Genomic DNA, 57,671 nt, shown 5'->3' on the forward strand with positions numbered 1-57,671 from the left:
ACTGCGGCTAGTTTGGTTCAAATCGCGGGTCGAGTTGGTCGGGCGCAAGACGATACTACTGGGTTAGTTTTGTTTTGCTACCGCAAATATACCAAAAATATTCGGGAAGCTAAGAACCAAATTGAGGCGATGAATAAATGAGAAGATGTCTGCTTTGTGGGCAAAAGTTTGCTGCCCAGCTTTCTTTGCGTGAGCTTTTCCTATTATCTAAAAAGCCTGAGCAAGTTATTTGCTTTCATTGCCTGAGCAAGTTTGTGCAGCTAAAAAGTTTGCGTTGTCAAATTTGCTCCAAAGAATTAGATTCAGGTCAAATCTGCTCAGATTGCGAAGCCTGGAAGAGAAAATACACAGGAAACTTGCTTAGAAATTATGCCGTTTTTAAGTATAATGATGCCTTTCACGAGTTGATGGTGAATTATAAACGTTATGGCGATTATATTTTAAGAAAGGTCTTACAAGAATTATGTTGGCAGGAATTGGGAAAGCACCGAGCAGATTTTTACGTACCAATTCCGACGGCACCAGAACATATACAACAGCGGCAATTTGATACAATCAGTGCAATTTTTGCCGATTTAGTTCCATTGACGACAGTTTTAGGTAAAAAAAGTGGAGTAAAGGCTCAGGGGGAAAAGACGCGTAAGGAGCGCTTATTGAGTAAACAGAGTTTTTTTGTACTAGAAAATACTAATATTAATTTTAATTTTAAAAAAGTTTTACTTTTAGATGATATTTACACAACTGGCAGGACGCTTTATCATGCTCGAAATGCTCTGTTAACGGCTTTCCCTCAAGCTAAAATAGCAAGCTTTTCGATTTGTAGGTAGAATAATGTTGTTCAGCGCTTTCAAGTTTTGTTATAATGTAAATAAGAAAAGACTGCAGGGTGCAGTTGAAAGGAGAATCTCATATGTTAAAGTATAATGTTCGTGGTGAAAATATTGAGGTAACTGATGCTTTAAGAAGTTACGTTGAAAAACGCCTGAAGAAATTAGAAAAGTATTTCGACTTGAATCAAGATATAATCGCCCATGTAAACCTGAAGGTTTATCGTGATCGGACTGCTAAAGTTGAAGTTACTATTCCACTTCCATACTTAGTATTGAGAGCAGAAGAAACAACTGATGATATGTACCGCAGTATCGACTTTGTTTCTGAAAAATTAGAAAGACAAATAAGAAAATATAAGACCCGGGTTAACCGTAAGAGTCGTGAAAAAGGAATTAGTGATTTCTTTGTTGAAAGTTCTGAAGAAGAGACTAAAGATAAAGAAACAAGTGAATTCACGATTGTTCGTAACAAGCAAATTGGTTTGAAACCAATGAGTCCTGAAGAAGCTATTTTACAAATGAACATGCTAGAGCATGATTTCTTCGTATTTCAGGATGCTGAAACAAATGGTACTAGTGTTGTCTATCGCAGAAATGATGGTCGTTACGGCTTAATTGAAACAAAATAAATAACTGCTATTTAAGTGAGGACCTCACATTTAGTGTGAGGTCTTTGTTTTGTTTATTTTTAATTTAGGGTCAATCATGGTAAAATTATCATGTGTTTTTATACTTAAGTACATATAAGGATCGATTAAATGGTAAACATTTTAAAGAAACTATACAATAACGATAAAAGAGAACTAAAAAAATTCGAAAAGATTGCTAATAAGGTAGAAAGTCATGCTGACGAATATGCCGAACTTTCTGACGAAGACTTGCAGGCAAAGACACCTGAATTTCGTGAACGCCTTGAAAAGGGTGAATCATTAGATTCATTAATACCTGAAGCTTTTGCCGTTGCACGTGAAGGTGCAAAACGGGTATTAGGTCTGTATCCATTCCACGTTCAAATTCTGGGTGGGATTGCCTTGCATTATGGTAATATCGCTGAAATGATGACCGGTGAAGGTAAGACTTTAACCGCGACAATGCCCGTTTATTTAAACGCGTTAACTGGTAAGGGTGTTCACGTTGTAACTGTCAACGAATACTTGTCTAGCCGTGATGAAGAAGAAATGGGTCAGTTATATCGCTGGCTTGGTTTAACTACTGGCTTAAACCTTAATGCTATGTCACCTGATGAAAAACGTGAAGCTTATGAATGTGATATTACTTACTCAACTAACTCAGAATTAGGCTTTGACTATTTGCGTGACAACATGGTCGTTTATAAAGAGCAAATGGTTCAGCGTGAACTTAATTACGCTATTATCGATGAGGTCGATTCGATTTTAATTGATGAGGCCAGAACGCCTTTGATTATTTCTGGTGAAGCTGAACAAGCAAATGGCGATTACATTAGAGCAGACAGATTTGTAAAGACACTCCAAGAAGATAAGAGTGATGATGATGTCGAAGACGAAGAAGATCATGGCGATTACAAGATTGATTGGCCGACGAAAACTATTTCTTTGACCAGAACGGGAATTCAAAAAGCTTGTGATCACTTTGGCTTAAGAAACCTTTATGATGTGGAAAACCAAAAATTGGTTCACCATATTGACCAGGCTTTGCGGGCTAACTACATCATGCTTAAGGATATTGATTACGTTGTCCAAGATGGTGAAGTATTGATCGTTGATTCATTTACTGGACGGGTAATGAAGGGACGTCGCTATTCTGATGGACTTCACCAAGCAATTGAAGCTAAAGAAAATGTGAAAATTCAGGAAGAATCAAAGACACAAGCGACGATTACTTACCAGAACCTCTTTAGAATGTATAAAAAGCTTGCAGGAATGACCGGTACCGCTAAGACTGAAGAAGAAGAATTTCGTGAAATCTACAATATGCAGGTAATTACGATTCCAACTAACCGTCCTGTAATCAGAAAAGACCGTTCGGATATTTTATATCCAACTTTATCTTCAAAATTTGCAGCAGTTGTAGATGAAATTAGAGAACGTCATGCAAAAGGCCAACCTGTTTTAGTTGGTACTGTTGCCGTCGAAAGTTCAGAACGCCTAAGTAATCTTTTGGATAAAGAAGGCATTCCACATGCAGTTCTTAATGCCAAAAACCATGCTAAGGAAGCTCAAATTATTATGAATGCCGGACAACGTGGTGCGGTCACAATCGCAACTAACATGGCTGGTCGTGGTACTGATATTAAATTGGGGCCTGGAGTAAAAGAACTGGGTGGACTTGCAGTAATTGGTACTGAAAGACATGAATCGCGAAGAATTGATAATCAGCTGCGTGGCCGGTCCGGTCGACAAGGTGATCCGGGTGAAACCAGATTTTACCTGTCACTTGAAGATGATTTGATGAAACGCTTTGGTGGCGAGCGCGTAAAAGATTTCTTGGACCGCTTATCGGATAATGATGATGATAAAGTGATCGAGAGTCGTTTAATTACTCGTCAGGTTGAGTCTGCTCAAAAACGTGTTGAAGGTAACAACTATGATACGCGTAAGCAAACTTTACAATATGATGATGTTATGCGTATTCAGCGTGAAATTATTTACGGTGAACGGATGCAAGTTATCGAAGAGGAAAACTCGCTTAAAGATGTTCTGATTCCAATGATTCGTCGTACAATTAATAGTCAAGTGGACATGTTTACTCAAGGTGACCGTAGTAAGTGGCGCTTAGATTCATTGCGTGACTTTATTAGCTCAAGTATTCTTTCTGAAGAGCAAACAGAAGAAATTGACTTCAAGACAATCACTGTCCCTGAATTAAAAGAAAAATTATACAATGAAGTTGAAGCTAACTATCAGGAAAAGGCCGACGTTTTAGCAGACCAAGCGCAAATGTTGGAATTTGAAAAGGTAGTTATCCTTCGGGTGGTTGATGAACACTGGACTGATCATATTGATGCGATGGATCAATTACGGCAATCGATTAGTTTACGTGGATATGGTCAACTTAATCCTTTGGTTGAATATCAAGATTCTGGCTACAATATGTTTGAAGAAATGGTCTCGAATATTGAGTTTGATGTGACTCGGTTATTCATGAAAGCTGAAATCAGACAAAATCTTAGTCGTTAACAGGTAAGGTTGAAGAGAAAGCAGCTGCTTTCTCTTTTTTTACTTTTGCTTAATTGAGAGATTTAGGAGAGATTTAAAATAAATGGAAATTAGTGAAATTCAAAATCAATTAGATGAATTAAAAAAGCGGTTAGACCACTTTAGGGGGTCTCTTTGACTTAGATTCGATTGACGAAACAATTGCTGTCAATGAAAGCAAGATGCAGGAACCTTCATTTTGGGATAATCAGGACAAGGCGCAGCAGTTAATCAGCGCAACTAACTTATTAAAAGAAAAGCGTGATTCATTTTTAAGCTTGCAGGAAAACTACCAAAATGAAATTACTGCCTTGGAATTATTGCGTGAAGAACCTGATTCTGAATTGCAAAAAGAAGTTGAAACTGACTTGGAATCCCTACAAGAAGATTTTCATAATTATGAAATGGATCTTCTTTTGGCAGGAAAATATGATGGTCATAATGCACTGCTTGAAATTCACCCAGGAGCTGGTGGGACAGAAGCAATGGACTGGGGCCAAATGCTATTACGAATGTATCAACGATATGCGGATAGCAGAGGATTTAAATTTGAAATTAATAACTATGAGCCTGGTGAAGAAGCCGGTCTTAAAAGTGTTAGTGTCAGAGTCAGTGGTAAGAATGCCTATGGCTTGCTTAAATCTGAAAACGGGGTTCATCGGCTAGTTCGTATTTCGCCGTTTGATTCTGCTAAGAGAAGACATACGTCTTTTGCATCTGTCGAAGTTATTCCGGAAATTGACGATAGCATTAAAATTGATATTAATCCTAAAGATTTACGGATAGATGTTTATCGGTCTAGCGGTGCAGGTGGTCAGCACATCAATAAAACGTCAAGTGCGGTTCGAATAACACACCTGCCGACCGGATTTGTAACGACTTCGCAGGCACAGCGTTCACAAATTCAAAACCGTGAGACGGCAATGAATGAACTTCGCGCAAAGTTATTTCATTTAGAAGAGGAGAAAAAGCGGCAACATAAGCAAGAACTTAAGGGTGACCAAAAGGAGATAGGCTGGGGTTCACAAATTAGATCCTATGTTTTTCATCCTTATAATTTGGTTAAAGATTTACGAACAGGCTATGAAACTTCGGATACAAGTGGTGTAATGGATGGGAAATTGCAACCATTTGTTTATGCATACTTGCAATGGTTGCTTAGTCAAGATAACCCAGAGTAGGTGAAAAAATGAGTTTTTGGGGAATTGTTGGTATTGTCTTAGTGGCAGTGATAATTCTATGCGTGATTTTTGCTTTCTTTCATCTTTTATTTATCCTTTTGCCTGCAATTATAGTTATTGCGGGGATACTTTGGCTGATTAATCATTTTACGAAAAAAGATGATGACCAGCCTCACGGTCCCGACTTTGATAACTGGAATGATTGGTCTGGCAATTCTCAGCAACCAAATGGCCGGCCTAAAAGAAAAAAGGTCCGCAATGCGCATACTAAAGATGTTGATAAATAAGCTAAGAGGAGTGCAAAATGGCTAATGCAGTTAAGTTAAAGAATTTAATTCGCGATAATAAAATTGCGTATGTTGTTAAAGGAAATCAATATATTGATGACCGTGCAATTATGGTTTCTGATATTTATCGGCCAGGACTGGAACTGACAGGATATTTTGATTTTTATCCTAAAGAAAGAATCCAACTTTTGGGCCGAACTGAAATTTCATATGCTGCAAGGCTTGATCATGAAAGTTTAGTTAATGTCTTTAAGCGGCTATGTACTCCCGAGACGCCGTGTTTCTTTATTTCACGTTCTCTTCCAATTCCGAAAGAATTAATTGAAGCAGCCGATAATGCGGGAATTCCCATTTTATCTTCAACAGAATCAACCACTTATGTTTCAAGTGTGTTAACTGAATATTTGCGTGAGCGGTTGGCAGTTAGAGACACAATTCATGGTGTCTTGGTTGAAGTAAAGGGGTTAGGCGTTTTGCTCACTGGCGATTCAGGCGTTGGAAAGTCTGAAACGGCTTTAGGTTTAATTCACCGCGGGCATCGCCTAATTGCAGATGACCGAGTAGATGTTTATCAAAAAGATGTGGAAACTGTCGTTGGTGAAGCACCCCAAATTTTAAAGCATTTAATGGAAATTCGGGGAATCGGAATTATTGATGTCATGGATTTATTCGGTGTTGGCGCAGTTAAAAATCGTGAAACTATCCAGTTAGTCATCAAGCTCGTTAATTGGGACAATAAGGTCAATTATGATCGTCTTGGCTTTGAGGAAAGCAAACGCGAGATCTGTAATGTTGAGGTACCGCAAATTACGATTCCAGTTAAAGTTGGTCGGAATATGGAAGACATAATTGAAATTGCTACTATGAACTTTCGTGCTAAACGGATTGGCTACAATGCAACAACAACTTTTGACAATAATTTAACTGCTTTAATTGCTCAGAATTCAAAAGATAATTCAACCAAAAAAGCAAAGGATGCGGATAAATGATCGGAACAATCAGCCCGATAGCCTTTAACTTGGGCGGTTTAAGTGTAAAATGGTACGGCGTAATCATGGCAGCAGCGATAATTTTAGCTGTTTCGATGGCCATGATAGAAGGAAAAAAACGGCAGATTGAAAGTGACGATTTCTTAGACCTGCTTTTATGGGCCGTTCCACTTGGCTATGTTGGGGCCCGTTTGTATTACGTAATTTTTGAATGGGGTTATTATGCTAAACACCCTGATCAAATTATTGCGATTTGGAATGGTGGTATTGCAATCTATGGCGGCTTGCTGGCGGGCTTGTTAGTTTTACTGGTTTTTTGCTATAAAAGAATGTTGCCGCCTTTCTTAATGCTTGATGTTATTACCCCTGGCGTGATGGCAGCCCAAATTTTAGGTCGCTGGGGCAACTTTTTTAATCAGGAGGCCCATGGTGGTCCAACAACCTTGCATTTCTTGCAAAGTTTGCACTTACCTAGCTTTATTATTGAGCAAATGAAAATTGGTGGAGTTTATTATCAGCCTACCTTTTTATACGAATCGTTTTTCAATTTAATTGGGTTAATCTTGATTTTAGCTTTACGACACAGAAAGCATTTGTTCAAACAGGGTGAAGTTTTTATGCTTTACCTAGGTTGGTACTCAGTTGTGCGCTTTTTTGTTGAGGGGTTAAGGACAGACAGCCTTTACCTGACGGCAGGAATTAGAGTTTCACAATTGCTTAGTTTGATTTTGCTAATCGTGATTGTTGCACTTTTTATTTATCGGCGCAAAGTTGTCAAGCCAAAGTGGTATCTTGATGGTAGTGGATTGAAATTTCCGTATTCAAGAGATTAATAAAAATATATTTAAAAGAAAGTCTGGAAGAAAAATGACAAAAATTGCAGTTTTAGGTGCTGGTTCATGGGGCACGGTTTTAGGTTCAATGTTAGCTGACAAGGGTAATGATGTAATTCTTTATGGCAACAACGAAGCTGTTAATCAAGAAATTAATGAGCATCATACTAACGAGCACTACATGAAAGACTGGCAGGTCAATGAAACCGTTACTGCTACAGAAGATTTGAATAAAGCCTTAGAAAATGCGGAAGTGGTTCTTTTCGTTTTGCCAACGCAAGCGGTTCGAATCGTAGCTAAACAGGCAGGTCAGATTTTAGCTAAAAGTGGACGTAAGCCACTTATTGTTACTGCTACTAAAGGAATTGAACCAGGCTCTAAAAAATTGATTTCGGAAATTCTAACTGAAGAAATATATCCTGAAGATGAAGACCTTATCGTTGCTATTTCAGGTCCAAGCCATGCTGAAAGCGTAGCTCAAAAAGACTTAACGGCAATTTCATGTGCTTCAACAAGTAAGAAAAATGCTGAAAAAGTCCAAGAAATGTTGTCAAATGATTATTTCCGTTTGTACACTAATAGCGATTTGATTGGTGTTGAAGTTGCTGGGGCCGTTAAGAACATTATCGCAATCGCTGCTGGAATTTTGGTTGGTAAAAAATACGGTGACGATGCTAAAGCAGCTTTAATGACTAGAGGCTTGGCAGAAATTACCCGTTTGGGAGTTAATTATTTTGGTGCTGATCCGATGACTTTTAGTGGGTTATCCGGAATCGGCGACTTAATTGTTACTTGTACATCTGTTAATTCACGTAATTGGCGCTGCGGTAAACAACTGGGTGAGGGCAAGTCACTTGATTATGTCTTGCAAAATATGGGACAAGTAGTTGAAGGTGCAACGACCGTTAAGGCAGTTCATGAACTTTGTGAAGAAAAACAGATTGATATGCCAATTAGTGAAGCTATTTACCGTGTTTTATATGAAAATTCCAACGTTGATGACGAAATTAAGCAAATGATGGGCAGAAGTCCAAAACAGGAAATTAGACTTTAGTCCATTTCCATTGTAAGATTTACTTACGAAAAATAAGTTTTTTAAGGTGGAAATATGACAAAGAAATATGATGTAATTGTTATTGGAGCAGGTCCTGGCGGATTAACGGCAGCGTTATACGCTTCACGGGCTAATTTATCGGTTTTAATTTTAGATCGCGGCCTTTATGGTGGTCAGATGAATAATACTGATGCGATTGATAATTATCCTGGTTTTAGCGAGGTTAAGGGGCCTGAATTAGGCGAAAAAATGTATAATTCGACGATGAAATTTGGCGCCGAATTTGAATATGGTGATGTTCAATCTGTTACTCTTGAAGGCAATGAAAAGATTGTTAAGACAGATACGGCTGAATATTCAACGCAAGCTTTAATTATTGCCACTGGTGCTGATCATCGTCACCTAAACGTTCCCGGGGAAGAGGAATATTCTGGTAAAGGCGTTTCCTATTGTGCCGTTTGTGATGCCGCCTTTTTCAAAAATGAGGACATTGCAGTTATTGGTGGTGGTGATTCCGCGATTGAAGAGGGAATTTACCTTGCCCAGAGCGCAAAATCTGTTACAGTTATTCATCGTAGAGATCAATTGCGCGCACAACCGACTTTGCAAAAACGCGCTTTTGCCAATGATAAAATTCATTTCATTTGGAATGGCATTACGGAATCGATCGATGGTGATGGCAACCGCGTAACTGGTGTAACTTATCGTGATAAGGTTTCAGGCGAAGAAAAGAAACTAGCAACTCACGGCGTTTTCATTTACGTTGGCGTTATTCCGCAAACAGCACCATTTAAAAATTTGGGTGTAACTGATGAAAATGGTTGGATTCCAACAGATGAACATATGAGAACCAAGGTTGCCGGCATTTTTGCATTAGGTGACGTTAGAGCAAAAGACTTACGCCAAATCGCTAATGCTGTTGGTGATGGTAGTATTGCTGGTCAAGAAGCATACAACTATTTACAGAGTTTAAATGATTAATGTTAAAAAGAAGAATTCAGTTAGTTGGATTCTTTTTTATTTTATGCAGAAAGCATAATTGATAAATGCTAGAATATAGATTATGAAACCGAATTATTAAATCAGATAACTTAAAAAAGAGGTCTATATTTTAAATGAATGCTGAGAAAATTTTTCAAAGCTGGCAAGAGGCTACTAATATGCCTGACTACTTAAAAGAACAATTGGCAGAATTAGGCCAAGATTCAAAGTGGATTGATGATGCTTTTGGTCAAGATATTAATTTTGGAACGGCAGGGATGCGTGGCCGCCTTGAACCGGGAACTAACCGGATTAACATTTTTACCGTTGCGCGGGTAACGGAAGGTCTTGCTCGCTTAATCGATGAAAATGGCGTACAAGCCCAAAAAAGAGGCGTGGTAATTTCATTTGATTCCCGCTATCACTCGCGAGAATTTGCAGAGCACGCTGCCCGTATTTTAGGAACTCATGGGATTCATGTTTATCTTTTTGATGATTTACGCCCCACGCCCGAGCTGTCTTACGCTGTCCGGCACCTCAACACGTTTGCCGGGATCAATATAACCGCTTCGCACAACGCTAAGCAATATAACGGTTATAAGGTTTACGGTGAAGATGGTGCTCAAATGGGTCCAGAAGACGCTGATCGGGTTTTCCATTATGCTCAAAGTGTAAAAGATCTTTTTCAAATTAAAGCACAGCAAGTGGAAGTATTGCGCGCAAAGGGCTTGATAGAACTAATTGGGGAAAATATTGATGAAGATTATTTGGCTGAATTAAAGACAGTCAACGTTAACCGCAAGTTAATTAAAGATAATGCGCAAAAATTAACTATTATCTATACCCCTTTACATGGGACCGGTAAGATGCTTTATGAACGAGCATTTCGGCAAAATGGTTTTACGAATGTTTTTCCAGTTGAAAGCCAATCAATTATTGACCCGGAATTTCCAACTACCAAAAAGCCTAATCCCGAATACCGAGATGTTTTTGATCCCGGAATTAAGTTAGCAAATGAAAAAAATGCCGATTTGATTATTGCAACTGATCCTGATGCTGATCGAATGGGAGCATGTGTTAGAACCAAAAACGGTGATTTCCAAGTTTTGACGGGGAATCAAATTGCAACATTAATGATCTATTACCTTTTAGTAAATATGAAAGATAATAATCAATTAGCGTCAGACTACGAACTAGTTACTTCAATTGTTTCAAGTAGTATGCCGGGCAAAATTGCGCAAGATTTTGGCATCCGAACTAAGGAAGTTTTAACCGGATTTAAATTTATTGGCGAAGAAATAGACCGCATGAAACGTGAACATGATGGTAGATTCTTAATGGGCTTTGAAGAAAGCTACGGCTATTTATTTAAGCCATTTGCTCGTGATAAGGATGCCATGCAGGGTGCAATAATGTTTGCTGAAGTTGCATCTTATTATGTTTCACGTAAGATGACAGTTTTGGATGGCTTAACTGAAATCTGGCAAAAATACGGAACTTCTTTTGAAATCACTCGTGCAATTGAAATGCCAGGAATTGGTGGTCAAAAGAAAATGGCGCAATTAATGACCAAATTAAGGCAAGAGCGTCTGACAGAAATAGCTGGAGTTAAGGTAGAAAAAATTCAGGACTTTTTAGAACAAAAGGAATTTAGTGCTGGACAGGTAAAAGAGTTAGCGGATCTGCCAAAATCAAATGTTCTTAAATATTATTTGTCAGATCAAACTTGGCTGGCTTTACGTCCTTCAGGAACAGAGCCGGTTATTAAAGCATATGTGGGTGTAAACAAGCCAACTATTGCTTTAGCAGAAGAAGCGGCAGAAAATTATCAAGCAGCATTAGCACAGCTATTGAAATAAGACAAAAGACGTGCGAAAGTACGTTCGATGTAGTAAAATAGAATACGCAAAATAAAAGTTGGGCTATTTTGTCCAACTTTTTTACGAGGAGCTTTTCTATGATTAAACGACAAGATAACCGTAAATTTGAACTTGTCTCCAAATTTAAGCCGGCTGGTGATCAAGAGCAGGCGATTGATAAACTGACAAGTGGTTTTAAAAAGGGATATAAAGAACAAATTCTTGAAGGTGCTACTGGTACCGGTAAGACGTTTACAATGGCGAATATAATTGCCAATTTAAATAAACCTACTTTGGTTATTTCACATAATAAGACTTTAGTGGGACAGTTGTATGGCGAATTTAAGGAATTCTTTCCTCATAATGCCGTCGACTATTTTGTTTCATACTATGATTATTACCAACCAGAGGCTTACGTTCCGCAATCTGATACTTATATTGAAAAGGATTCATCCATTAATGATGAAATTGACCAACTGCGCCACCAAGCAACTAGTGATTTGATGGAACGAAACGATGTTATTGTAGTTGCCTCAGTTTCATGTATTTACGGGTTGGGTGATCCTAAAGAGTATTCGGCCAGTGTGATTACGGTGCATGAGGGTGATGACTATGGCAGAAATACTTTGCTGCGTAATTTAGTTAACATTCAATACGATCGTAATGATATTGACTTTCAGCGTGGTCGCTTTCGTGTGCGTGGGGATGTAGTTGAAGTCTTTCCGGCCGGTAATTCTAATCATGCTTACCGAATTGAATTTTTTGGTGATGAAATTGATCGAATTGTCGAAATTGATTCTTTAACTGGTGAAATAATTGGTGAACGCGAAAGTATCTCCTTATTTCCGGCCACGCACTTTATGACTAACGAAGAACAGATGCGTCGAGCTCTCAAAGCAATCTCTAAAGAAATGAAACTCCAAGTAAAAGATTTTGAAGGTAAAGGCAAGCTTTTAGAGGCTGAACGAATTAAGCAGCGGACTACCTTTGATATGGAAATGATGGGAGAAGTTGGTTACACAAGCGGTATTGAAAACTATTCTCGTCATATGGAAGGGCGTAAAGAAGGCGAACCGCCCTATACTCTGCTTGACTTCTTCCCTGATGATTTTCTAATTTTAATTGACGAGTCTCATGCCACTATGCCTGAAATTCGGGCAATGTATAACGGTGACCGTAACCGGAAAAAGACTTTGATTGATTATGGTTTTCGTTTACCATCAGCTTTAGATAACCGGCCCTTAAAAATTGATGAATTTGAAAAGCACGTTAATCAAATCCTCTATGTTTCCGCTACTCCCGGTGATTATGAGCTAGAACGTACTGATCACAAGGTCGAACAAATTATCCGGCCAACGGGCTTGCTTGATCCTAAAATTGAAGTTAAACCGGTTGAAGGTCAAATTGATGATCTTGTAGGTGAAATTAACAAACGAATTGACCGTAATGAACGGGTTTTTGTAACCACTCTAACTAAAAAAATGGCAGAAGATTTGACAGACTACTTAAAGGATCTAGGTATTAAAGTTCAATACCTGCACTCGGATGTTAAAACGCTGGAGCGGATGCAAATATTGCGTGATTTACGGTTAGGTAAATATGATGTATTAATCGGAATAAACTTGCTTCGTGAAGGAATTGATGTGCCAGAGGTATCTTTGGTAGCAATTCTTGATGCGGATAAGGAAGGCTTTCTTCGGGCATACCGGCCATTGGTTCAGACTATGGGACGTGCATCACGAAATTCAGATGGTGAAGTAATAATGTATGCTGATACTATCACTGATTCTATGCGCGAAGCCATTGATGCTACGCAAAGAAGACGTAAGCTGCAAATTAAGTTCAACCAAGATCACGGCATAACACCTAAGACCATCGTTAAGCCAATTCGTGATGTTATTTCTGCAACTAAGGTGGCTGACGAAGTTAGCGATAGTGACAGCTTTGCTGACTTGAATTTTGATGAACTAACAGCTAAGCAAAAGAAGACTATGATTAAGGATCTGCGCAAGCAGATGCAAGAAGCTGCGAAGAAACTCGACTTCGAGGGAGCAGCAACTTTAAGGGATGCAATTATGGAACTTGAAAGTTCCACTAGGAAACCAGTTACTAAAAAGGGAAATAAAATAAATGGCAAATGATAAGATTGTAATTCGCGGAGCGCGCGAGCACAATTTAAAAGATATAAATCTATCAATTCCAAAGGATAAAATGGTTGTAATTACTGGCTTGTCGGGTTCAGGTAAGAGTTCACTTGCTTTTGACACCCTCTACGCTGAAGGTCGGCGCCGTTATGTTCAATCATTATCCAGTTATGCTCGCCAATTTTTAGGGCAAATGGATAAACCAGATGTTGATTCAATTGATGGCTTGAATCCAGCTATTTCAATTGATCAAAAAACGACATCGCATAATCCGCGTTCCACGGTTGGAACCGTAACTGAAATTAACGATTACTTGCGTCTGTTATGGGCACGTGTTGGTCAACCAATTTGTCCAAATGACGGGACAGTAATTGAACGGCAATCAGTTGAGCAGATGGTAAATCGCATCATGGCTTTGCCAGAACGGACACGAATTCAGCTTTTGGCACCGGTAATCAGATCTAAGCGTGGAGCACATAAAGAAGTGTTTAAACGTGTACAACGAGCTGGTTATGTCCGTGTAATTATTGACGGTGAAATGCATGAAATTGGTGAAGACTTTGACTTGAATAAGAACAAGCGTCACTCAATTGATATTGTGGTTGACCGGTTAATTGTAAAAGAGGGCATTCGCTCACGCCTTTTTGATTCAGTTGAGGCTACTTTGCGCCTGTCTGAAGGCTATATGAACGTTGACATAATCGGAGGAGATACGCTTAACTTTTCTGAATATTATGCTTGTCCGAAATGTGGCTTTACGGTCGGCGAAATGGAACCGCGGTTATTCTCATTTAACGCACCATTTGGTGCCTGCCCAGACTGTGATGGGTTAGGTGTTAAGCGTTCAGTTGATGAAGACCTAGTTGTTCCTGATAAAAGTAAAACGCTAGCTGAGGGAGCAATTATACCGTGGAAAAACTCCAAATATTATGGGGGCATGCTTGAACAGGCATGCCAAGGCTTAAAGATTCCAATGGATAAGCCATATAATAAACTCACTAAAAAGCAAAAAGAAATGCTGATGCATGGTTCTAAAAAAGAAGTTGCTTTTCATTTATCTGGTGAATTTGGCGTTAAAGATACAAAAGCACCTTTTGAAGGCGTAATGGAAAACGTTGAACGTCGTTATGTCAACCCGATGTCTAAGTTTATGCGTGACATTATGGGAAAATACATGACGGAAATGACTTGTGGAACTTGTCACGGAAAAAGGTTGAACCAGAAGGCCTTAGCCGTAAAGGTAATGGGTAAAGATATCGCTGAGGCGTCGGAACTTTCGATCAATAAAGCACTAGACTTTTTTAACAATATTGAGCTTAATGAGCAAAAAAGCATTATTGCTAAACCAATCCTAAAAGAGGTTCGCGATCGGTTATCCTTTTTGAACAGTGTTGGCCTTGATTACCTGACTTTATCAAGATCAGCTAATACTTTATCTGGTGGTGAAGCACAAAGAATTCGTTTGGCAACGCAGATTGGATCGAACTTATCAGGTGTTATGTACGTGCTTGATGAACCGTCAATTGGTCTGCATCAGCGCGATAATGATCGTCTCATTGCTGCTCTAAAGAGAATGCGTGACCTTGGTAATTCGTTAATTGTTGTCGAACATGATGATGAGACAATGAGGCAAGCCGATTATTTAATTGATATGGGACCAGGAGCAGGGTCATATGGCGGTGAAGTAATGGCTGCCGGTACACCAGAAGAAGTTGAAAAGAATCCTAAATCGCTCACTGGCCAATACCTAGCAGGTAAAAAGTTTGTGCCAGTTCCCCTTAAAAGACGTAAGGGCAATGGTAAAAAGATTACCATTACGGGTGCAGCAGAAAATAATCTAAAAAATCTTAAGGTAGACTTTCCTTTAGGTAAGTTGATTGTTGTTACTGGTGTTTCAGGTTCTGGAAAATCAACTTTAGTCAATATGATTCTTAAACGTGCTCTAGCACAAAAATTAAATCGTAATCAAACTAAGCCAGGAAAATATCGCAGCATTGCTGGTTACAAAAATATTGAAAAAATAATTGATATTGATCAAAGTCCAATTGGACGAACACCTCGTAGTAATCCAGCTACTTATACTAGTGTGTTTGATGATATTAGAGCTTTATTTGCGCAAACAAATGAATCTAAGCTTCGTGGTTATACAAAAGCGAGATTTTCTTTCAATGTTAAGGGCGGTCGCTGTGAAGCATGTCGTGGTGACGGTATTATTAAGATCGAAATGAACTTTTTACCAGATGTTTATGTACCTTGTGAAGTTTGCCACGGCAACCGCTATAACTCCGAAACTTTGGAGGTAACTTACCGGAAAAAGAATATTGCACAAGTTCTCGATATGACAATTAGTGAAGCATGTGACTTTTTCAAAAATATTCCTAAAATTGCGCGGAAATTGCAGACAATAGTTGATGTTGGTTTAGGCTACGTCAAATTAGGGCAATCAGCTACGACTTTATCTGGTGGTGAAGCCCAAAGAATGAAATTAGCTGCTGAACTACAAAAGATTTCAACAGGTAAGAATTTCTATATTTTGGATGAACCAACAACAGGATTACATACAGATGATATTAAGCGTCTTCTTGATGTCATGCAGCGCTTAGTTGATCAAGGTAACACCGTTTTAATTATTGAACATAATCTTGATGTAATTAAGAATGCTGATTGGTTAATAGATCTGGGCCCAGAAGGTGGCGAAGGCGGTGGCAATATAGTTGCTACAGGTACGCCAGAGCAACTGGCAAAAGTTAAGGAAAGCTTTACTGGGCAATATCTTGCTCCCGTGCTTAAACGCGATACGGCATTAACTAAGCAGACCGTTAAAAAAGATAATAAATAGTATTTATTCTTATTCAAAAAGTGTAAAATAATTGTCAGGGAGGAAGAAAAATGGATAATTTTTCAAATTATAAGGAAAATCGTAGCTTTAACTGGGCCGCACTAATCTCTGGTATTTTAATGATCATAGCAGGACTATTTTTAATCCGTCATCCAGGCAAGGCATTACATGCATTTGTATTATTGTTTGCAATTGTATCGATTGTACAAGGATTTGTTTGGTTGGTATTTTATAGTCGTTTTCGCTATTTTGTTTCATTTAGCTGGCTCTCAATTGTTTCTGGGGTATTGGATATCATTATCGGTGTTCTATTCCTCTATTCATACGATGCTGCTGGACTGACAATTGCATATTTATTTGCATTTTGGTTCCTATTCGATTCAATTTCTGGAATTATTTTTTCGTGGCATTTACGAGATATTTCGGGTTTTTACTTTTGGATTAATATTATTTTGAATATTTTCGGATTATTAATCGCAATTAGTTTAATGTTTAACCCAGCATTGTCAGCTTTAACGTTAATCTGGCTGGTTTCATTATGGCTATTGATTTTCGGAATAGGTGAAGTAATTGCGGCATTTGCTCGTAGATAAAAAAGACAAAGAAAAAGTTCCTAACGGACTTTTTTTTTGCCCAGAAAAGTTATGAAACACCCGGTATGTTATAATTATATCAATAGGGGGATAGCGTATGTCTGTCAATAAAAAACAATTATTAATCGTTACAGGTATGAGTGGTGCGGGTAAAACGGTGGCCTCGCATGCACTTGAAGATATGGGCTATTTCGTTGTAGATAATTTGCCACCAACGCTTCTTTCCAGTTTTTGGGATTTAATCGTTAATTCAGATGACTTTAAAAAGGTGGCAGTTGTCGTTGATCTTAGAATTAAAAATTTTTACAAGGATTTGTTAAACGAAGTAAACTCACTTGAAGATAATAGTAGCGTTCAAACAAGGATTGTTTTTTTAGATGCCTCAGATGATACCCTTGTTGCCCGCTATAAAGAAACAAGAAGAGTTCCACCACTTGCTCGAAGTGGTAGACTTCTTGATGCAATTATCGAGGAGCGTCGAATATTAACGGGAATAAAAAATCGGGCCAATGATATTATTGACACTTCTAATTTGAAGCCCAAAGAGCTTAAGCAGAAACTTTTTGATGAGTTTAGTGGTAAGGCAAAACAACCATTTTCGATTGAAGTCCTGTCCTTTGGTTTTAAGTATGGTATGCCAATCGATGCGGATATCGTTATGGATGTTCGTTTTTTGCCCAATCCGTTTTATATTCCTGAATTGCGACCGTTTACTGGTTTAGATAAGCGTGTTGCCAAATATGTAATGGAAAAAAACGAAACAAAAGTCTTTTACAAGAAGTTATTAGATTTACTGGAAACAGCTGTGCCCGGATATATTAAAGAAGGCAAGGGTAAATTAACAATTGCGATTGGTTGTACTGGTGGTCAGCATCGGAGCGTCGCAATTGCCCAGCAGCTTGCTCATGATTTATCCCAAAATTATTCAGTTGATATTACACACCGCGAAATTAGTCGTTACACTAGAAAAAGGTGAAAAAATGACCTATGAAGGTTCTAAAATAATTAGAGTTACTAAAAGCAGAAGACCACAAATCGTTGTTATTGGTGGCGGTACTGGCTTACCAGTAGTTTTAAACGCCTTAAAGGATCAAAATGCGCAGATTACTGCCATCGTTACTGTATCGGATGATGGTGGCTCGTCTGGTTCAATTAGAAACTTTATTAACGTTGTTCCACCTGGTGATATAAGAAATGTTTTAGTTTCATTAAGTGATATTCCTCAGGAAGAAAAAGATATTTTTCAATATCGGTTTGATTCATCAGATTCATTTTTCTCCGGGCACGCGATTGGTAATTTAATTATCGCAGCGTTAAATGAAATGCATGGCAATATTTTTGATGCCGTACAATCTTTATCACGTATGATGCGAGTTGATGGTCATGTTTTCCCAGCTTCAAATGAACCCTTAACACTAAATGCTGAATTTATTGATGGCACAGTTCAAGCAGGGGAAAAGGAGATAACTAATAAAGATAAACGGATTAAGCGTGTTTGGGTAACCGATACAAATTCTACTTCTGAGCCAGAAGCCGTTTCGCCTGTTTTAGAGGCCATAATGCAGGCTGATGCCGTAGTTCTGGGACCGGGAAGTTTGTTTACTTCAATTTTGCCGAACCTAATGATTCCGAATTTAGGTGAGGCTGTAAAGAAAACGCAAGCTGAAGTTATTTATATTTGTAATATTATGACTCAGCTTGGTGAAACAGATCATTTCTCTGATTGTGACCATGTATCTGTAATTAATAATCATCTTGGCGGTCATTATATTAATACAACATTGGTTAATGGGGCCAAGATTGATATGTCAAAATTTGACCCGGATGATTATGATGCTTATATTGAGCCGGTTAAAAATGATTATGCTGGCTTAAGGCAGCAAGGGTGCCGCGTTATTACCGATGATTTTATTGATCAACGAAGTGGCCTTGTTTTTCACGATGGGCAAAAAGTGGCTAAAGAAATTATTAATCGGGCGTTTGCGGCAATGTCCCGCAGAAAGAGAATGGATTAGTTAATGGCAAGCTATGCGAGCAAGGTAAAAAAGGAGTTAACGTCGCTACCAATTCATCCTGAGCATGCAAAAGCTGAGTTAGCGGCATTTTTACGAATGAACGGCGTGTTAAACTTTCATGATCACATGTTTAGCCTTGATATTACAACCGAAAATCCCGCAATTGCGCGTCGCATTTTTTCTTTAATTAAAACTGCATATAAGGTCGAACCATTATTAATAGTTTCACGAAAAATGAAGCTTAAGAAAAATAATCAGTACTTGGTTAGACTGCAAAATCACGTTAAGGAAATTCTGACAAATTTGGAAATTTTAACTCCCGAGGCAGGATTAATTACCCGTATTCCCAAAAGAATTATTAATTCGCGTGAAGGTGCTATGTCTTATTTGCGAGGTGCTTTTTTGGCCAGTGGCAGCGTTAATAACCCTGAAACAAGTCGTTACCACCTTGAAATCTATTCTGCTTATGAGGATCATAATAATGATCTGCTTAAGCTGATGAATCATTATTTTAAGCTTAATGCGAAAACAACTAAGCGGCGGCGGGGTTATATCGTCTACTTAAAAGAAGCTGAAAAAATTGGTGATTTTTTACATATAACTGGTGCAATTAATGCCATGCTTTCTTTTGAGGATCTCAGAATAATGCGTGATATGCGGAATTCAGTTAACCGATTGGTTAATTGTGATACGGCTAATTTGAAAAAAACGGCAACGGCTGCCGCTAAACAAGTTGAAGACATTGAGCTGATTGATAATAAAATTGGCTTAGAAAACATTCCCGAAAAATTACAGGGAATAGCCCGTCTGCGATTACAGAACCCGGAACTTTCTTTAAAAGAAGTAGCCGAAAAAGTACCAGATGGACCGATTTCGAAGTCGGGCGCTAATCATCGGTTTGCCAAACTGCATGAGATGGCTGAAACATTAAATGAATAACAAAAAGAGCTTTGAAAATTATTCAAAGCTCTTTTAATTTGGCTGTATTCAACTATTTCTTCTGGTTAACCATAATTTCGTCAATCAAACCATAATCTTTTGCTTCTTCAGCAGTCAAGTAGTTGTCACGTTCAGTATCCTTTTGGATCTTTTCTAGTGGTTGACCAGTTGTCTCGTGTAAAATCTTATTGATCTTTTCACGACTCTTTAAGATCTCATTGGCTGCAATTTGAATATCAGTTTGTTGACCTTGTGCGCCACCCAAAGGTTGGTGAATCAAGACAGTTGAGTTTGGCAAAGCAAAACGCTTACCCTTAGCTCCACTGGTTAAAAGAATTGATGCCATTGATGCAGCCATTCCAATTGCAATGGTTGAAACATCTGATTTGATAAAGTTCATGGTGTCCATGATTGCCAAACCAGAAGTAATTACTCCACCTGGTGAATTAATGTATAGTGAAATGTCCTTTGTGTTGTCTTGGGCATCAAGGAATAATAATTGGGCAATAATTGAATTGGCCATATCATCATTAATCTCACCACTAAGCATAATAATTCGATCTTTTAACAAGCGTGAATATATGTCATAAGCACGCTCACCACGGGCAGTTTGTTCAATAACTGTAGGTACAAGCATATTTCTACCTCCTGAATTAAAATTCATATCTATTAGCACTCTAATAAGTACAGTGCTAATTAAATCACTTACATCAAAACCTGTCAATGAAAGTGTATTAATTTTGTATTCTAAGTTACAACATTCTTATTATATAATACGAAGAGTAAACTAAATTTTTGGAGGAATAATTTTGAAGCTTATTAAAAAAATAGCAACAATGACGACAGCATTGATAGTCAGCTTACCAGCAACGACTGGATTGTGTGCAACTCCAGTTGTAGCTGATTCCAGTACTACGCAGCAAACACCGGCACAAAACAATTCTAATAAGAATTCTGTCTCTGATACAGTTGACAATAATGAAAATAATGGTGAAAGTGCTGACGATGACGATGGCAACGGTAATAGTAATACGGATGCAAAAACACCGACTAATCCGAAGAACCCTAATGATGGGGATAATGGCGATCAAGACAAAGAAAATAAAAAGAAGCCAAAGCAGATTATTACTGGTTATGCCATGATGACTAAAGTTGCCGGTAATAAGAATTATAAAGTTTGGCAAGACGTTAAAAACGGTAAGGTTGTCAAAAAAGTTGCTGACGGCATCAATTTTCAATACAATCACATTCAATCTGACCAATTGATTGAAACAAAGAAATACCGCTACTGGCGAATTTATGTTGACGGTCGTAAGGTCGGCTATGTCAATGAAAATTATTTTGCAAGAAATGAAATTGCTGTCCCTAAAACAGTCACTTTAGTTCGTAATGATGGCTATGAATTTCCTACAAGAGATGCTATTTCCTATGCAACTAACTATATGGGAACAGTAATTGACAATGATAATGTCAAGGTGTCGCGTGATGCTATACCATGTGCTACTCCAAAAACTTATAAAGTAAAATATACATATGGTAAAGCTACTGCTACTGTTAAAGTTACTGTTAGAAAGAGTACTAAAGAGGGAATTGCCGACCCAGACGTAACTAACAGTTTACCAGCTCAACCAGGTACTAATGATCACCAAGCATGGAAAACACACTATGGTTCTTCAGTAAATTATGTTAGTCCAACTGAATATTCACCGGAAACTGAAAAACACACTTTGACAAGTGGTAATTTAACGCTGAAGACTAAGTTCTATCAACCAGTTTTACTCAGTGTCAAAGATCCTAGTGATGATAATATTAACCGTGTAGGTCATATCCCAGAAGGCGTTACTGTGTCAAAGGGATGGGCATACACTAGTTTATTAAGCCATACATATTTAAGATCAGGACACATTGTGGGTTATGATTTAAATAAACTAACTAGTCCTTATAACGCCCAATACTTACTCGATATGTCTCAAAAGGATTTTAACAATTATGTAAAACACGTTAAAGTTAGTCCTTATATTCCAATTGGACATGGTCAAGCCATGGGTTCAAGTGACAAATATATCTATGTTTTGAACAATGATAATACTTTGAAAGAGAGCAGCGATTCTGAAGAATTATTACAAATTCGGAAGAGTGATATGCAAATTAATAAGATTTGGACCGTTAAGACTTGGGTTGGTGACCAAGACAATCCACGTTACTTCCATAACGGTGTTGTGATGAATGATTATGAAATGTATACTGTTTATCACGATGTTAAGAATAATCGCTATGAATATTGGCAATTAACTCGTACTGGTGACAACTGGTATCCAAAATTAGTTGGAAAAACAGATGGTAATTTTGTTAATAACAACTCTCCTGTTCAAGGATTTACCTACGATCCTGAACATAAGAACTTCTATCTTGCCTTTAATGATTTAATCTTTAAGATCGGTCGTGACGGCACATTAAAAGATCATTATTCATTTGATACAGGCCGCGAGATTGAAGGAATTTCGGTCAATAACGGGCAATTATATGTTAATTTAGCTCAAAGAGCTGAATTGTTAGTAAGTATGAAAATCGATTAATTTGAATAAAGTAAAAAGCAAGAACAGTTAGTTCTTGCTTTTATTATTCTTTTTTTGACAATCCGGGCAAATACCAAAAATCTCCAAGTGACTTGCAGATGTAATAAAACCTGTTTGCTTTTCTGCCTCAGCGCGCATTCGATTTTCAACCGTTTCAAAATCTGGATAATAAACATCTGCAATCTTGCCACATTGTTTACAAATGATATGAAAATGGGGCTCGACAAAGTAGTCATAATGAAGAGAATCATCACTATTCTTAATTTCAATTACTATTCCTGCATCGACTAGTTTATTCAAAGTATTATAAACAGTAGCACGGTAAGTAGGTTCGTTACCACTGATTGCCTGAAAAATAGTACTAGCGGTGGGATGATTATGGTGCGACATTAAGTATTGTAAAATTTTTAAACGAGGCTTGGTAACCTTTAAATTATGTTGGCGCAATAAATTTTCTACTTCTGTTAAATGTTCCGACATGAAGATCATCTCCTCAGACTTTTTACACCTAGTTTAGCATTAAATTATAGAAAAAAGCTGATTCTACATAATCAGTTTAATTATTTTTTAGTTGACTGATCAAAATATTTGAGTTAATTCTAGCTCGTTATCAATGTGATTAGCAAATAAACAGTTTTTTTGCGCTAATTTGATTTAATAACTATTGCTTTAGTCATATAAAAGTGCAAAACTATACTTATAGTTTTATATAGATAGGTAAAAAGTAGATGAAGAAAAAGTTGAAGCATAATTTACTAATTGCCAGCGCTACAGTTGCAATTAGCTTATTTTTTGTGGGGAGTAATTCAAATATTCAGGCAAAAAACTACCATCAAGCTGTAACTAAGATCGCAGGAGATGGTAATTTTGCTGTCTATCATCGTGTATCCAAGAAATGGTCCAGCAGGTAAGTTTACCTCGACTAAATATTTTAAGCATGGCCAAATTCAGTCAAAGCAATCGTTAGCGACAAAAAAGGGGACATTTTGGAAAATTATCGTTGATGGTCATCCTGTAGGCTGGGTGAACCAAAACTTTTTTGCAAGAAATGAAATTTCTGTGGCCAAAAAAGTTAGTTTAGTCCAAAATAGTGATTTTTCATTTAAGACCCGGGATGCAATTAATTATGTGACTGATAGTGCTGGTACTGCCGTTAATACTGGTAAAGTAAGTGTATCAAAAGCAAGCGTTAGTTCTGCAACCCCTGGTAAGACTACTATTGAATATCAATATGGTAAGGCTAAGGCTAGTGTAGATGTAACCGTGCGTGATGATAAAAATGAAGGTATCAGTCGAGCAGCTTTAACACCTAAGAACGGTCCAAAAGAAGTAGCAACATGGAAGGGTAGTTCAAAGTCATCTTCTAGAAACTGGAATGCTGCGCATCACTATACTTCAGAAACAAGAGCAAATACTTTTCGTGCAAATGGGTTAACCTTAAAAACCAAGTTGTTCTAACCACGATTTGTCAGCCTGGGATATCATGAAGCTGGTGATCAAATGGGCCAAGTAGGTGTAATACCTGAAGGTATTTCTGTTAATGGCTCTGACTTCACTGTTGCTCTATTTAAATCCAGTCATGATCAAAATGGTCATTTAGTGACTTACAATTTAAATCATGTTAACAAGTTTACTGCTCAAAATTTGGCAAATCTAAAATGGTCTACTTTTAAACGTTATGCCGCAAATATTAAAGTTAGCCCATACATCAAATTAGGCCACGGACAGGCTATTGGCTCTTCAGCTGATTATATTTATGTCATTGCTAATAATAATACTGCAAGCAATTCTAGTGCGTCAGAAGAGATTTTACAAATTCGTAAATCGGATATGAAGATTAATCAGATTTGGAGCTTTAGAATTTGGAGTGGAGCTTTCCCACGTTATATTCATAATGCTACGTTTGATGGTGATAATACCATGTACTGCTTATTCCATAATGGCGGCAACGGCTATTATGAATACTGGAAAGTAACCAGAAATGGTGATACTTGGACCCCAGAAGAAGTAGGAGCCACCAAGGGTAATTTTGTAAGTAATCATTCACCTGTTCAAGGTTTTACTTATGATTCGAACCGTAAGCAATTCTATATTGGGTTTAATGATTATATTTTCAGAGTTGACCAAAATGGTACGTATAAGAAAACTTATCATTTTAACGTTAAACGTGAGATTGAAGGATTATCAGCAGCTGGTAATAAACTTTACGTAGAATTTGCTCAACGTGGGGAATTAACTGCTGGTCAAATTAAATAAAAGCAAATCTAGCTAAGGTAGATTAATTAAAAACACACAATTCCTACTAACGAGAATTGTGTGTTTTATTTGTTAAAATGGTTTTTACTTAATCTTATTAAGACGGTATATTTACCGCGATATTAAAAAAGCCACCTATTAATAAGGTGGCTTTTAACTTGTTTAACTGATAGATTATGCTTTTGCATCTTGGTGATGCTTAATTGATGGCAAAATCATACCAAGTAATAATAATACAATTGGTGTTGCGATGTTTAAGCCTAAAGTAAATGGATCAGGTGAATACATTCCCATTAAGCAACATGCGATTGTGACAATCAGTCCCCAAACGCCAAGAGTGTATGCTAAGCATTGGTGCTTAGTCATTTCATAATTTTGACCGTTGTGGAATTTTTCTGCTTGCTTACGCAAAGCAATGTAAGCAATGAAGACCCATAAGTAACGCATTGGCATTACGATCGAGTTTAACTTAACTAATTGTGCCATGATTGCTTGAGCATTAGGCATGATTGCTTGTAAGACGATTAAACCACCTGAAAGGCAGACAACCATCCAAATACCGTTGATGTAAGCGCCGTGTTTATTCACTTTCAGCAGTTTCTTAGGAATGTAATCTTTGGCTTCTTTACTACCCAAAAGAATTCGTAATGGAGCATCGATACTAATAACTAATGCTGAAAATTGTCCAATAACATTGCACCAAGCGTAAATGTACATGAACAATCCACCAACACCGTAGTATTCGCCTAGCTTATTGAAAGCCATGTAAGGTCCATTTGAAATGTATTCATTTAAGTTGTTGTTGACAACTTTAGGATCAAACATTAAGGCTAAAGCGATAGTTCCTAAGATAGCAGAAATCATTACCATTGCGGCTAAACCTAACATTGATTTAGGGAAGTTACGTGCAGGATCTTTCAGCTTATTAACATAAGGCGAAATTTTTTCTGCTCCTCCAACCGCAAATACTAAAATTGATAAAGAAGTAAAGTACTTAACATTAAAGTCAGGCACAAAATTCTTCCAGTTCCAGCTAATGCTGTTAAAACCAGCATGTGGGTTAATCATTGGTGCCGCAAACATCATGATAATGAACAAAATAGACATGATGAACATTGAAGAACCAGCAATGGTTGACAATGTTTTAATAACTGGTAAGCCGCGACTTGCAACCCAGCAGAAAAAGAGGAAGACAGCTAAAGTGGCAAGTTGAGTAACAGTAGTTGGTAAACTATCGTACCAATTCGTATTACCAAAAATGCCCCAGGCCATTCCTCTTAATCCACCAGTACCTTTACTGGAAATATATACAACGTGGACAGCCCAAAAAGTCCAGCCAGCATAATATGCCCACTTTGCTCCAAGAGTAGCGTTAATCCATGAGGAAACTCCACCCTCTGAGTCTTTAAAAACAGAGCCTAATTCCCCGACCATCAGTGAGTATGGTATGAAGAACAGTAGGAAAATAATAATCCAGCTAAGAATAACTTTTGTACCGTCAAAATAAATGAACCCGTTAACAACGTTACCGAAACTCCAAACTATGGAGAAGGCCATCGTTGCCAGTGTAGTCCACATCATTTTTTTAGAATTTTCTTGTGATTTATCCATTAATCTTATTCTCCCTAAAGAAAAATATAATAACCTTAATATTGTAACCCACAGTGTCTTAAAAAGCTATCCTTTTAAAAAAAGATAACTTAGGCAACCCTTTAGTAATTTGCTTTAGCTCGTTAAAAGTGTGAGACTAGTATTAATATATTTTTTTCGGAAAGGTAGAGTAATTGATGAACCAAAAGTTGAAAAGTAGGCTGCTAATTATGACCTTAACTATCATGATTAGCTTATTTTGTGGGTGTAATTTATCAGAGGTAAGTGCCAAAAGTTATCATAAAGCTGTTACTAAGATTGCAGGAAAGGGCAAATACCCAGTTTATCATCACATATCTAAAAAAGGTCCATCGGCTAAATTTACCACTACTAAGTATTTTAAGCATGCCCAAATTCAATCTAAAAAATCAGTTACTACCAAAAAGGGAAAGTACTGGAACATTATTGTTGATGGCCGCCCAGTCGGCTGGGTTAATCAGAAATTTTTTGCCAGAAATAAAATTTCTGTTGCCAAAAAGGTAAGTCTAGTGCAGAATCCCTATTTTTCTTTTAATCCTGAAGATGCGATTAATTATGTGACTAATAGTGCTGGAACAGCAATTGATACTAGGAAAGTTTATCTTTCAACTCCGACCATTTATTCTGATAAACCCGGAACCACCACAGTAACTTATCGCTATGGCAAGGCCAAAGCACAAGTGGACGTAACGGTCCGCTCTGATAAAAATGAAGGAATTACTAAGGCAAATAAACCGTTAATGCCTGGTCCAAAAGAAGTTAAGACCTGGAAAGGGAGTTCAATTTCCACGTCGAGAAATTGGAACGCCGCTCATAATTTTACCTTTGAGACTCGACCTAATACCTTCAAATCAAAGGGCCTGACCCTTAAGACTAAGATGTTTCAACCTCGCTTTGTTAGTCTAGATTACAATAAGGCGGCTGATCGGATGGGACAAGTTGGTATTATTCCAGAAGGGATAACCGTCCGAGGTTCCAACTTCACTGTTGCCGTTTTTAATTCCAGTAATGACCAATATGGCCACTTAGTTTCGTATAATTTGAAGCATATTGGCAAATATGCAGCCCAGAATTTGCCTGGCCTCAAATGGTCTACTTTTAAAAAATATGCTGCGCATATCAAGGTGAGTCCTTACATAAAATTAGGTCATGGACAAGCAATTGGTTCATCATCTAAATATATCTATGTGATAGCTAATAATAATAAATCGAAAAATTCTAACGAGTCTGAAGAAATTTTTCAAATTCGTAAATCAGATATGAAAGTTAGGCAAATTTGGAGTTTCCGAATTTGGAATGGTAAAGCACCACGCTATATTCATAATGCTACTTTTCCTAACGATCATACCATGTACTGTTCGTTTCATAATGGTCGCAACAATTGCTATGAATACTGGAAAGTGACCCGCAATGGTGACACATGGACTCCAGAAGAAGTAGGAGCCACTAAGGGTAATTTTGTAAGCAATCATTCGCCTGTTCAAGGTTTTACCTATGATAAACGACACGATCAATTTTATCTTGGTTTTAATGACTTAATTTTTAAACTTGCTAGAGATGGAACGTATTTAAAAACTCACCGATTGCATGTTAAAAGAGAAATTGAAGGGTTATCAGTTTCTGGTAATAAACTTTACGTTGAATTTGCTCAGCGAGGAGAATTAACGGCCGGAAAAACTAAATAATTAGATTAAAAGTAGCTTGTAAAAAAGCTGCTTTTTTATTTTAAAGTCATTCTCATAATTAAAATAAAATGATATTATTGTACTAAATTATTATTAATAAATATAGAAAAGTATAAAACTAAATTTAGTGCGAAGAGAGAGCAAATAATGACTAATTTAATTGAAACACATCAACTGGTGAAGAAGTTTAAAGATCAGCAAGTGCTTAATGATATTAATTTGCATGTTCCGGAAAGCAAAGTTTATTGCCTTCTTGGTCCTAATGGAGCTGGAAAAACTACCTTAATGAAAATTTTAACTGGAATGATTCCCGCTACAAGTGGTCATGTCGAATTTGCGGGGCACGAATGGACAAGGGCTGACTTGGCAAACATTGGTTGTTTAATTGAAAATGCTCCTTTATATGGTAATTTGACCGCCCAAGAAAACTTACAAGTAATTTGTCGTTTACGAGGATCTGCAGAAAGTGAAATTCCCAATATCCTGCAAACCATTGGGCTCGCTAACACCGGGGAAAAGTTAGCTAAGAATTTTTCTTTAGGAATGAAAGAGCGTCTAGGAATTGGTCTGGCTCTAGTTGGTAACCCTAAGCTTTTAATTTTAGACGAACCAACTAATGGTCTTGATCCACTTGGAATTCAACAATTGCGCGAACTGATTGCTGAATTCAAACATAGGAAAATGACAATTATTATCTCCAGTCACATGTTATCTGAGGTAGAACATTTAGCTGATAATATTGGCATTATTGGTGGTGGCAAGCTTCTCCTGGAGCAAGAATATGATCATGAAACTGATTTGGAAAAGCTCTTCAATTCAACTTTGGCAAAGGCTGGTGCTTTGAATGTTTGATGTTCTAGTAAACGAAATCCTTAAAGACAAGCGAACACTAATTAGATCAATCACACTTGTCTTTCCACTTTTGATTATTATTTTCACTATGCTATTTTTCAATTCAACGGGTTATGTGATTGAAAGTACGATTAACCAGTGGAGTTTTTTATATTTTAACTTATATTTAGCCTTGATCATCGGTCTGGTTGATCGTCATGAAAAAGCTAGTACTGAATATAAAACGATTTTAAGTTCCCCAAATAATTTGTTTACGTTTGAATTAGGTAGGATATTGCACGGGGTACTGCTTTCATTGATGGTCAGCCTGGTTTTAGCACTAGTTCTTTTTTTAGCTAGCTTCATATTTTCAACTAGAGTTGGTATTGTATCTTGCTTAATTGCAGTTGGCGGACTTTTCTTGACCACAATCTGGCAAATTCCTCTATATACGTGGTTAAGTAGAATATCAAATCTCTATGTGACAATTGGACTAGCTTTTCTTGGGTCAATAATTAGTATTTCTTGTTTAGGAACATTTACTTGGGGAAAAATCTTGCCTTATAGCTGGTCGGACTTGTTTCCAGTTGCTTTGATAAGATTGCATGTCAATGGAATAGCACTAAAAGCAAGCGAAGTTACCCCTGATGCTACTTGGACTATTCTTGCTTCAATTGTTTTATTTATTCTGCTTAGCTTTTTGGCAGCTTACTCCTTTAGAAAGCAGGTGACTAAGAATGCCTAAATCAATTTTTAAAGCTGAAAATATTAAATTGCATCGTAGTATGCTGCTCTATTTACATTTAGCCGCCTTAATTATTTTTCCACTTCTAATAGGTATTTATTATGGCAGCCGGAAAAATTTAACTACTTCCGCTAACATAGTTGATATGTTTAGTACAATTTTGGCCCTTATTTCGCCGTTGGCGATTAGTATTGTAGTTTCTGTAGTTTTTGATCGTGAAGAAAAAGCCGGGAATTTTCAAAATTGGTTAACTCAGCCCATGAGCAAGGGCAAAACAATTATGGGACAGCTAATTTACTATTGGTTGCTGTATGTAATTGAAGTGATCGGCACAAACTTAATTTATTACTTGGTTTTAACTGCTGTCTATCACGTGACTGGAATTTCTTTTCTTAAGCTATTTTCACTCAGCATTGTCTTTGCAGTATTAGGATTTTTGCAGTATGAATTTGCAGAACTAGTTTCTTTGAAGTGGAACATCGGTGGCAGCTTGATCTTGGGGTTTTTTGGTTCAGTGATTTCAATGCTAGGCGTTACTTCTTTATTTGATTTAGTTTGGCCATTTATTCCCTGGGCTTGGCAAAGTCGCTTAACCGTTTTTTGGCGGCTTAATATCCCGGCTGATTACGTCAAAATGGCGACATTATCTTATCTGGTACCGGTGATCTTAACCGCTATCTTAAGCTGGCTGATTTTCCGCTATTTTAATCATTGGCAGGGCACCAAAAAATAATGGTACATAAACAGGAAAAAACACTAATTTATAAGATTTCTGAGCCAAAGTAAATCTTTGTTAATTTGTAGATGATAAGAAACATTAAAAAAGCTTATAGTAGTTAAATTTTTGGGTAAATTTTCAATTTGTTAACCTATTTTCAGTATATTTCCGTTATTATTAGATTTAGTCACAAAAAATTCAAAAAGGAGATATTTATGACTAAAAGAGATTGCATCGAAACTTTGGCATTTTCAAAAGAAGAAATGCAATACATAACTGATTTAGGTTTAAAGATTAAGGCGGCAATTGCTAATGGTTATTATCCGCCTTTACTTAAAGGAAAAAGTTTGGGGATGATTTTTGATCAGTCATCTACCAGAACTCGTTGTTCGGCTGAAGCGGCAATGACTGAATTAGGTGGACATGCGCTATATTTAGCACCAGGTCAAATACAGCTTGGTGAGAATGGACACGAAAACTTAGAAGACACGAGTCGTGTTTTAGGAGATTTGCTTGATATTATTGGTGTGCGCATCAGTAGTCAGGAGGCAATAAAAAGCATTGCTTTGAGTTCAAGAGCACCCGTAGTTAGCTTTATGAGTGACGATGATCATCCAACTCAAGCTCTTGGTGATCTCATGACTATTGAAGAGAATATGCCGGCTGGCAAGAAAATTGAAGATGTTAAGCTGGTGTTTGTTGGTGATACAACACAAATTACTCTATCTGCTTTGTCATTGTGTGCTCAAATGGGAATGAACTTTGCTCAGTATGCACCAAAAGAAAAGCAGATTTCGACTGCTATTTTAAACCAGGCGAAAGAAATTGCTGTCAAAAGTGGAGCTACAATTGAATTATCAGATCAAGATGACATACTGCAAGGTGCAGACTTGGTTTATACTGATGTCTGGTATGGCTCGTATGAAGACGAATTGACCAAGGAAGAATATCTGAAAATCTTCTATCCTAAATATCAAGTTAACGAAAAACTGCTGGCAAAAACTCATAATACTAATGTTAAATTTATGCATTGTTTGCCAGCTAACCGTGAAGAGGAAGTCTCAACTGCTGTTCTTGAAGGTAAGCATTCGATTGCTTGGGAACAATCTGCAAATAAAAAAGCGATAATGCGAGCAATCTTTACTTATTTATTGAATTCTCAAAAACAAGAGCCATCTGCTTCAGTAAAAACTAATTTTCAAAATGAGCTTGATGCAATGCTGGCTAAAAGTCCTGTCAAATAAGCAGCAGACCTAATTTGATAATACTGAAAAATAAAAAGTCAGGTTAACTAGTAACCTGACTTTTTTATTGCTTTTATTTAATGGGCCCCCTGAGAGTCGAACTCAGATTTTAAGAACCGGAATCTTACGTGCGATCCATTACACTAAGGGCCCGAACAAATACATCAAGTAGTATACCAAAAAAATTGCCAAAGTTAAAACTTTTTTGCTAAAAAATAGCATTTTAAGGAAGATGACGCAATTTACGGTCACAAATATAAAAGATTCAAGGTGATGAGATACGTGAATAACAAAGTATTAAAACAATTCTTATAAAGCTTTTTAGTTAAAAACCAGTATGCTATCAGCAGTAATCGGGCAGACTCGAAAGTAATGAGACAGTAACCCCAAAAATTAAGTATTTAAGTCGACAATTGTGGGCATGAATTGCTTTTATTTTCCTTGAATTATTCAAAAAGGGTTGTTATACTATAGATGTCGATTGAGAAATGGGAGATTTTAATATCGTAAGTCTACGTTTCTCTTATATTTTTAGACAATCTGGGACGAAAAATGACAAATATCGGGTCATGTTTGTCCCAGGAGAAGGAGAGAAGTCGATGTACGCGGAAATTCCTGTGCTAGAAGCTCTCGTTCCTGACATCTTAAAAGTTTTTCGGCAAAGGTATCTTGTCCTTGAGCAAATTTCTCTTCATGCACCTGTTGGACGCAGAAGTGTTGCTCGGTCATTGGGACTTTCTGAAAGAAATGTGCGAACCGAAACAGAGTATCTTCGTGAGCTTGGTTTAATTGAGATCAAGAGTTTTGGCATGTTTATGACAGAAAAGGGCAAAAAGATGTTGCAAGAAGCAGCACCACTGATTGATCGCTTGTTTAATGCTCGTGAGACTGAAGTCGATTTAGCACGTAAACTTGGGATTGAACGAACGATTATTGTTCCTGGTGATAGTGATTTGCAAGAGCTAGTCTTTGAAAAGATGGGAGAAGAACTAAATTCTGCTCTGGATCTTTTATTACCGCTCGGGCATTCAATTATCACTGTACTAGGTGGAGCTGCACTTGCAAAGTCAGCTAGAAATTTGTCTAAAAGTTTAGGTAAAAATCGGCAATTGGAATTTGTACCAGGTCGGGGAGCCTTAGGCGAAAATGTTGCTATTCAAAGTAATACAATCGTCCAAGAAATGGCCGCTGAGACTGGTGGTAACTATAAAACTTTATATTTACCTGAACAGGTTTCAACAGAAGCTTATAAGTCTCTGATTCGTGAATCAACTGTTGCTGATGTGCTTGAAGATATTTCTAAGACTGATGTCGTAATTCACGGAATAGGGCTAGCTCATGATATGGCACGTAGACGAGGATATGATTCAATTCGCTTATCCGAGTTGCGCGAAAAAAAGGTCGTCACCGAATGTTTTGGGTGTTTCTTCGATGGCGATGGAAAGATTGTTGACCGCGTGCACCAGGTTGGCTTGCAGTTCGAGAATCTAAATAAAATACCTCACATATTTGCCTTTGCTTGTGGCAGCCGGAAGGCAAAAGCAATCAAAGCTTATATGCCTAATGCTCCTCATCAAACCTGGTTAATTACTGATGAGGGAGCCTCAAATAAGATTTTAAAGGAGAAATAATTCTCATTTAAAATAAATAGATGTTTATAGTTCTTAAGGAGGACTTTAGAATATGACAGTTAAAATTGGTATTAACGGCTTTGGCCGTATCGGTCGTTTAGCATTCCGTCGGATCATGGATTTGGGCGAAAAGTCAAAGGATATCGAAGTTGTTGCTATTAACGACTTGACTACCCCAGCACTTTTGGCACACTTGTTGAAGTATGACTCAACTCATGGTACTTTTGACCACGAAGTTTCAGCTACTGACGACTCAATTGTTGTTGATGGTAAGAAATACCGCGTATACGCAGAACCACAAGCTCAAAACATTCCTTGGGTTAAGAACGATGGCGTTGACTTTGTTCTTGAATGTACTGGTTTCTATACTAGCAAGGCTAAGTCACAAGCTCACCTTGACGCTGGTGCAAAGAGAGTCTTAATTTCAGCACCTGCTGGTAATGACTTGAAGACTATTGTTTACTCAGTAAACGATGACACTTTGGACGCAAGCGACAAGATCGTTTCTGCTGGTTCATGTACTACTAACTCATTGGCACCAATGGTTGATGCTTTACAAAAAGAATTTGGCATCAAGGTAGCTACTATGACTACTATCCACGCTTACACTTCAACTCAAATGCTTTTGGATGGACCTGTTCGTGGTGGTAACATGCGTGCTGCTCGTGCTGCTGCAGTTAACATTATTCCTCACTCAACTGGTGCTGCTAAGGCTATTGGTCTTGTTGTTCCAGAATTGAACGGTAAAGTTAACGGTCACGCACAACGTGTTCCAGTTACTGATGGTTCATTGACTGAATTAGTTTCAATCCTTGACAAGAAGGTTACTGCTGATGAAGTTAACTCAGCATTGAAGAAGTACGAAAGCCCATCATTTGCATACAACGATGACGAAATCGTTTCAAGCGATGTTGTTGGTATGACTGCTGGTTCAATCTTTGACCCAACTCAAACTATGGTAACCACTGCTGGTGACAATCAATTAGTTAAGACTGTTGCTTGGTACGACAATGAATACTCATTCACTTGCCAAATGGTTCGTACTTTGTTGAAATTTGCTACTCTTTAATCGCTAAATTTGATTACTGTTAAGTAGTAAAGAGAAGGCGGAGGGAAATTCTTCCTTCCGCCTTTTTTTCAAGAGAAAATAATTAAGTTATCGGAGGATAAAGATGGCTAAATTAATCGTTTCAGACCTTGATGTTAAAGATAAAAAGGTTTTAGTTCGTGTTGACTTTAATGTCCCAATTAAAGATGGCGTAATTGGTGATGACAACCGGATCGTTGCTGCACTTCCTACTATTAAGTACATTATTGAAAATGGTGGTAAAGCCATTTTGCTTAGTCACTTAGGTCGGGTAAAATCAGACGCAGATAAAAAAGAATTGACTTTAAAGCCTGTTGCTGATCGCTTAAGCGAATTGTTGAACAAGCCTGTAACTTTTGTTGCCGAAAATGAAGGCAAAGAAGTTGAAGACACTATTAACAACATGCAAGACGGCGATGTTGTTGTTCTTGAAAACACTCGTTTCCAAGATATTGACAATGATTTTGGTAAGCGTGAAAGTAAGAATGATCCTAAATTAGGTGAATACTGGGCTTCACTTGGCGATATGTATGTCAATGATGCTTTTGGTACTGCTCACAGAAGTCACGCTTCTAATGTTGGTATTGCTGAAGCAATGAAGAAGGATGGTAAGCCTGCAGCAGCTGGTTTCTTGATGGAAAAGGAAATCAAATTCTTAGGCGATGCCGTTGCTAATCCAGTTCACCCATTCGTTACCATTTTGGGTGGTGCCAAAGTTTCAGACAAAATTGACGTTATTACCAACTTGATTCCTAAATCAGATCACATCTTAATCGGTGGTGGTATGGCTTATACTTTCCTTGCTGCACAAGGTCACGAAATTGGTAAGTCATTATTTGAACCTGACAAGGTTGACTTAGCTAAGAAGCTCCTTAAGGAAGCAGATGGCAAGATTGTTTTACCAGTTGATAACCTAGCTGCAACCGAATTCTCAAATGATGCTGCACGTAAGGTTGTTGGTGATGATATTCCTGAAAACATGATGGGTCTTGATATTGGTCCTAAGACTGTTGAAAAATTCAAGGATATCTTAAAAGACGCTAAGACTGTTGTATGGAACGGCCCAATGGGTGCTTTTGAAATGTCCAACTTTGCTGAAGGTACGCTAGAAGTAGGTAAGGCTTTGGCTGATCTTACTGATGCTACTACTATCATTGGTGGTGGCGACTCAACTGCTGCTGCTAAGCAATTAGGTATTGCTCCTAAGATTACCCACATCTCAACTGGTGGTGGTGCTTCTCTTCAATACCTTGAAGGTAAGGAATTACCAGGTATTGCCTGCATCTCAGATAAATAAGCTATAGGAAAGGACGTCGATTAAATGCGTACACCAATTATCGCTGGTAACTGGAAATTAAACATGAACCCAGAGCAAACAGCAGAATTTGTTGCTGCTATTAAGGATAAGTTGCCAGAATCAAGCAAAGTAGAATCATTAATTTGTGCTCCAGCTGTTGACTTAGATGCTTTGAAAAAAGCTGCGGCTGGTTCAGAATTACGTGTTGGTGCTGAAAATGCCTACTTTGAAGATGAAGGTGCCTTCACTGGTGAAACTTCACCTAAAGTTCTTAATGAAATGGGAATTAACTACTGCATTATTGGTCACTCAGAGCGTCGTGGTTACTTCCATGAAACTGATGAAGACATTAATAAAAAAGCTAAGGCATTATTTGCTAACAATGTTACCCCAATCGTTTGCTGTGGTGAATCACTCGAAACTCGTGAAGCTAACAAGCAAGAAGAATGGGTAGTTGGTCAAATTAAGGCAGACTTAGAAGGTCTTTCTGCTGACCAAGTTGCCAACTTAGTAATTGCTTATGAGCCAATTTGGGCTATCGGTACTGGTAAAACTGCTAGTTCAGACCAAGCTGAAGAAATGTGCAAGACTATCCGTGATACGGTTAAAGACTTGTACAATGAAGAAACAGCTGAAAATGTTCGTATTCAATACGGTGGTTCAGTAAATCCAGGCAACGTTAAGGAATTAATGGCTAAACCAAACATCGATGGTGGTTTAGTTGGTGGTGCATCACTTAAGCCTGACTCATACTTAGCTTTAGTAAACTACCAAGACTAATTTTAACTGTATTAAAGAAAAAGCTTCTGCCATGAGCAGAAGCTTTTTTTGTATGTAAGAATGGAGTAATTCATTCGGTCAATCGTTTTTAAAATAGTTTAGAGTTTCATTGCCTTAACTATCTTTATGGGATTATAATGATAATCAACATAAAAAATAAGGAGGCTTTTAATAATGAAGCTGCGTAAAATAATTACCGTGCTGCTAGCGACAGTAACATTGACTACTGTCAGTGGATTGCTAACTAGTCAACCAGAAATGGTGCAAGCCAAGCAAACAAAAATTAAGATTAAGAAAACAAAAAATGGCTTTACAGCTAATTTTAATTTTCCTCAATCATGGCGTGGTAAGTGGTATAGCTATACTAATCAGAAATTGAAAAGTATGGAAATTCATTCCAAGGGCTTAAATACACCGTGGACAGGCGAATATGTGAAACTTGTTACACCAACAAAGGTTAAAGGAACTAATAAGTATATCTGGCAAATGGGTCATAAATGGAACCAGAAACATTATCCGGTTATCAAAAAAGTTTCGCGCGTTTCTACTAAAACACTTAATAAGCAAAAATGGATTATCATGAGTCCAATTGACGAAAAATCTTTAAAGATGGGCTACGCTTTTGCCTTAGAAACTAGGCAATTAGATGGAACTAACCAGGAAATTATGTTTGAGGCAAACCCAATAACTGGTCAAATTTATGAACAATTCTTTAGGTCTCCAGAATTAGCCCAAAAATATAGTGGGTATCGTTTTAATGACTTAAACTATCTTTCTTATGATGTAAACTAGAATAAACAAAGTAGAACTATGATTAAAAAGCAAATTTAGACTTAAAATTGCTTTTTTTGTTAACATAGTATTAGTGGATTATTTAGTTTTACATAAAGGAGAATTAAATTGAAAAAATTAAAATATTTATATGCCCTAATGGGAGTGTTTGCTATTGGTCTTTTTGCCTACAAGGCTTTTAATAATGAAATTTTACCTCCTACACAAATAGTACAAGCGCAACATGTTAAAGGAGACTTAGGCAAATTTACTGTTCCCAAGAGAATGCGGGGAACTTGGTATGGTAAATATTTTGATATAGGTGGAATTAAGTCAAAAACGCTTAATAAATTGAAAGTGTCAGCTCATAAAATTGGTGGAACAGTTTTACATAAACAAACTGCTAATTTTAATGGGACCAAGATTCCTAAAAAAGCGCAAAATTGGGCAAGAGTATATTACCCAGTCACTTATAAAAAAGATCACGGTATTAAGTATGTTGGCATGTATCCTTGGGTTAGTCCAGCATCTTCTGGAACACATCTCGGTTTGTACCATTATAAGGGTCATAAAGTTTTAATTGAGCGAACAACGTCTTCTTCCAGAATAACTAATGTTTACTGGAAATCTAAGCGTTTAGCCAAAAGATTTGGTGGGCATAAGCCAAAAGAACTTAAGCGATACGCAGAGTATTAAACGTCGATTAGTTAGCAACTTTTTATTTTATAATAGTAGTCTTATTTAGCTTCAGGTTGATATTTGGGAATAAATCCTTTGACTCATATTCAAAACTGACCATTTTGATGAACATATAGATAAATAAAACTAATTTGCTTAAAGGTACACTTTTAGCAATTAACTGGTATAATAATAAATTATCTTAGGTTCTCAGGAGGCCGACAATATGAAAAGTAAAAAGATTATTACACTGCTTGCAGCCGCAACTGTTACTCTGACTGCTGCTACTGGTGTAGCCGCAACTCAAGCAGAGCAAACCCAAGCAGCTAGTGTTAAGAAAAGTAAATATGGCTTTAAAAAGTCATTTACTTTCCCCACATCTTGGCGCGGCAAATGGTACAGCACCAATAATTTGACTCCAAGTCCAATGAACATTCAAAAGACTTCTTTTGATACACCATGGACAAACGAACATGTGAAAGCTGTCAAAGTTGGTAAGGTTAAGGGTACTAACAAATATCCTTGGCAAATGACCAAAGCTTGGAAATTAAAGAATGCTGGTGTATTTGCAAAATATACTCGGGTAACTACTAAGAAAATGAACGGCGAAAAGTGGATTGTTTTGAGTCCAGTCGATCAAAAGTCTACTAAAAAGGGTTATGCATTTACTGTAAAAACTGAGTTAATTGATGGCAAAAAAGAACCTGTATTGTTCCAATCACATCCGCAAGAAGGAAAGGTTACTAACCAATTCTTTACTTCTGAAGAATTAGCTAAGAAGTATGCGACATATGAGTTTAAGGACATGACTTACAGCAAAGTAAATCCTCGTCAATAATATTGTGACTGCAACTACTATCATGTAGTTGCAGTTTTTTGTTTAATTTTGGAGAAAACAGTGAAATTACTTTTATCAGGCGATAGTATCATAGCGCGAAAAGAAGGTTTAACTGAACCGCATATTAACTATAATTTAAAAAAGCTGCTTTCAAATCTTCAGGTTATTAATACCGCTGTTGCGGGAATTAACTCAGTAAAATTTTATGACTTGATTTCCGAGTTGGCTTTAAAAAGAGAACATTGCGATAAAGTAGCAATCTTATTGGGTACAAATGATTTAGCTGCCAATAAACAGGTACCAATTGATCAATTTAAGCAAAAGATGGCATCAATCGCTTCTAGCCTTATTCAAGTTTACTCACCAAAAGATATTATTTTTATTTCGCCGCCAGCCATTGATGAACTAAAGCAGAAATACCGCACAAATTATTTAGTGGCACTTTACACTGCAGCGATTGAAGAAGTTACTAAAGATTACCATCTGCAATTTATTAATTTGTACCAAGCAATGATTTCTAGTAAAGAAATTAAAATACTTTGTCGTGGCTTGCTTGATGATGGCTTACATTTTGGCAATGCAGGCTATACCTTACTAGCTAATCTGCTTTTCGAACAACTAACTAAATAATAAAAAGCACCCCCACCGAGGATGCTTTAATTAAATTTCACATTATATTTTTGGCCGATTGGCGGAAACGTTGGAAGTCGCAAGGGAGTGGTGTGCCATTGGGTAAACAAAGTGGCACATAACAAAATGAAGGGAACATCTTCTGGTCGTAGAATATTGCAGGTAAGAACTACGCCAATTTTTTGGACATCCGTTTTTACAGTCGCTACTTTCTTGATTCCTGATAAAAACTTGTAACTCCCGTTTTTTATACTTCCGCTAACGAGGTAATTTAGCCGAGTGACATAAAACAGGTTTGTAACTTTACTATTGAGACGTTTAACCTTTACTAAAGAATGGTTAACAACGTCGATGGTATAAGAAGAAACAATCCCATTTCCGTCAGTATAAAGACGTCCAATTTCTGTCCCATGAGTATTTTTTAGATAAAGGGTATGATTGGGATTATCAAGATTGCCCTGAATAATATACTGAATTTGACCTTGCTCATTGGCTACGGGAATTTGACCATACTCCTGTTTTTGATTTAGTTCCAATAAATAGCGCATTCCAGCACCTCTATTCTTTAGCGTTATTGCTAATAAACTTCTTTAAAATATAAGCTACTCCATTTTCATTATTAGTTTTAGTTTTAACTTGTGCAATTTTTTTGATTGCGTAGACGGCATTTCCCATTGCCACACCGGTACCTGCATCCCTAATCATGCTTTCGTCATTAAGGTTATCGCCAATTGCCGCAATTTCATTTTGCTTGATTCCCTTTTTTTGCGCATAGTCCAATAATGCTGGTCCTTTTTGGGCCTTGATATCGTTGATTTCGATGTTTGCAGAAGAGCTGGAAGTAACAGCAACATTGCCAAGTGCCGTGATTTCTTTTTTGACGTCAACAAACGCTTCTGGTCCATGACCGTCAAAAGCAATAATTTTCATAACTTCAAAATGGGGATCATTTAAAAGTGTGGTAAAACTATTAACATGCTTCATACTAAACATTGCATTACTGCCAGCGGAGGTTGCCACAGCCTTTTTAAACGTCAGTCCCGGATTAAGGGCAATTAGTGATCGAGCTAAGTTAACAACTCGTTGACTTATATCTAGCGAATAAATCAGGTCTTCGGTTACTAATTCATGGTAAATATGATGTTTTTGCAAGATGTTGACAACTTGCTCCGCTTTATCATTTGGTAATGCGTGTTTAACTTGCAACTGATTATTGGCATCATAAACCAAAGCACCATTGATGTTGATGAATCCTGTTTTAAGACCATAATTTTCGATTACTTTACGTGACTGTTGTGGTGAACGACCTGTTGCAACTAAGAATTCAATGCCATTTTTTTGAGCTTCCCGAATTGCCTTAATATTTTCATTAGATACTATTAAATCACTGTTAAACAAGGTACCGTCCAGATCGCATGCTACTAATTTAATCAAGATAAAATAAGCTCCTCCTCCCGAAAATCGGTATTTTTTACTTCTCTATCATATTAACATAATAAGGGGAGAAAACTTTTCACATTTTTAAATAAAATTTAATTAAATAGAAGATAAAGAACCGTTTAAATGTCGAAGATTCTACACAAACATTATTAATTTCATGATACCATAAGGGCTAGTGAAAGAGAGGCTATTGCTAGAATGAAAAAATTTATTGGTAATGACTGGGACGAAGTATTGGCTCCTATATTTGACAGTAACGAATATCATGAATTACATGAATTCTTAAAAACAGAGTATAAAACTAAGCGGATATTCCCAGATATGTATCATATTTTTACTGCTTTTAAGTTAACCCCTTTTGCTAAAACAAAAGTAGTCATTTTAGGTCAGGATCCCTATCACAATCCTGGTCAGGCAACAGGGATGAGCTTTGCTGTAATGCCTGGAGTAAAGTTGCCACCGTCATTACAAAATATTTATAAAGAACTATATGATGATGTCGGCTGTGTGCCGGTTCAACATGGTTATTTGAAAAAATGGGCTGATCAAGGAGTGCTCCTTTTGAACGCAGTTTTAACAGTTCCTTATGGTCATGCTAATGGTCATCAAGGTAAAGGCTGGGAAAATGTAACGGATGCTGCCATCAAGGCTTTGAGCGATCGGGGAGAAGTAGTTTTCATTCTTTGGGGACGATATGCTCAAAATAAAATTGCATTAATTGACCTTGACCGTAATTTTGTGATTAAATCAGCTCACCCCAGTCCATTTTCGGCAGATCGTGGCTTTTTTGGCTCACGGCCATTTTCTCGTTGTAACGAGGCCCTGCGGAAGTTTGGGAAAACCCCAATTGACTGGCAATTACCGCAACAAGTAACACAATCAGATTTAGTATAGGTGAGATAATAAATGAGTATTTTTGAACTATTAAAAAGTAAAGTAAAGAACGCGGAAAAAAAGTACCGCATTGTTTTTGCAGAAGGAAATGATGAAAGAGTATTAGCCGCTGCTGCCGCACTGCAGCAAGATGATGTTTTAGAGCCAATTTTATTAGGCGACACAGCTGAAATTGAAAATGTTGCTAACCAAAATAAGATCTCATTGGCCCAAATACAAGTGGTTAACCCCGAAAAATTTCATGCGCTAGATGAAATGATTGCAGCTTTCATTTCGGCTCGGGGTAAAGAAATAACTAAGGAAGAAGTCCGTGAAGCGTTAAAAGATCCTAATTACTTTGGTACAATGCTAGTTAAAATGGGCAAGGCTGATGGTATGGTTTCTGGGGCTACTCATTCAACCGCGGAAACCGTTCGTCCCGCTCTGCAATTAATCCATACTGCAGCCGGGATGAGTCGTGTTTCTGGTAGTTTCATCATGGAACGTGGGGAAGAAAAATATCTTTTTGCTGATTGCGCAATTAATATCGCACCAGATGCTAAAACGTTGGCAGAAATAGCCTATCAATCAGTTCAAACAGCTAAACTAGCAGATATTGAACCACGTGTAGCCTTTTTGAGTTTTTCAACTAAGGGTTCTGCCAAAGGTGAGATGGTTACCAAAGTAGTTGAAGCTGCTTCGCTATTCCAAAAACAGCACCCAGATATTCCTGCTGATGGCGAGTTGCAATTTGATGCTGCATTTGTACCCGCAGTGGCAGCTAAAAAAGCTCCAGACTCTGAGATAAAGGGGAGAGCTAATATTTTTATTTTCCCAGAACTACAGTCTGGTAATATAGCATATAAAATTACGCAGCGTTTGGGGAATTTTACGGCTATTGGGCCCATTCTGCAAGGAATTGCACAGCCGGTTAATGATTTATCACGGGGTGCAAGCAGTGATGATATTTATCATATGGCTGTTTTAACCGCTGCTCAAGCGCTATTAAAGGATAAATAGTAATGAAAATAAATGTAAATTCTTCCACGGAAATGAAACAACTTGGTGCTGCGATTGCAAATACCGCTAAAGCACATGATTTACTGCTACTAAATGGTGATTTAGGAGCTGGCAAAACCACTTTGACGCAAGGTATTGGCGAGGCTTTGGGGGTCAAGCGCCCTGTCAAAAGTCCTACTTTTACCATCGTTCGTGAATATGAAGAAGCTAAGTTGCCAATTTATCATATGGACTTTTATCGTTTAGAAAATGATGATTTATCATCAATTGATTTAAGCAGCTATTTACAGCAGCCGGGACTAGTGGTAATCGAGTGGCCTGAAGTTGTTAAAGCCGATCTGCCTGATCAATATTTACAAATTGTAATTCGCCGGGTTGATGATAGTTGGGATTCGACTAAAAGAACGGTTGAATTCCGCCCACAGGGAAAGCGAAATGAAGATTGGGTAGCCGAAATTGCGAATAAAATAAAAAACAGGACTTAACCATTTTAGTCCTGTTTTTAGTATGATTATATTAAACTTGATAAACCAAATTTTTAATTGCTTCATCCCCAAACTGCTCATTTTGCGCAATTAAAATACCAGCACATGCTTCGCTGTCACTAAGTGCATTGTGGTGATGCCATAATTCGACATCTAAAGCATCAGAAACAGTATCTAATTTATGGTTAGGCAGATCTGGTTCAAACAGTTTGCTGGTCTGCAACGTATCAATGACAAAGTAATGTGGTTCCTGAATATCGTAACGACCTAAACTTTGACGCATAACATTAGTATCAAAGCGGGCGTTATGCGCACAAACGAGCATACCAGGTTGATAAAGCCGCTTAATGTGGGGCCAAACTTCAGCCATAGTAGGGGCATCTTTAACGTCATCGGCTGTAATATCGTGTACTTCAATATTACGGGCATCAAATGGCATTTGGGGATTAATAACAGTATAAAAACGGTCAACAATTTTATTATTCCGCACCATCACCAATGCTAATGAACAAGCACTTTCTGGGTGACGGTTAGCGGTCTCAAAGTCCATTGCGATAAAATTCATTTTTTCTCCTTTAAAACTTAATTTTAGTATAACATAGGATGAAGCAACTAAATGAATGCGGTAAAATAGTAAAAAGATAGGATAAAGGGAGCTATAACTTTGAAGTTATTTGATTTAGTAAAAGATGGAATAGAAATAAAGAAACAGGTTCCGCTTAGCAAGTATACATTTACTAAAACTGGTGGGCCAGCAGAATATTTAGCTTTTCCGCAAAATCAAGCCGAACTAGAAAAATTAGTGGAAACCGCTAATTCTAACCAAATTCCCTTAACCGTGATCGGTAATGCTTCCAACTTAATTATTCGTGATGGTGGAATTGCGGGTTTGGTAATTATTTTAACCAAAATGAATAAGATTACCATTAGCGGTAGCTGTGTTGAAGCGCAAGCGGGTGCCCGGATTATTGATACGGCATTTTTTGCTGCTAAGCACGGACTCAGCGGCTTGGAATTTGCTGCGGGTATTCCTGGAAGTGTTGGTGGAGCAGTTTTTATGAATGCGGGCGCATATGGCGGCGAGACAGCTGAGGTTATTCAAACAGTTAAGGTCTTAACGCCAACTGGTGAATTTAAGGAATATTCGAATAAGGAGATGCAATTTTCATATCGTCATTCTCTTGTTCAAGAAAATAATGATGTGGTAGTTAGTGCAACTTTTAACTTGCATCCCGGTCAAAAAAATATCATTTTGGCGGAAATGAATTACTTAAATGCGTTGCGCCAATATAAGCAGCCACTTGAATATCCTTCATGTGGCAGTGTTTTTAAGCGTCCCGCAGGCCATTATGTTGGGCCAATGATTATTCAAGCTGGTTTGCAGGGAAAACAGGTTGGCGGTGCTCAGAACTCGACTAAACATGCCGGTTTTATTGTTAATAAAGGTGGTGCTACTGCAACAGATTACCTTGACTTGATTGCGTTAATCCAAGCCAAAATTAAAGAACAGTTTGGGCTGGATTTGCAGACGGAAGTTCGCATAATTGGTAAACCAATTGATTAAAAAATATTTTAGATATTAGAAAGGAGTATTTATGCATTTTAATGTTTCCAATATTTTTACTTGGAACAACTTATCGACCATTCTTGATGTTTTAATCATCTGGTTTTTAGTCTACCACCTCGTTATTTTAATTAGGGGTACTAAGGCCGTTCAACTGGCAAAAGGAATTGTCTTAATCTTCATTGTCCGGATCATTGCTGGTGTTCTTCAGCTGCATACCACTACTTGGTTAATTGATCAGATTGTATCTTGGTCGGTAGTGGGAATTATCGTGATTTTTCAGCCTGAGATTAGGCGTGGTCTTGAGCATTTAGGACGGCTGCCAATTTTTGGAGGTCGCGAGGAGAGTGAACGTGACGAATCAATTAGGTTTATCAATGAGCTAGATAAAGCGATTCAGTACATGTCCAAGAGAAGAATTGGTGCCCTGATTACAATCCAGCAGGAAACAGGTCTTGATGATTATATTGAGACAGGAATTAAATTAGATGCGCGGGTAACTGGCGAGTTGCTAATAAACATTTTTATTCCTAATACTCCTTTACACGATGGTGCTGTTATTATTAACCAAGACCATGAAATTGCGGTTGCCGCTGCTTACTTGCCGCTGTCCGACAACAGTATGATCCCCAAGCGACTCGGAACAAGGCACCGCGCCGCTGTGGGTATTTCGGAAGTTACGGATGCGATTACGATCGTTGTCTCTGAGGAAACTGGTGGAGTAACTATTACTCGAAATGGTCGTTTTCTTCTTGATATGACCCGTGACGAATATATGAAATATTTAACTGCTGAACTAGTACCTAAGAAAAATGAGAATGCTAAGTGGTACCAAAAGATTATGCGTAAAATTTGGAAGTGGGGTGCTGACCGATGAAAGAATTTTGGCGTAAATCGTGGTTTATTCGTCTTGTTTCGTTACTAATAGCGATTTTATTGGTTATTTACGTTAATGATACTCAAGGCGGTTTCTTAACTCAGGGCCAAACTAGTCGTACCAGGCAAACAGCTAATAAAACACAGACAATTAGTGTGCCCCTACAAGTCTCAGTGGATACGGATAAATACTACGTAGTGGGTTATCCTGAAAAAGTCAATATTACGTTGGAGGGTTCAACCGCGCTCGTGACTTCGACAATTAATACGCAAAACTTTCGCGCTTATATTGATTTAACCAGTCAAAGCATTGGCACTCACGATGTTAAAGTTCATGTTAATGGCATCAGCCGGCAAATTTCTTATTCGATTAATCCCAAGACGGTTCATGTTAATATTCAAAGGCGAAAATCGACTACTATGCCTATACAAATAGAGTATAATAAGAGTGCTGTAGCTCATGGTTACACGTTAGGACATTCTAGCGTATATCCTCAGCAAGTTGAAGTTACTGGTGCACGAAGCGAAGTTGAGCAGATTGACCAAATTATTGCTAAAGTTGTATTACCAAATGAAATTACTCACACTTATGAGCGGCAAGTAAGTTTGGTAGCGCAAGATCGAAAAGGTAGGCAGCTTAATGTCGTGATTGAGCCAGCTACTGCCAAGGTAACTATTCCAATATCTGTTGCTAAGAAAAATGTCAAAGTTAAGTTGCAGCCAAAGCATGAACAAAATAACAAAATTTATTCACTAACTGCTAAAAATGACTATGTTACTATTTATGGTGCGGAAAAGGACTTAGCAAAGATTAAAAGTCTACAAGTACCAATTGATCTTAGTAATGTTGCTGCTTCAACGACAAAAACAGTTTCATTGGCCATACCGCATGGGGTAGTTAAGGCCAATCCTGCTCAAATTAGTATTGATATTAAAGTGGAAAATTCCGATGCTAAGGGCAGTAAAAATTAAATTGAAGATAAATAAAGAGAGGTAATTTTTAATGTTAAAATATTTTGGCACCGATGGTGTTAGAGGTGTAGCAAACCAAGACTTGTCCCCTGAATTAGCGTTTAAATTAGGACGCGATGGTGGTTATATATTAACTAAAAATAAAGCTAAAGATGAGCAAGCCAAAGTTTTAGTTTCGCGGGATACCAGAATATCTGGGCAAATGCTTGAATATGCGCTGATTTCGGGTTTGTTATCCGTTGGAATTGAAGTACTTGAAGTCGGTGTGATTACCACTCCCGGATTATCTTACTTAGTGCGTGCGCAGGGAGCAGATGCCGGTGTGCAAATTTCCGCATCCCATAATCCAGTTGAAGACAACGGAATTAAGTTCTTTGGTAGTGATGGCCTGAAGTTGTCTGATGAAATGGAAGGCGAAATTGAAAAATTAATTGATGCTAAAGAAGACAAACTCCCTCGGCCATCAGCCGAAGGCTTAGGCTCGTTAACCGATTTTCATGAGGGTAGCGCTAAGTACCTTCAGTTCATTGAAAACACCATCCCAGAGGATCTTGATGGCATTAAAGTGGTCATCGATGGCGCAAATGGTGCTGCCAGCAATTTGATTTCACGCCTGTTTGCAGATTGTGGTGTTGACTTTACCACAATTGCCACACATCCCAACGGCTTAAATATCAACGATCATGTTGGCGCAACGCATACCGAGAAGTTGCAAGAAGAAGTTGTTAAGCAAGGAGCACAACTTGGTTTAGCCTTTGACGGGGATGCTGATCGCTGCATTGCTGTTGATGAAAATGGTAATGAAGTCGATGGTGACCACATTATGTACGTTCTTGGCACCTGCATGCAAGATGGTGGCCGCCTGAAAAAGGATACTATCGTAACCACGGTCATGAGTAACTTAGGTTTCACTAAAGCCCTTGAGCGCAGAGGAATTAAGAATGTGCGGACACAAGTTGGTGATCGTTACGTTTCAGAAGAAATGCGTGCTAACGGCTATAATCTCGGTGGTGAGCAGTCTGGTCATGTCATTATGAGTGATTATCATAATACAGGAGACGGCATGCTAACTGGACTACACTTGATGTTAGTTATGAAGAAAACAGGTAAGAGTCTTAGTGAATTATTGGCTGATTTTAAAGATTACCCTCAATGTTTAGTCAATGTACCCGTTAAGAATAAGCAAGATTGGAAGAAACACCAACCAATTCTTGATGTCATTAAAGAAGTAGAAAAAGACATGAATGGTGATGGTCGTGTCTTAGTACGTCCATCTGGTACGCAATCATTACTGCGGGTAATGGCAGAAGGACCTACCCAAGAAGAAACTGATGCCTATGTTAAACGGATTACAGATGTTGTTGAGCAAGAGATGGGTGCTTAACGATAAAATAAAATAAATTATCAAAGCAGGAAATTTTTTCCTGCTTTTTTGTGTTCTATCAAGGCTATCCTTAGTATGTATATACCAATTATAACTTTTTTAGCTTGACCAATTATCAAACTAGTAATATTATTCCTTACATAAAGCTAAATTTACTACTGGCCCAAATAAACATTTTTGGGCTATACCAAAGGAGAAAAATATGTGCGGAATTGTTGGAATTGTTGGAAAACCTGCTAGAGAAATTGTTTTAAATGGTTTATCTAAGCTAGAATATCGTGGTTATGATTCAGCGGGGATTTACCTAAATGACCAAAAAGGCAATGAGTACATTACCAAAACTGTTGGCCGTATTCAAAATCTAAAAGATAAAATGACGTCTGATGAACAAGGATTAGTTGGTATCGGTCATACTCGCTGGGCAACCCATGGTAAGCCAACAGAAAATAATGCTCATCCGCAATATGATGAAACTAATCGTTTTTACCTAGTGCACAACGGTGTGATTGAAAATTATCAAGAAATAAAAAGTAACTATTTGTCAGATGTAAATTTTGTTTCCGATACTGATACTGAAGTTATTGTTCAATTGATTAGTAAAATAGCGCGAACAGAAAATGTGGATGCTTTCACTGCCTTGAAAAAAGCTTTAGCTATAGTGAAGGGTTCATATGCTCTTTTACTAGTTGACAATACTAAGCCGGATCATATTTATGTCGCAAAAAATAAGTCACCATTAATGCTAGGAATTGGTGCTGGTTTTAATATCATCGCTTCCGATGCGCTATCAGTATTAGATCAAACTAAAACATTTGCTGACTTACAAGATGGACAAGTTGGTGACATTACTAATGATAGTTATGTGATTGAGAGTCTTGCAGGTGAGCCTGCTGTCGTGCAGCCATATACTTTAAAAATTGATCCAAATGCGACTTCTAAGGGAACCTATGAATTTTATATGTTAAAGGAAATTTGTGAGCAGCCCGGAGTTTTACGTCACCTTGAACAATTTTATTTAGATCAAAACGGCAAACCTCAAATTAAAGCAAAAATTATTGATATGCTAGCAGCTGCTGATCGGTTGTATATTTTTGCTGCAGGGACCAGCTATCATGCGGGTCTGGTTGGTAAATTGCTTTTTGAAAAGTTTGCAAGTGTACCGACCGAAGTTGGTTTTGCTTCTGAAGCCGGCTATCATTTTCCAATGATGTCAAAGCATCCCCTGTTTATTTTTCTATCACAATCGGGTGAAACTGCTGATTCTAGGGTGGTTTTACAAGAGGCAATCAAGCGCAATATTCCAAGTTTAACTTTAACCAATGTTCCCAATTCAACTCTTGCTCGTGAAGCAACTGCCTCACTTTCCTTAGAAGCAGGGCCCGAGATTGCGGTTGCATCTACCAAAGCATACACCGCTCAAATTGCGTTAGAAGCTATTTTAGCTAAAGCATTAGGAGAAAAAATTGGCAATGAAAATGCGCGTGCTTTTGATTTAAAAACCGCTTTTGCCTTAGCTGCTGAAGGAGCAGAGCAGGTGATTTCAAGTAAAGAAAAAATTGAGCAATTAGCTCAAAAGTTTTTGCTTCCCTCACGTAATGCTTTTTATATTGGCCGTGGGATTGATTATCCGCTTGCTCTTGAAGCAGCGCTCAAGCTAAAGGAAGTATCATACATTCAAACCGAAGGCTTTGCGGCCGCCGAGTTAAAACACGGAACAATTTCACTAATTGAAAAAGGAACACCAGTAATTGCCCTGATTAATGACCCGCTAACTGCCGATTTAATGCGAGGTAATATTCAAGAAGTAATTGCTCGGGGAGCGAGCGTAATCACGATTGCAAGCAAAAAGTTAGCGGTTGACGATGACGATATTGTTCTCCCAGAGATAAATTATTATTTAACCCCACTGGTAAGTGTTGTGGTCGCACAGCTATTTGCCTATTATGCTTCCAAAGATAAGGGCCTTGATGTTGATAAACCACGGAATTTAGCTAAAAGTGTAACGGTTGAATAAACCTTTGAAAGTCCTTATGCCAATCTGAATAAAAGCGAATATTGAAAAAAGTCGTAAGTAATTACGACTTTTTGTATAATAAAGGAGATAATATCCAGATTGTGGGAGGAAAAAACTTTGTCAATTAAATTAATTGCGGTCGATTTAGATGGTACTTTACTTTCTAGCAATAATAGTATTTTGCCAGAAACACAGAAAACGTTGAAACAAGCCATAGACTCAGGTATTCAAGTAGTTCTTGCTACCGGCCGCCCATTATCAGGCGTGATGCAATTCAACCACGAATTAGGACTAGCCGGGGATAAGCAATATAATATTGTCTTTAACGGTGCAGTTATTCAAAACTTAGCTGGTAAAGTATTGATGAACCAAGAAATGAATTATCATGATTTTACTAATATGCGGCGTTTACAGCGCCTTGCTCATGTTAACCTGCATTTTGAAACACCAGAATGTTTTTGGACATGTGACCGAGAATTGGGCGTCAATTTATCGGTCAATGCTGCAATGACAAAAAATATTATTAAAGTACGTAAAGCAGAAGAAATTCCACAAGATTTTACCTTTAATAAAGTGGGCTTTAGCGAGACAGATGATGTCGAAGAAGTAGAGAAGCTTTGGAATAATGTTCCGGAGTGGGCTTTTGCTAAATATGATGTTGTGCGTAGTTTTTCTTCTAATATTGAGATTAATATTAAAGATGCTTCAAAAGGTAACGCACTAATTAACCTTGCAGACCGGTTAAAAATTGCTCCTAGTCAGGTCATGGTATTTGGTGACCAAGGAAATGATATTTCAATGTTTTTGAATCTGAGTTTTAAAAAAGTGGCAATGGGAAATGCGATTGAAATGATCAAAGATAATGCAGATTATATAACTGAGGATAATGATCATGACGGAATTGCGAAAGCATTAAAAAAGTTTGTTTTGTAGTAGAATAAAACTAGGTTGACTATTATGGTAAAGAAAAACAAAGAACATAATATTTCTGAAGCCGAGTGGGAAGTCATGAGAATAGTGTGGACTCTCGGCGAAATTCATACTGGTGAAGTAATCGAGCAGCTTCAGACTAAGAAAAATTGGTCTGAATCAACTATTAAAACTTTAATGGGACGCTTGGTTAAAAAAGGTCTATTGCAGACGCGAAAAGATGGTCGCCGATATGTCTATTCTGCCACAGTTACACAAATTCAGATGATGATTCAAGTCACTAAAGAAATGATGAATCATATGTGTGATATGCATAAAGGACAAGTCTTAATTGAAATATTGAAAGACATGCCTTTGTCTGAAAGTGATATTGCTACAATTGAAACAGAACTTGCACAGAAAAAACTGCATGCACCAGCCAAAATTGCTTGCAACTGCTTAGCTTCGGGTCAACACGATTGCTAGAACATTAGTTAATCTACCTAAGGAGGTAAGTCTAATGAGAAGGTTTGCTAGTATAATTCTGCGGTTAGTATTTATAGTATTTATTGGTGCTGCGGGCTTTTTGTTATTTGAAAGTCCGGCAACGATCAATGTTCAAAACGTTCCGAAAGTTGCGCGTTCTGTAATAAAAAAGAACGTCGATAAAAGTGGTGATACCAATTTAAAGGGAACACTGAAGTTAGCTAAAGACTTTGGAGTTGAAAATAAGGTGCTTGAGCAATTGCCTTCAAAGTATCACCGGGATTTATCCTATGTTGACTTGTATAATCTTAGCGTTAGCTATCAGGAAAACGGAGAGCTAACTGCCAAAAATTTAAAGCTACCTGAGAAAAACGAGATTCAAAAAGCTGTTAATTATCTGATACTCCAGCGTGTTAATAAGGGATTATCGGATAATTCTAAACAGGTCAATAATTCAATCAATATTTTTCATTACTTCTTATTTGGAGCTATTTTGATTTTAGCTCTGGCAGCATTGTTAGTATTATTTGGTCAATCTTGGGCCTCAATTGCTTTGTTAATTGCTGCAGTTGGCTCTTTTGGTGCCTTGCAATATTACCTAAATCAATTAGTCCAATATTTACAAAGCGAATTAGATCCAGGAATTTCTCTAATTACTTCCTCAATGTTATGGTTAGGTTTAGCAATTAGTGTTGTCGTTGCTATTATCTGGCCACTAGGTTTAAAGCTGACCAAGAAAAAGGATTAGAAATTTATAGTATTTTGGTGTTAACCCCATAATTAGCATAACTAATTATGGGGTATTTTGCTGGTCAGCAAAATTATCTAAACAGATTAAAGCTGAAACATGACGTTCTCCCCTAATATGGCCAGAAGTTTTATAAATTAGGTTGCCTTGATAATATTTAAGCACAATTTTATAGTAATTAACCATTATTATAGTGTAATAATGTAATTTTTTGTGATTATAAGTAAGCGCTGGAATAAAAACAGTAATTTTATAATACTTAAAAAGTTGTTATGAAATAAATAAAAGTTAGCTTTCAACCAAAATAAATTACATAGTTACAATTTCTTCGTTAACATCGTTAAAGTAAGTCCTTATAAAATCTTTTATACATCAACATTTCCGATTTATATTATAAATAACATAAATTGCATTTAATAACATGATTCAATTGTGATAAAATATAGTATGAATGACTGAAATAACGAGGGATTAATAAATGTATTATTTTTTAAATAACAGATTAGACTCCAATAGTTCTGGCATTGAACATGCTGAAGTTAAAAGGCTAAAATTATTTAAGCAAAAGGGTGTAAAAGCTAAACTTGCAATGCGTGATTATAATCGTTTTGCTCATCGAAATTTACCGCTATATGGTTTAAATGATGACGATTATGTAAATATGTACGACTTTTTTGCTGGAACGGTTAATTATCCGCAACAAAAGATGACAATTGATGAGCTACCAATTCCCGAATCTGATCAGATTAAAAAGGTTGATAATAGCTATGAAGTATATGATGGTAATCGCAAAACAATGTTAATTACTTTGTTTAGTGATAATAATCTTGATAGTATTACTTATTTTAATGCTGATGATCATAAGACAAAAATGGATTTTTATGACACTAGAGGATTTAAAAGCCTTACTCAAATTTTTAATACTTCAAATGATAACCTTATTTATGAATCATTTTATCGACCTGATAATACAGTTTATTATGAAGTTTCATATGAGCAAAAACCGAAGTGGCTTGCAGCAACTAATATTCAACTGACGGATAAAAAAGGTATACAATATTCGCTGATGAATATAGGACAAGCTTTTACTATTATGCTTGACGAGCTAAATGAACAAGATGGCGGCCAATCTACTTTTATCTCAGATCGTAGTAATATCACCAATTTACCTATGATAAATATGAAAACACCGGCACGTAAAATTGAGCATTTTCATAGTATTCATTATGGTGATTACAGAGACCCCAACTCATTTTTATCATATGGCTCAATTGCCAATACAGAACAGTTAAGTAAAACTGACTTAATTATCACGCCCGGACAGCGCCAAGCAGATGATATGAAAAAACGGTTGCGGACCCAAGTACCGATTGTTGCGATTCCTGTCGGTATTGTATCCAATGAGCAGCTTGCCAAGCCGCATATTCCTATGAGTCAGAGAATTCCTGGTAAAATTGTTATTTTAGCAAGGTTATTTGTTGAAAAACGCATAGGTGATTCTATTAACGCATTTGCGCAAGTTTATCAGAAAAATAAAGACTTAACATTAGATATTTACGGTTACCCTGATGGCTCAGATAATTTCAAAGAAGAAAAGAAATTGAAAAAGCAAGTTAAAGACCTTGGCTTAGAAAGTTGTATTCATTTTTTGGGTTACGCAAATGATGTTGATGATATTTATGACAGTGCTCAGCTTTTATTGCTTTCTTCTCTTTATGAAGGTGCGTCTCTAGTTACGATGGAAGCTCAATCGCATGGCGTTCCGGTAATTTCGTATGATATTAATTATGGTCCATCTGATTTGATTAATAATAATGTTAGTGGTGTTCTCGTACCAAACGGAAATGTTGATGTTTTTGCAGATGAAATTGCAAAATACTTCTCAGATTCTAATTTACGTGAACGAATGAGTGAGGCTGCTTATGAAAACGCTAAACGTTTTTCAGGCGATGAAGTTTGGAAATACTGGAAAAAATATGTAATTGATACGGATAAGGCCTAAAAAGAATTACTTTTTAATTATTATTTGCATATCTTTAACCATCTTTTAAAGATGGTTTTTTTATTTTTTAAATTATTATTAATTGCATTTCAAAATTATTTACGTTACTATGGTTAATCAGTTAGCTTGCTAACTAAAATTTTGGGAGGAATTATATGCAAAGAAAATTAGATGCAAAATTAATTTGTTCAATTTTTGCGGCAGGACTGATGTCTTTTTCAGGAGTCCTGATAGAAACGGCGGGGAATGTTACTTTTCCTGTCTTAATGAACGAATTTCACGTTAATATGGCGATGGTTCAATGGATGACAACGGGTTACTTACTTGTAGCTTCGATTATCATGCCATTATCTGCCTATTTGAAACGGAATTTCAGTTCACGTACGCTGTTTATTACTGCTTCGGCAGTCTTTATTGCAGGATTGCTTATTGATGTTGTGGCTAGAAACTTTTCCTTCTTAGTAATTGGACGAATTGTTCAAGGGGCTGGAGCCGGAATTGCGATTCCATTGATGTTTAACATTATTTTGGAAAGAACACCGTTAGATAAAATCGGTTTACTGATGGGGATCGGAACAATGATCACTGCTGTAGCACCGGCATTAGGACCAACTTTTGGTGGCTTAGTTGTAAACACAATGGGTTGGCGTTTTATTTACATTTTCATCATTCCAGTAATGATTATTTCTTTGGTTATGGGACTTGCTTCTATCACTAAGGAAAGTAAGAAAATTAAACATTCTAAGTTAGATGTTGCGGGCTTTTTAAGTATTACCGTAACTTTCATTGGCTTGATTTTAGCCTTCAGTAATTTGGCAACAGTTTTACAAAAACCATTAACGTTCGCTGTTCCACTAATTATTGGCATTATCGGATTGATCATTTTTATTAGGCATTCACTAAAAGTGGCAAATCCGCTAATTAATATTCGGGTGTTTAAGAAAATTAAGTTTACTCAGGGTCTGGGCGCTTATTTTATTTTTCAAATTAACACGTTAGGTTTATCTTTTATTTTGCCTAACTATGTTCAAATTGTTAATCGTTCGACAGCGATGATTGCTGGGTTGCTACTCTTAACTGGTGGTATTATTGGAGCAATTGCATCGCCTGTTGGTGGTCGGTTACTTGATAATTATGGTCCACATAAGCCAATTATGACTGGTGCGATGTTTGAATTAATTGGGGGATTGCTTTTCTGTCTTTTTGCAGCCAACTTTACTTCAATTGAAATTATCATCTTTTATACCATTACAATGCTTGGTACGGGCTTAATCATGGGTAACACGATGACTGCATCACTTAATGTTTTAAGTGAAAAAGAAAATACCGACGGTAATGGTTTATTCAACATGGCACAACAGTTTGCTGGGGCAGTGGGAACTGCAATTGTTTCCGCAATCATGCAATTTGTTCAACAGATGAGTGGCAAGAATACTGCGGCCGGTAAATTAGTTGATGCCTCACAAGTTGGTTTAATCTTTTTGCTTGTTTTAGTGGTAGTTGGTGTATACTTGCTGTATAAAGCTACTAAACCTGTTAAAGCAAAGGAATAAAAATGGAAAGACTCGGATTAGCCTTACAACGTGTCCAGAATACTTTTAACCGTAATGTTGATCATTTTGCAAGAAGCTTAGGACTAACGGGAACACAGATGTTGATTATCGAATATTTAACTTCCTTTTCCACTAAGCAACCAATCTATCAAAAAGATATTGAGCACGAATTTAATATTAGAAAATCAACTGCTACTAATATCTTGCATTTGATGGAACAAAAAAACTTGATCAGCAAAGAGGTTGATAGTCAGGACACTCGCTATAAGGAAATCCGGTTAACAGAAAAAGCAGTTAAACTAGAAAAAGAAATAACAAATTACTTTATCTCCTCAGAACAAGAAACTGAAAAGATTTTGGGGTCAGATACTAAAAAGAAATTGCTGGCAAATTTAGCCAAACTAGATTCTGCTTTATCAGATAATAAAAAGCACTAACTGAATCCATTATGGATAAGCAGCTAGTGCTTTTTAGTTGATAATTACCAACCTATTATCTTTCGTAATTTGGCGCCTTTTTCGTGATTTGAACATCGTGCGGGTGTGATTCACGTAAACCAGCATTGGTAATTCTCACAAACTGAGCATTTTTACGTAAATCAGCAATTGTTGCAGCACCAACATAACCCATTCCGGAACGTAATCCGCCAATAATTTGGAAAACAATATCAGAAACATCGCCCTTGTAAGGTACTCGTGCTTCAACGCCTTCGGGAACTAGCTTATTTGCTTCGTTAACACCACCCTGGAAATAACGATCTGAAGAACCATGTGCCTGTGCCATTGCGCCAACTGAACCCATGCCACGGTATGTTTTGAATTTTTGTCCTTCACTCTCAAAAATTTCACCCGGAGCTTCTGTTGTACCAGAAAGCATGCTACCTAGCATAACCGCGTTGCCACCAGCCCCAAGAGCTTTAACAATATCGCCTGAATATTGCATACCGCCATCGGCAATAATTGGTTTATGGTACTCCTGAGCAGCAGTAGCTGCATCATAAATAGCGGTAATTTGTGGGACGCCAACACCAGCAACAACCCGAGTAGTACAAATTGAACCTGGACCAATCCCAACTTTGACGACATCAACGCCAGCATCAAAAAGTGCCCTAGCTGCGTCACCGGTGGCAATGTTGCCAGCAATTAAAGTGACATTAGGAAAATGGGTGCGAATTTCTTTAATTTTGCGCAAAACGCCTGCAGAATGGCCGTGAGCCGTATCGATTACAATTGCATCAGCTCCTTTTTCTAGCAGGGCTTCAGCGCGTTCAAAGGTATCACTGGTTACGCCAATTGCTGCGGCAACTAGAAGCCGATTCTGGTCATCAACGGCTGCCTTGGCAATGTTGCTTGGAACAACGACATTTTTAACGTTAGCAACTTCACCGGCTTGGGCACTAATTGACATATTTTTATGAATAACACCAAGGCCACCTTGTAAAGCAATTGCAATTGCCATTGCGCCTTCTGTAACTGTATCCATTCCGGCACTTATTAGCGGAATCTTTAATTTGAGGTTAGGGGCTAATTCGGTTTGCAAATCTACCTCATTTGGAAGTACGTGACTTTCTGCTGGAATTAATAAAACATCATCAAATGTCAGTCCTTCTTTAATAAATTTCGTTGTCCAATTTGACATAGTCGCACTCCTTATCTTTATGCATAATGAATTTAAATTGTCTCCACTTTACTAATGATTTTAGTAACGGTCAAGCCAAAATTAAACTTATCATTAGTTAAGTTTCAAACATGAAGCAGTTATAATTATGGATAAAAAGCGAATAAATTAAACATTAATTTTTTTATTGTAAACTTTTTTAAAGATGCTATTATTAAATAAAGTACTAAGTTAAAAGATATAGCGTCCTTGGTATTTGCTCTTGGCTTGTTATAATGTTCGTGTTATCTTCGAGCTGAGGGCTAAAAAACTACAACTAACCAATCAATCTCATTAGTAAATGATTGTGCCAAAAAGTTAATTGTGGTCATTGGAAATAATAAAGGAGAACACAAACAATGGAAAAACTGACTCGTGAATTTGTCGCTGGTTTGCCTAAAGCAGAATTGCATGTTCATATCGAAGGAACTCTTGAACCCGAATTAGAATTTGCTTGTGCGAAGAGAAATCATATTGACATTGGTGCAAAATCCCCGGCCGATGTTGACCACAGTTATGGTTATGGTCTTACAGAATTTTTAAAAGCCTATTACAATGGGATGAAGGTTTTGC

At 37.4% G+C, this 57,671-nt stretch carries 53 protein-coding genes and 1 pseudogene (2 of these 54 running past the window's edge); 47 read left to right on the forward strand and 7 right to left on the reverse strand.

All coding sequences use genetic code 11. The annotated features are described in order from the left end of the window. The 17 genes from J3U54_RS03785 to whiA all read left to right on the forward strand — a co-directional run. Positions 1–141 carry the end of a DEAD/DEAH box helicase gene (locus J3U54_RS03785; RefSeq protein ID WP_267385150.1) on the forward strand. The gene continues 1,143 nt to the left of window position 1, outside the view, so 141 of the gene's 1,284 nt are visible here — the last part of the coding sequence; the start codon falls outside the window, past its left edge; the stop codon is at positions 139–141. After that, entirely contained in the window at positions 138–827 is a 690-nt protein-coding gene (locus J3U54_RS03790; protein WP_267385151.1) for a ComF family protein, read from the forward strand. The genes J3U54_RS03785 and J3U54_RS03790 overlap by 4 nt, the downstream gene beginning before the upstream one ends. Positions 828–910: 83 nt before the next feature. Further along, positions 911–1,459 (forward strand): ribosome hibernation-promoting factor, HPF/YfiA family, encoded by a 549-nt coding sequence (gene hpf / locus J3U54_RS03795; protein WP_103752110.1) that lies wholly within the window; start codon positions 911–913, stop codon positions 1,457–1,459. A gap of 129 nt (positions 1,460–1,588) precedes the next feature. Continuing rightward, positions 1,589–3,988, forward strand: a complete 2,400-nt coding sequence (secA, locus tag J3U54_RS03800; RefSeq protein WP_220232923.1) for a preprotein translocase subunit SecA — start codon at positions 1,589–1,591, stop codon at positions 3,986–3,988. Between the two features lie 82 nt (positions 3,989–4,070). Then, a protein-coding gene (prfB, locus tag J3U54_RS03805) for a peptide chain release factor 2 (protein WP_164715365.1) occupies positions 4,071–5,187 on the forward strand; the annotation gives its coding sequence in 2 pieces (ribosomal slippage) (positions 4,071–4,142 and positions 4,144–5,187; 1,116 coding nt in all). An 8-nt stretch (positions 5,188–5,195) separates the two neighbouring features. Further along, the gene (locus tag J3U54_RS03810) at positions 5,196–5,474 is read left to right on the forward strand and encodes a hypothetical protein (RefSeq protein ID WP_103752113.1); all 279 of its coding nucleotides are present in this window, start codon (positions 5,196–5,198) and stop codon (positions 5,472–5,474) included. Between the two features lie 17 nt (positions 5,475–5,491). Then, entirely contained in the window at positions 5,492–6,463 is a 972-nt protein-coding gene (gene hprK / locus J3U54_RS03815) for an HPr(Ser) kinase/phosphatase (RefSeq protein WP_267385153.1), read from the forward strand. Beyond that, positions 6,460–7,296, forward strand: coding sequence for a prolipoprotein diacylglyceryl transferase (lgt, locus tag J3U54_RS03820; RefSeq protein WP_103752115.1), 837 nt, complete (start codon positions 6,460–6,462; stop codon positions 7,294–7,296). The genes hprK and lgt overlap by 4 nt, the downstream gene beginning before the upstream one ends. A gap of 34 nt (positions 7,297–7,330) precedes the next feature. Continuing rightward, complete coding sequence (locus J3U54_RS03825) at positions 7,331–8,350, forward strand: NAD(P)H-dependent glycerol-3-phosphate dehydrogenase (protein WP_267385155.1); 1,020 nt, start codon at positions 7,331–7,333, stop codon at positions 8,348–8,350. A 54-nt stretch (positions 8,351–8,404) separates the two neighbouring features. Continuing rightward, positions 8,405–9,331: a thioredoxin-disulfide reductase gene (gene trxB, locus J3U54_RS03830; protein ID WP_103752117.1), complete on the forward strand. Its 927-nt coding sequence runs from the start codon at positions 8,405–8,407 to the stop codon at positions 9,329–9,331. 134 nt (positions 9,332–9,465) lie between these two features. Then, a complete protein-coding gene (locus tag J3U54_RS03835) occupies positions 9,466–11,190 on the forward strand; it encodes a phospho-sugar mutase (protein ID WP_103752118.1) in 1,725 nt (574 codons plus the stop codon). Between the two features lie 98 nt (positions 11,191–11,288). Next, the gene (uvrB, locus tag J3U54_RS03840; RefSeq protein WP_103752119.1) at positions 11,289–13,331 is read left to right on the forward strand and encodes an excinuclease ABC subunit UvrB; all 2,043 of its coding nucleotides are present in this window, start codon (positions 11,289–11,291) and stop codon (positions 13,329–13,331) included. Then, entirely contained in the window at positions 13,321–16,173 is a 2,853-nt protein-coding gene (gene uvrA / locus J3U54_RS03845; protein ID WP_103752120.1) for an excinuclease ABC subunit UvrA, read from the forward strand. The genes uvrB and uvrA overlap by 11 nt, the downstream gene beginning before the upstream one ends. Positions 16,174–16,223: 50 nt before the next feature. Then, positions 16,224–16,766 (forward strand): HdeD family acid-resistance protein, encoded by a 543-nt coding sequence (locus J3U54_RS03850; RefSeq protein ID WP_103752121.1) that lies wholly within the window; start codon positions 16,224–16,226, stop codon positions 16,764–16,766. Between the two features lie 97 nt (positions 16,767–16,863). Then, positions 16,864–17,742: an RNase adapter RapZ gene (gene rapZ, locus J3U54_RS03855; RefSeq protein WP_103752122.1), complete on the forward strand. Its 879-nt coding sequence runs from the start codon at positions 16,864–16,866 to the stop codon at positions 17,740–17,742. Between the two features lie 4 nt (positions 17,743–17,746). Next, on the forward strand, positions 17,747–18,781 hold the full coding sequence (locus J3U54_RS03860) for a gluconeogenesis factor YvcK family protein (protein WP_103752123.1): 1,035 nt from the start codon (positions 17,747–17,749) through the stop codon (positions 18,779–18,781). Between the two features lie 3 nt (positions 18,782–18,784). Further along, the gene (gene whiA / locus J3U54_RS03865) at positions 18,785–19,720 is read left to right on the forward strand and encodes a DNA-binding protein WhiA (protein WP_103752124.1); all 936 of its coding nucleotides are present in this window, start codon (positions 18,785–18,787) and stop codon (positions 19,718–19,720) included. A gap of 52 nt (positions 19,721–19,772) precedes the next feature. On the opposite strand, the gene clpP is transcribed toward whiA, so the two are convergent. Then, on the reverse strand, positions 19,773–20,357 hold the full coding sequence (clpP, locus tag J3U54_RS03870; RefSeq protein ID WP_103752125.1) for an ATP-dependent Clp endopeptidase proteolytic subunit ClpP: 585 nt from the start codon (positions 20,355–20,357) through the stop codon (positions 19,773–19,775). Between the two features lie 172 nt (positions 20,358–20,529). Between clpP and J3U54_RS03875 the strand changes: the two genes are divergently transcribed. Next, entirely contained in the window at positions 20,530–22,296 is a 1,767-nt protein-coding gene (locus tag J3U54_RS03875; RefSeq protein WP_267385163.1) for a GW dipeptide domain-containing protein, read from the forward strand. Between the two features lie 27 nt (positions 22,297–22,323). On the opposite strand, the gene J3U54_RS03880 is transcribed toward J3U54_RS03875, so the two are convergent. Next, positions 22,324–22,776 carry a Fur family transcriptional regulator gene (locus J3U54_RS03880; RefSeq protein ID WP_267385166.1) on the reverse strand — a complete coding sequence of 151 codons (453 nt, stop codon included), beginning with the start codon at positions 22,774–22,776 and terminating at the stop codon, positions 22,324–22,326. 248 nt (positions 22,777–23,024) lie between these two features. On the opposite strand from J3U54_RS03880, the pseudogene J3U54_RS03885 reads away from it, so the two are divergent. Further along, positions 23,025–24,552: pseudogene (locus tag J3U54_RS03885) on the forward strand (SH3-like domain-containing protein). A 174-nt stretch (positions 24,553–24,726) separates the two neighbouring features. On the opposite strand, the gene J3U54_RS03890 reads toward J3U54_RS03885, so the two are convergent. Next, a complete protein-coding gene (locus tag J3U54_RS03890) occupies positions 24,727–26,163 on the reverse strand; it encodes an APC family permease (protein WP_103752127.1) in 1,437 nt (478 codons plus the stop codon). Between the two features lie 176 nt (positions 26,164–26,339). Between J3U54_RS03890 and J3U54_RS03895 the strand changes: the two genes are divergently transcribed. The 13 genes from J3U54_RS03895 (at position 26,340) to J3U54_RS03955 (ending at position 39,116) form a co-directional block, all read left to right on the forward strand. Next, positions 26,340–27,866, forward strand: coding sequence for a GW dipeptide domain-containing protein (locus J3U54_RS03895; RefSeq protein ID WP_103752128.1), 1,527 nt, complete (start codon positions 26,340–26,342; stop codon positions 27,864–27,866). Between the two features lie 147 nt (positions 27,867–28,013). Further along, positions 28,014–28,718, forward strand: coding sequence for a lantibiotic protection ABC transporter ATP-binding subunit (locus J3U54_RS03900; protein ID WP_323848301.1), 705 nt, complete (start codon positions 28,014–28,016; stop codon positions 28,716–28,718). After that, positions 28,711–29,442 (forward strand): hypothetical protein, encoded by a 732-nt coding sequence (locus J3U54_RS03905; protein ID WP_267385168.1) that lies wholly within the window; start codon positions 28,711–28,713, stop codon positions 29,440–29,442. Before J3U54_RS03900 ends, J3U54_RS03905 begins: the two co-directional genes overlap by 8 nt. Next, positions 29,435–30,175: a lantibiotic immunity ABC transporter MutG family permease subunit gene (locus J3U54_RS03910; RefSeq protein WP_267385170.1), complete on the forward strand. Its 741-nt coding sequence runs from the start codon at positions 29,435–29,437 to the stop codon at positions 30,173–30,175. Before J3U54_RS03905 ends, J3U54_RS03910 begins: the two co-directional genes overlap by 8 nt. A gap of 200 nt (positions 30,176–30,375) precedes the next feature. Further along, positions 30,376–31,404 (forward strand): ornithine carbamoyltransferase, encoded by a 1,029-nt coding sequence (gene argF, locus J3U54_RS03915; RefSeq protein WP_267385171.1) that lies wholly within the window; start codon positions 30,376–30,378, stop codon positions 31,402–31,404. Between the two features lie 599 nt (positions 31,405–32,003). Further along, the gene (locus J3U54_RS03920) at positions 32,004–33,035 is read left to right on the forward strand and encodes a sugar-binding transcriptional regulator (RefSeq protein ID WP_103752133.1); all 1,032 of its coding nucleotides are present in this window, start codon (positions 32,004–32,006) and stop codon (positions 33,033–33,035) included. A 52-nt stretch (positions 33,036–33,087) separates the two neighbouring features. Further along, on the forward strand, positions 33,088–34,104 hold the full coding sequence (gap, locus tag J3U54_RS03925) for a type I glyceraldehyde-3-phosphate dehydrogenase (RefSeq protein WP_103752134.1): 1,017 nt from the start codon (positions 33,088–33,090) through the stop codon (positions 34,102–34,104). Between the two features lie 103 nt (positions 34,105–34,207). Continuing rightward, complete coding sequence (locus J3U54_RS03930; RefSeq protein ID WP_103752135.1) at positions 34,208–35,419, forward strand: phosphoglycerate kinase; 1,212 nt, start codon at positions 34,208–34,210, stop codon at positions 35,417–35,419. 24 nt (positions 35,420–35,443) lie between these two features. Further along, positions 35,444–36,199 (forward strand): triose-phosphate isomerase, encoded by a 756-nt coding sequence (gene tpiA, locus J3U54_RS03935; RefSeq protein ID WP_103752136.1) that lies wholly within the window; start codon positions 35,444–35,446, stop codon positions 36,197–36,199. A 174-nt stretch (positions 36,200–36,373) separates the two neighbouring features. Then, positions 36,374–36,991, forward strand: a complete 618-nt coding sequence (locus J3U54_RS03940; RefSeq protein WP_267385172.1) for a hypothetical protein — start codon at positions 36,374–36,376, stop codon at positions 36,989–36,991. 108 nt (positions 36,992–37,099) lie between these two features. Beyond that, complete coding sequence (locus J3U54_RS03945; protein WP_103752138.1) at positions 37,100–37,666, forward strand: hypothetical protein; 567 nt, start codon at positions 37,100–37,102, stop codon at positions 37,664–37,666. Between the two features lie 208 nt (positions 37,667–37,874). After that, positions 37,875–38,486 (forward strand): hypothetical protein, encoded by a 612-nt coding sequence (locus tag J3U54_RS03950; protein WP_220235294.1) that lies wholly within the window; start codon positions 37,875–37,877, stop codon positions 38,484–38,486. Positions 38,487–38,546: 60 nt separating this feature from the next. Next, a complete protein-coding gene (locus tag J3U54_RS03955) occupies positions 38,547–39,116 on the forward strand; it encodes a GDSL-type esterase/lipase family protein (RefSeq protein WP_220269411.1) in 570 nt (189 codons plus the stop codon). Positions 39,117–39,142: 26 nt separating this feature from the next. Here the strand turns inward: J3U54_RS03955 and J3U54_RS03960 are convergent, their stop codons facing one another. After that, positions 39,143–39,664, reverse strand: coding sequence for a hypothetical protein (locus J3U54_RS03960; protein WP_267385177.1), 522 nt, complete (start codon positions 39,662–39,664; stop codon positions 39,143–39,145). 10 nt (positions 39,665–39,674) lie between these two features. Beyond that, positions 39,675–40,550 carry a Cof-type HAD-IIB family hydrolase gene (locus J3U54_RS03965; protein WP_220232938.1) on the reverse strand — a complete coding sequence of 292 codons (876 nt, stop codon included), beginning with the start codon at positions 40,548–40,550 and terminating at the stop codon, positions 39,675–39,677. Positions 40,551–40,754: 204 nt separating this feature from the next. On the opposite strand from J3U54_RS03965, the gene J3U54_RS03970 reads away from it, so the two are divergent. From J3U54_RS03970 to tsaE, 3 genes are read left to right on the forward strand one after another with little or no spacing between them, the layout of a single operon-like run. Beyond that, positions 40,755–41,450 carry a uracil-DNA glycosylase gene (locus J3U54_RS03970; RefSeq protein WP_103752143.1) on the forward strand — a complete coding sequence of 232 codons (696 nt, stop codon included), beginning with the start codon at positions 40,755–40,757 and terminating at the stop codon, positions 41,448–41,450. Between the two features lie 12 nt (positions 41,451–41,462). After that, complete coding sequence (gene pta / locus J3U54_RS03975; RefSeq protein WP_267385179.1) at positions 41,463–42,449, forward strand: phosphate acetyltransferase; 987 nt, start codon at positions 41,463–41,465, stop codon at positions 42,447–42,449. A gap of 2 nt (positions 42,450–42,451) precedes the next feature. Further along, positions 42,452–42,934 (forward strand): tRNA (adenosine(37)-N6)-threonylcarbamoyltransferase complex ATPase subunit type 1 TsaE, encoded by a 483-nt coding sequence (gene tsaE / locus J3U54_RS03980; protein ID WP_103752145.1) that lies wholly within the window; start codon positions 42,452–42,454, stop codon positions 42,932–42,934. A 31-nt stretch (positions 42,935–42,965) separates the two neighbouring features. Here the strand turns inward: tsaE and J3U54_RS03985 are convergent, their stop codons facing one another. Then, positions 42,966–43,499, reverse strand: coding sequence for a 3'-5' exonuclease (locus tag J3U54_RS03985; protein ID WP_103752146.1), 534 nt, complete (start codon positions 43,497–43,499; stop codon positions 42,966–42,968). Between the two features lie 99 nt (positions 43,500–43,598). Between J3U54_RS03985 and murB the strand changes: the two genes are divergently transcribed. From murB to J3U54_RS04040, 11 genes are all read left to right on the forward strand, one after another. Further along, the gene (gene murB, locus J3U54_RS03990; RefSeq protein WP_267385180.1) at positions 43,599–44,498 is read left to right on the forward strand and encodes a UDP-N-acetylmuramate dehydrogenase; all 900 of its coding nucleotides are present in this window, start codon (positions 43,599–43,601) and stop codon (positions 44,496–44,498) included. A gap of 31 nt (positions 44,499–44,529) precedes the next feature. Further along, a complete protein-coding gene (gene cdaA, locus J3U54_RS03995) occupies positions 44,530–45,375 on the forward strand; it encodes a diadenylate cyclase CdaA (protein WP_103752148.1) in 846 nt (281 codons plus the stop codon). Beyond that, a complete protein-coding gene (locus tag J3U54_RS04000) occupies positions 45,372–46,346 on the forward strand; it encodes a YbbR-like domain-containing protein (protein WP_267385181.1) in 975 nt (324 codons plus the stop codon). Before cdaA ends, J3U54_RS04000 begins: the two co-directional genes overlap by 4 nt. Positions 46,347–46,377: 31 nt before the next feature. After that, positions 46,378–47,730, forward strand: coding sequence for a phosphoglucosamine mutase (gene glmM, locus J3U54_RS04005; RefSeq protein WP_220220991.1), 1,353 nt, complete (start codon positions 46,378–46,380; stop codon positions 47,728–47,730). A gap of 202 nt (positions 47,731–47,932) precedes the next feature. Further along, positions 47,933–49,744, forward strand: a complete 1,812-nt coding sequence (glmS, locus tag J3U54_RS04010; RefSeq protein WP_267385183.1) for a glutamine--fructose-6-phosphate transaminase (isomerizing) — start codon at positions 47,933–47,935, stop codon at positions 49,742–49,744. A 117-nt stretch (positions 49,745–49,861) separates the two neighbouring features. Beyond that, positions 49,862–50,677, forward strand: a complete 816-nt coding sequence (locus J3U54_RS04015; RefSeq protein ID WP_103752247.1) for a Cof-type HAD-IIB family hydrolase — start codon at positions 49,862–49,864, stop codon at positions 50,675–50,677. Between the two features lie 24 nt (positions 50,678–50,701). Continuing rightward, positions 50,702–51,139: a CopY/TcrY family copper transport repressor gene (locus J3U54_RS04020; RefSeq protein WP_103752152.1), complete on the forward strand. Its 438-nt coding sequence runs from the start codon at positions 50,702–50,704 to the stop codon at positions 51,137–51,139. A 34-nt stretch (positions 51,140–51,173) separates the two neighbouring features. After that, entirely contained in the window at positions 51,174–51,887 is a 714-nt protein-coding gene (locus tag J3U54_RS04025; protein ID WP_103752153.1) for a hypothetical protein, read from the forward strand. A gap of 478 nt (positions 51,888–52,365) precedes the next feature. Beyond that, positions 52,366–53,889, forward strand: a complete 1,524-nt coding sequence (locus J3U54_RS04030; protein WP_103752154.1) for a glycosyltransferase — start codon at positions 52,366–52,368, stop codon at positions 53,887–53,889. 155 nt (positions 53,890–54,044) lie between these two features. After that, positions 54,045–55,442 carry a DHA2 family efflux MFS transporter permease subunit gene (locus J3U54_RS04035; protein ID WP_103752155.1) on the forward strand — a complete coding sequence of 466 codons (1,398 nt, stop codon included), beginning with the start codon at positions 54,045–54,047 and terminating at the stop codon, positions 55,440–55,442. Positions 55,443–55,444: 2 nt separating this feature from the next. Then, positions 55,445–55,879, forward strand: a complete 435-nt coding sequence (locus tag J3U54_RS04040; protein WP_103752156.1) for a MarR family winged helix-turn-helix transcriptional regulator — start codon at positions 55,445–55,447, stop codon at positions 55,877–55,879. Positions 55,880–55,934: 55 nt separating this feature from the next. Here the strand turns inward: J3U54_RS04040 and guaB are convergent, their stop codons facing one another. Then, complete coding sequence (guaB, locus tag J3U54_RS04045; protein ID WP_267385184.1) at positions 55,935–57,080, reverse strand: IMP dehydrogenase; 1,146 nt, start codon at positions 57,078–57,080, stop codon at positions 55,935–55,937. Between the two features lie 377 nt (positions 57,081–57,457). Here guaB and add point away from each other — a divergent pair, with 377 nt between their 5' ends. Continuing rightward, positions 57,458–57,671: the 5' end (the start) of an adenosine deaminase gene (add, locus tag J3U54_RS04050; protein WP_220220999.1), read on the forward strand. It continues 806 nt past the right edge of the window; the window shows 214 of its 1,020 coding nt (coding positions 1–214); its start codon is at positions 57,458–57,460; the stop codon falls past the right edge of the window.

This window comes from Lactobacillus sp. B4007, assembly GCF_026535895.1.
GTDB lineage: Bacteria > Bacillota > Bacilli > Lactobacillales > Lactobacillaceae > Lactobacillus > Lactobacillus panisapium.

Coding starts and splice junctions, on each gene's coding strand:
- J3U54_RS03790 (WP_267385151.1), top strand. CDS start 138: ATGAGAAGATGTCTGCTTTGTGGGCAAAAGTTTGCTGCCCAGCTTTCT.
- hpf (WP_103752110.1), top strand. CDS start 911: ATGTTAAAGTATAATGTTCGTGGTGAAAATATTGAGGTAACTGATGCT.
- secA (WP_220232923.1), top strand. CDS start 1,589: ATGGTAAACATTTTAAAGAAACTATACAATAACGATAAAAGAGAACTA.
- J3U54_RS03810 (WP_103752113.1), top strand. CDS start 5,196: ATGAGTTTTTGGGGAATTGTTGGTATTGTCTTAGTGGCAGTGATAATT.
- hprK (WP_267385153.1), top strand. CDS start 5,492: ATGGCTAATGCAGTTAAGTTAAAGAATTTAATTCGCGATAATAAAATT.
- lgt (WP_103752115.1), top strand. CDS start 6,460: ATGATCGGAACAATCAGCCCGATAGCCTTTAACTTGGGCGGTTTAAGT.
- J3U54_RS03825 (WP_267385155.1), top strand. CDS start 7,331: ATGACAAAAATTGCAGTTTTAGGTGCTGGTTCATGGGGCACGGTTTTA.
- trxB (WP_103752117.1), top strand. CDS start 8,405: ATGACAAAGAAATATGATGTAATTGTTATTGGAGCAGGTCCTGGCGGA.
- J3U54_RS03835 (WP_103752118.1), top strand. CDS start 9,466: ATGAATGCTGAGAAAATTTTTCAAAGCTGGCAAGAGGCTACTAATATG.
- uvrB (WP_103752119.1), top strand. CDS start 11,289: ATGATTAAACGACAAGATAACCGTAAATTTGAACTTGTCTCCAAATTT.
- uvrA (WP_103752120.1), top strand. CDS start 13,321: ATGGCAAATGATAAGATTGTAATTCGCGGAGCGCGCGAGCACAATTTA.
- J3U54_RS03850 (WP_103752121.1), top strand. CDS start 16,224: ATGGATAATTTTTCAAATTATAAGGAAAATCGTAGCTTTAACTGGGCC.
- rapZ (WP_103752122.1), top strand. CDS start 16,864: ATGTCTGTCAATAAAAAACAATTATTAATCGTTACAGGTATGAGTGGT.
- J3U54_RS03860 (WP_103752123.1), top strand. CDS start 17,747: ATGACCTATGAAGGTTCTAAAATAATTAGAGTTACTAAAAGCAGAAGA.
- whiA (WP_103752124.1), top strand. CDS start 18,785: ATGGCAAGCTATGCGAGCAAGGTAAAAAAGGAGTTAACGTCGCTACCA.
- clpP (WP_103752125.1), bottom strand. CDS start 20,357: ATGCTTGTACCTACAGTTATTGAACAAACTGCCCGTGGTGAGCGTGCT.
- J3U54_RS03880 (WP_267385166.1), bottom strand. CDS start 22,776: ATGTCGGAACATTTAACAGAAGTAGAAAATTTATTGCGCCAACATAAT.
- J3U54_RS03890 (WP_103752127.1), bottom strand. CDS start 26,163: ATGGATAAATCACAAGAAAATTCTAAAAAAATGATGTGGACTACACTG.
- J3U54_RS03895 (WP_103752128.1), top strand. CDS start 26,340: ATGAACCAAAAGTTGAAAAGTAGGCTGCTAATTATGACCTTAACTATC.
- J3U54_RS03900 (WP_323848301.1), top strand. CDS start 28,014: ATGACTAATTTAATTGAAACACATCAACTGGTGAAGAAGTTTAAAGAT.
- J3U54_RS03905 (WP_267385168.1), top strand. CDS start 28,711: ATGTTTGATGTTCTAGTAAACGAAATCCTTAAAGACAAGCGAACACTA.
- J3U54_RS03910 (WP_267385170.1), top strand. CDS start 29,435: ATGCCTAAATCAATTTTTAAAGCTGAAAATATTAAATTGCATCGTAGT.
- argF (WP_267385171.1), top strand. CDS start 30,376: ATGACTAAAAGAGATTGCATCGAAACTTTGGCATTTTCAAAAGAAGAA.
- J3U54_RS03920 (WP_103752133.1), top strand. CDS start 32,004: ATGTACGCGGAAATTCCTGTGCTAGAAGCTCTCGTTCCTGACATCTTA.
- gap (WP_103752134.1), top strand. CDS start 33,088: ATGACAGTTAAAATTGGTATTAACGGCTTTGGCCGTATCGGTCGTTTA.
- J3U54_RS03930 (WP_103752135.1), top strand. CDS start 34,208: ATGGCTAAATTAATCGTTTCAGACCTTGATGTTAAAGATAAAAAGGTT.
- tpiA (WP_103752136.1), top strand. CDS start 35,444: ATGCGTACACCAATTATCGCTGGTAACTGGAAATTAAACATGAACCCA.
- J3U54_RS03940 (WP_267385172.1), top strand. CDS start 36,374: ATGAAGCTGCGTAAAATAATTACCGTGCTGCTAGCGACAGTAACATTG.
- J3U54_RS03950 (WP_220235294.1), top strand. CDS start 37,875: ATGAAAAGTAAAAAGATTATTACACTGCTTGCAGCCGCAACTGTTACT.
- J3U54_RS03960 (WP_267385177.1), bottom strand. CDS start 39,664: ATGCGCTATTTATTGGAACTAAATCAAAAACAGGAGTATGGTCAAATT.
- J3U54_RS03970 (WP_103752143.1), top strand. CDS start 40,755: ATGAAAAAATTTATTGGTAATGACTGGGACGAAGTATTGGCTCCTATA.
- pta (WP_267385179.1), top strand. CDS start 41,463: ATGAGTATTTTTGAACTATTAAAAAGTAAAGTAAAGAACGCGGAAAAA.
- tsaE (WP_103752145.1), top strand. CDS start 42,452: ATGAAAATAAATGTAAATTCTTCCACGGAAATGAAACAACTTGGTGCT.
- J3U54_RS03985 (WP_103752146.1), bottom strand. CDS start 43,499: ATGAATTTTATCGCAATGGACTTTGAGACCGCTAACCGTCACCCAGAA.
- cdaA (WP_103752148.1), top strand. CDS start 44,530: ATGCATTTTAATGTTTCCAATATTTTTACTTGGAACAACTTATCGACC.
- J3U54_RS04000 (WP_267385181.1), top strand. CDS start 45,372: ATGAAAGAATTTTGGCGTAAATCGTGGTTTATTCGTCTTGTTTCGTTA.
- glmM (WP_220220991.1), top strand. CDS start 46,378: ATGTTAAAATATTTTGGCACCGATGGTGTTAGAGGTGTAGCAAACCAA.
- glmS (WP_267385183.1), top strand. CDS start 47,933: ATGTGCGGAATTGTTGGAATTGTTGGAAAACCTGCTAGAGAAATTGTT.
- J3U54_RS04020 (WP_103752152.1), top strand. CDS start 50,702: ATGGTAAAGAAAAACAAAGAACATAATATTTCTGAAGCCGAGTGGGAA.
- J3U54_RS04025 (WP_103752153.1), top strand. CDS start 51,174: ATGAGAAGGTTTGCTAGTATAATTCTGCGGTTAGTATTTATAGTATTT.
- J3U54_RS04030 (WP_103752154.1), top strand. CDS start 52,366: ATGTATTATTTTTTAAATAACAGATTAGACTCCAATAGTTCTGGCATT.
- J3U54_RS04035 (WP_103752155.1), top strand. CDS start 54,045: ATGCAAAGAAAATTAGATGCAAAATTAATTTGTTCAATTTTTGCGGCA.
- J3U54_RS04040 (WP_103752156.1), top strand. CDS start 55,445: ATGGAAAGACTCGGATTAGCCTTACAACGTGTCCAGAATACTTTTAAC.
- guaB (WP_267385184.1), bottom strand. CDS start 57,080: ATGTCAAATTGGACAACGAAATTTATTAAAGAAGGACTGACATTTGAT.